Genomic DNA, 57,671 nt, shown 5'->3' with positions numbered 1-57,671 from the left:
TATTTTTAACAAGGATGAAAATTATTGGAGACAAGGTGGGGGAGATTCTTGTATAGAAGTAGATGAAATTGAAGAACGGCTTATCTTTTTTTATGATGAGCCATATGGTTTTTTTATAATAAGGCATCCAGATTATTTAGTGCCAATTGATAGAAAACTACCAATTAAAACAGTGGAACATATGGTAGGAGGAGAGCCAATGAGGATACCTACATGCAGTTATGTTAACAGAGAAAAAGCATTTAAGATAATTCTTAATTTTATAGAAAATAGTAATATTGAAGAGATAGTTGAATGGATAGATTTATATGAAATTGAGTTTGATCATGGTTTTAATGAATAGTAAATATCATTCAAGTAATAATTAATTACTGAAGAAAGTGTAATAAATTTAACAAAAACTTACTTCTGAATTTAATCTAACATCGAAGCTTCAATAGATGATAAGAATTTCGCTATTGGAGCTTTACTTTTTATACATAAATTTGCTATGGGTAATAAAATTATTCAAACTAAAAAAGACAAGAGCTAACAGTAACAGGTTGTGTAAGAAGTAATGGAAGCAGCTGTGCGAAGACATCGGATACAAAAAATAGATATTTTGGAACAGAGCATGGCAGCGAAATAGAAATGACACCAAGAGCAGTAAACATAAAGTGAAACTTAATTTAGCAGGAATATTCCTGCTAAATTTTAGTTGAACTTATCTAGGATTGTGCCAATGTTAGCTGAAATCTTATAAAGAAGATTTCAGTGTTACAGTGGCTAGATATCAGATAAAAGGTGGTTCAAAACAGCCTTTAAGTATAAGCTTTGATGACAGTACAGGAGTTACTTTAAAGAGTCCAAAGAACTTAAACTTAAGTGCTTCTGATGATATAATAATAAAAACACCAGGAAATGTAAAAGTAAAAGCCCAAAGTCAAATTGGAGTAATAAAATCAGGAACAGAAAATGGATTATCAGTAGAAACAGATATGCACTTTAAAGGCTCAAATGTCATAAAAGATGGAAGTGACAGAGAAACTTATGCGCCGTTTGATGATGAGCCAAAGGCAGGAACAAAGCCAGAACCGCCAGCACCACCACCAGAGGAGAAAAAGGGATTTAATTGGGGGAAATTGGCACTGGTTGCTTTGGCAACATTAGCAATAGCAGCAGTAAGTGCAGTTGTTGCATGTGCAGCAGTTGGAGCCGTAGAAGGTGCAAAGAATAGTATTGACTCGCAAACGGCTCAAAATGGAGGAGATAGCTCCAAAATTAACTACCTTGATGTGGCCAAAGCAGCGTTTTTTGGAGCTGTAACAGGTGCAAAGGATATGGCTGTAACTGAAGCCTGTGCAGCATATGATACATTAAATCAAACTGCTAGCTTTGTGGCCGATGTATGTACATTAGGATATTTTCATGATCCGTGCAAAGATTTCACTAACTGGTCTCATGAATATTTTAGAAATGCATCACCATATAAAGAAGGATTTGATGATGCTGAATTTGTAATAAATACAGCGTTATTAGCTGATGGATTGTTTTCAATTAATAATATAGTTAAGAATTTACCTGGAAAGTTCTCCGTAGGAGAGATGTCTTTTGCAGGAATGGGAGTAAGAGTACCAGTAGTATTTGTAGATGGATCTGCTGCTTTGACGGCTCCAGGGGACTTAACATCTATAGGCGGCGCTGGAGGAGCAATGTATAGTGCGTCTAAAAATTCTAGTGGTGGTGATGGAGGAAATGGTGAAACGTCACCTCGATATGGAGAGAGACAGATTTCAGATGAAGAATATGAAATGCTAAGAAAACATACACCAACACAAGAAATAAGAGATAAAGTAAATGAAGGTCATGATAAAAATATAAGGACAAATGATGAGGCTCTTCCAGGAAAAACATTTAAAGGTTCATTAGAAGCTGATCACATTGTATGAATTGATAAGATATCTAAAATGGATGGGTTTGGAAAGCTAACAAAAGAACAACAACTTGAGGTATTGAATAATCCGAATAATTTTATAGGTCTAAGCAAATCAGCCAATACATCTAAAGGCGCAAAATCTTATGAAGAATGGACACATTATAAAAAAGAAAAAATAGGAGAAATAGAAGTAGACCCAGAGTTTAGAAACAGGATGATGAAAAAGGAAATGGAGATAGAAAGGAAATTACAAAAACAAATTGATGATTTTGTCAAAGATAATCAAATAAACAATAAATAGAGGAGTGAATATCAATGGATGAAAAATTAAATTATTTAAAAAAATATAATAAAAATATTAATATATTAAATATTAATGAGATTGATAAAATCAAATTAGGAGTGATACCAGATGAGTGGTATAAAATATTTAAAGAAAAAGATGTAAAGAAACGAATTGATTTATTGTTAAATATATGGAAGAAATATATATCAATTCAACTAAGAAATACAATATCATATCTTAATGAACATCTTGAATCTGTTGAACTGATGTATGATAACAATTCATATTCTGTTTTATATACAATTAAAAATTCTAAAGGTAATTACTTATACTATGAAGGTAAAAATCCAAGAGATAAATTTGAAAATGTGGAATTAGAAAATGTATGGGAAAATACTCCGGAGACAATTAGGAATTTTTATGAAAATATCCATAATGGTTTTTATTACTATGCTAGTGAATCAATGGGATTAGTTCCTTTTGATTCTGTAACGTATATAGGAGATGAAGATTTGGAGTGGGGAATTATAGATGATTTGGAGGAAACCATTGAAATTAATTTGGATTCATCGTTTGGCTTTTTTACAAATGGTATGGGAAGTTATATAGTTGTTGATTATTCAAATTGTGATAAAGGTAATGGTACTTTTTGGTCATCTAAGATAAAACCAAAATATAATATAGACTTTTGGAGTTATGTTGATGAGTGGATTGTAATTGGATTTGAGTAATATATACTATTGGAAAGGGATAGAAAGCTTGATAAGCGTATTTTTATTTAATGATTGGAAAGATGTAAGTTCTAGTTGCTAGAGAATATAGAAATTATTAATATTAAAGTGAAACAAATATCTCCTCTTTGAATAAAGCAGGAGATATTTTGTTTGAAAAACAATGAAAGTAACTTTATAAAAAATTTCAAATATGCTACTAATGAAATAAACTTTGGAACAGAGCACGGCAGTAAAATAGAAATTATACAAGGAGCAGTTAACATAAAAGATGGAAGTGACAGAGAAAATTATGCGCCGTTTGATGATGAGCCAAATGCAGGAACAAAGCCAGAACCGCCAGCACCACCACCAGAAGAAAAGAAACCATTTGACTGGGGGAAATTAGCGACAAATGTACTTGCGGGATTAGCAGTTGTAGCACTCGTAACAGTTGCGGTAGTAGCAGTAGCAGTTACATGTGGAGCAGCAGCGCCAGTAGTAGGAGCAATCGCAGCAGGTGCAGCAATAGCAGGAACAGCAGCAGTTGCAAGCCAGGCGGCATCGGATATAAGTCGTGGTGAAGTAAGTGATATGTCAACTTATATGGCAGTAGGTGCAAGAGAAGCTTTTATAGGAGCAGTATCAGGAGCAATATTTGGACCACTTGGAAGTTTTGAAAGTCTAGGTGGAGTTATGGCATTTGGTAGAATAAATGGTATGGCTGATAGCGTCTTAAATCAGGCAATTGACGGAAAGTTCAGTTTAAAGCAAACCTTGCTTGATGGACTTATTGGAGCAGCAACAGGTGGATTATTACATGGAGCAGGGAAACTTATATCAAAAGTTTCGCCTTTTGTAAGTAAATCAATTGGAAATGTACTTGGTAAAATATCTGGCGAAGCAAAAAGTATACTAGGTTAGATATCTGGAAAAGCAGATGATATATTAGGTGCATTCAGTAAGACAAGCAAAGAATTATTTAATAAAGTGGCTAATAAGGTTGATGATGTAGAAACTAATATTAAAAATAGTGCTCAAGATCTGGTGGATAGAGCTGCTAATAAATTTAATGAAGTAACTACTAAGATTGATAATAAAATTCAGGATGCTTTAGATTATGTAAGAAAACCAGTTGATAAATTTTTAATTGAAAATGAAGCTGTATTGCAAAATTTAGCTAAAAATTTAGATGATACTTTTTCGCCTAGAATGGAATTAGCAACATCAGCAGGGCCAGTTGAGCAGAGTGGTACTAAAGCTCGAGATTTTGTTTCTAAAATGACTGGAAAAGCAAAAGAAAATTTAGAAAAACACTTGTCACCAGCAGAAAGAGCTGCAAATAAAGGATTTTCAAGCATAGGAACAACTAAAAATGGTGGGCCAGATTTTTCAAAATCTGATTATATAATGAAAAACCAAAATGGTGAACCTATAATTGCTACAATAAATATGTCTGGTTCAAGAAGTAAGGATTTCACAAGAGCGTTTGATGATGTAAATATACCATCTAGTGAGAGAGAAAAGATATTAAAAGATTATACATGGCATCATGTTGATGATTATGATGAGGCGGCAGGAAAATGCTCAATGCAGTTAGTAAAAAAAGATGCTCATAGAGCAACTTATCCACACAGAGGATCATGTGCTCAGTACGATAGTGTACATGGTGAGACCTACAATAAGAAATATAATGGTAAGACACCAAAGGAAAGGCAGCTGATAAAGGATTTGAAATTAATGAAACTGAAAATGGGGGAGCAGATTTTTCTAATACTAAATATTTGTATAAAACTAAATCTGGAAAAGATGCAACTGTAAAAATAAAGATGAGTGGAAAAAAATCTCAAGATAGAAAAATGCTTTTTGATAAATTAAAAATACCAAAAGAAGAACAAAAAGAATTATTGAAAGAGAATAGTGTGTTTTATTTAGATGATTTTGATCCAGATACAGGTGAATGCACAATTCAACTTGTAGATAGTGAAGCATATGATATTGTAAAAAATTATGCAGGAGCACAGGCACAATACAAATATAAAATATAAATAGAAGCATATTTTAAAGGAGAAAAATTATGTATAATAATAATATGTTAAATGCAGAGAAGAATAAAGTAACAGAAAATGATTTAAAAGATATAGAAGAAACTTATAATATAGTTTTCCCAGATAGTTTTAGAAAGCATTATTTAATGTATAATGGAGGATATCCTGAAAAAAATATTTTTATTGATAAAGATGGAGATAAACAAGAATGTTGGTATTTTTATGCAATAAAATGTGATAGTGGAAAAAAGGGTCTTGAATTAAAAAATATGTTAAAGACAAATTTTGATGAAGAATCAATATTTCCAAAATGGTTGGTTAGATTTGCTAATGACGGTATGGGAACTGAATACTGTTGGAGTCTTAGGAAAGAAGAATATGGTTCTATATACTCTTGGGATTGCGATGTAAACTTAGGCGATGATCCAAGCAAATCTGATGATTATGCAGTATTTTTAGCAAATTCATTAGAAGAATTTATGAACATGATGATTGAAGATGATGAAGAATAAATGAGGAGTGGAATGAAGTATGTATAATAATAATGAAATTTTAGATACCGAAAAAGCTATATTAGAAGAAGATATAAAGTATATTGAAAGCAAATATAAATTTTCTATTCCAGAAAATATAAAAAAGCATTATTTAAGATATAATGGTGGACATCTAAAAAAGTCTATGTATACAACTAGTGAAGGGGATGAGTTTGTTGTTAGTTGGTTTATACCTATAAAAAGTGACAAGAAGAGTTCCGAACTAGATGCAATTTTGGCAGATTTAAGGGTAGACAAGATAATACCTGATTGGCTTATCCCGTTTGCTGATGAAGCTGGAGGAGATTTTTATTGTTATAGCTTAAGAAAAAATGAATTAGGAGCTATATATTATTGGTCACATGAATTTGATGATGTTGTTTATATTACAAAATCATTAGAAGAGTTTTTGAATAATATGGTTGAGTTTTCATACTAATAAGTTAGAAAATTAACTGTGAATTCTTGAAAAAACAATTATATATATTGACCATAAAACTTTATAGCATAAAATATATGAATGCGTTGATTAATAGAATTAAAGTTCTAAGATTAACGCATTTTTCTTTTATATAGATAAAATATTCGTCGTTTATGAAGAAGAGGATAATGAGTCAGGTCCAGGTAGTGATTGACAGGCTATAGATATAAACGTGGTAGATGAGAGTAAAAGTGAATTAATATATAACGGAATGGTGCAAAGCATTAGGTCAAGCAATGAAAATGGAATTTATTGTATAGAAATACAAGGAGCTACATCAAGTTTTGAATTAGACATAAAAGAAAAAAGTAGATCTTTTAAAAATGCTGATATGACATATGATGCTTTAGTAGGAAAAATTTTGAAAGATTACTCAGTAAGTAGTTTTGTTCACGTAAATTGAAAAAGTAATTTCCGTTTTCTAAGTCAAACTGAAATTAGTTATGCAAAGAGTTTGATAAAAATAAAACAGTGTTAATAGGTGGTCCGATATTTTTTTGTATAGGATATTTTATCATTGAACCAATTGTAAAGAAATATGGTCAATTTACCATGCTTGTTACAATAATTTGTTTTTGTTTACTCATATGTTATATACTTGTAGCATGCTCAACTTATTACTTAGTAGAGTATAAGGTTTCAAAACAATTAAATAAGAAATGATGAGATTGAGTAATTCGAAGATTATATATAATTTAAAAAGAATAGGAGATAGAATTTTATAAGTACATGTTATGCAGATAAAAGAGAATATAATATTTATAGTAGCTTTTAACTATAGTATTAAATAAAATGTACCCTTTTAAGTAGGAATGGTAAATAATGAAGATTATACTAATAGGATGTGGCCACGATATTTAATTGGAGCTATATGATGAGAGTAGCTGGAAAGCTAAAAATTTATATTCCAAAAGATTTTCAAGATATGCCATTGGAAGCAAGAAAATTTAAATATCCATCAGAAAATAGACCTGAAATAATAAAATGTAATGAAGATGGAAGTATAGCAGTAACTTTTAAATTAATAGAGAGTATTTTAACGGAAGAATATGTAGAACAGCTTAGGGATATGATGAAAGCAATTAATAAGAGACTTAATCCAGCTAACATATATTTTGATGAAGAAATTTTAGAAGTAGATAGAAAGAATATAGGATACTTTGATTTTAAAAGTTCTGCTATAGATGATTTTTTATATAATTATATGTTTTTTTTATCCCTTGAAGGAAAAACAGTAATTGGAACTTTCAGCTGTATTTTTAGGGATTATGCTGAATGGAAAGATATTATAATGCAAATGGTTAACACTATAAGAATAAAAAAAGTAGAAAATAATTAATTAGTTGAGGGAGATGGGAGAATGAGTAACGGTTATGTATATACTCAAGGAGATATTATAGTAGAACCTTATAAGTTTAATAAAATCTTGAATTTAAAAATAGAAAAGGAGCCTAATGAACATTCAAAGCTTCATATAAGTGGTTTTATTTCAGCTGAGGATTCTGACAAATATGTAGAGGTCGCTAATGATGACTCATATATTAAAGTATCTGTAAAAGATGATCGAAATAATGTAAAAGATTTATTTATAGGAATGATAACTAATATAGGAATAGAATCTATAGATGATGTAAAAAAATTAGATATTGAAGCTTTAAGCTACACTTTTAAAATGGATATAGAAAAGAAGTGCCGTAGTTTTCAAGGGGAAGGTTTAACCTATAGAGAAATTTTTAATACTATAAACAGTGTTTATGAAGATATTCAAATGATAGATTATGTTTCGGCTGGACGGACTATTGACTATATTGTAGTTCAATATAATGAAACAGATTGGGAATTTTTAAAAAGATTAGCTTCACATTTTAATGTAGCAATTATTGATGAATGCACTCTTCCAGGAATCAAGTATTCCATAGGACGTGGGGAAAGTGAGCTATACGAAATAGAAGAATATAATTATTCCATTAATAAAGGGTTAAAAGAATACAAAATCCAATCAAGCAATAACAATTATCAATTAAATGATATAGATTTAATCAGCTTCGAGGTTTCTACTCATCTTATTATAGGTCTGTATAATACGATTCATTTTAAAGATAGATATTTAAATCTTTATAAATCGGAATTAAAAATTCATAATGGTGTAATTACAAATAACTATATTTTAAGAGATGATAATGGAATGAAAGTAAGAAAGTTGAATAATGAGAATATTGTTGGCGTTTCCATAGATGGCTATGTTATTGCTGTTTACAATGATTATGTAAGAACTTCTCTTAAAATAGATGGTTATTCTAATACAATTGACAAAACTGTATGGATGCCATATTCAACAGTATTTTCTTCACCAGATGGGACAGGGTGGTATTGTATGCCTGAAATTGGAGATAAAATACGAGTATATTTTCCAGACAGCACAGAAAAAAATTGTTATGTAATAAGCTCAGTTAATGTAGAGTCAAGTGATTCTTCTAGACGAAGTGATCCTTCTGTAAAAAGCTTTAGTACAAAGTATGGAAAAGAAATAATAATGAGGCCTGGAGGTATAGATATTATTTCAGGAGGAAATTCTATGAGTTTAAGCGATGATGGCGGAATAGAAGTAAACAGTGGCAGCAAGATCGTACTAGAGGCTGGAGATGACATTGAAATAAATGGTGGATCAGTAAGCATTGAAGGTGGTGGGGGAATAAATTTGTCCCAAGCTGGCGCAAACATGAGTATACAAGATAATATAACTGTAAGCGGTGGAAAGGTAAATATTCAATAATATATTTTATAGAGGTTCAAAAATATGATAATAAAAGTTGATAAAGAAAAAGTGCTGAAAGAGTTTGAGGAGAAATATGTAAAAAATAGATATATTAATGAGTATAAAAATATTCAAGAAAGATACAGAATAGACGGAGAGCGTATTAGAGAACATTTATGTATAAAATTTGATTCGGTCTGTAAGAAAACAATTTTATATCAAGAAAAAGGATTAAAAGGAGAAATAGAATATATATATGTTTCATTATTAAGGACGAGCCTTATTGAAAATAAAGGAGAATATAGAATTGATTTATATGATGAAAATTGGTTTTTAGATAAAGAAGAGTGTTCGATAAATATAAATTTAGATTTTATTTATGAGCCTTTATTTAATCATATGAAGGAACTTTCAGATAAGAAAAATGAATATGGTAGAACTATAAAGGAAATGGATATAGAAAATATAAAGTTAAGAGAGGCAAAAAACTATCATGTTTTGGCATTGGAGCTTCTGAAAACTATAATAGAGGAATTCGTAAAAATCGATTCTTATAAAAACATAAAAAAGAAAGAAAATATAAGAATTATGGCGGGCGAATATATGGATATTACAACTAGAATATATCCTAAGAATCAAAAGAATGATGTATAAAGAGGATGAAAAAAATTATGGACTATTTTTTATTAAAACAAGATAAAAGATATACAAATACGCCAAAACTTATGGATGTATTTAATAAAATTGATATTAGAAATATTAACTTATTAAATGCTCATAAAATTGAAGATATGATTATATTTAATATAAAGTGTAATGAAGAAACTGAATTCTTAGATATTTTAGATACTCAACTATTTCTCATATCAGAAGATATGAAGAAAATAATAGAAAAGTATAATGTAGATATTATATTTAAAATTATTCCACTTATAGATTTATCTCATGAAAGGCAGGAAAATTATTATTTACCAATAATTGAAGAATTAAATTGCTTAAGTGAAAAATCGGAATTTAATTTATATAGGACTGAAATTAAAAAAATTATATTAAATAGTGAAAAAATAAAAGGAAAAAAGATTTTTAAAATAAAAGAAAGTTCAAAGACGCTAATAGTAGTAAGGTTAGATGTTGCTGAAAGTTTACTTAGAAGAGAATATAAAGGAATATATTTAGAAAGATTAGAAATTGAAAATTGAGTAAATAAAATAGGAGATGATAAATGTGGCAGATAATATTGCTTATGTAGTTAGAGGAGCTAGAATGAAATGTGATAAAGGCACTCACACAAGAAAGATAAATCTTCCTGTAAGTCATGGAACATATGCAAATAAAAACCCTATGATGAATAAAACAGATAGTATAGTAGATAAAAATATTAGTTATTTTGGAGTATGTAACGGAGATTGTCCTTCTAATGGTGCTGATATTACATTGGTAACAGAAACTGGAGGAATAGTTACAGGGAAAAAGTGTCAGGTGAAAACATTAAACGATTGGATAAATGCTAAAGAAGATACTCTAGTTGAAGGAAAAGCTGCATTGACAGAAAAGTCAATATTAGTATGTGCATATGGTGGACAGATAAGATTTGTTGCCAATGGTCAAAAATAAAAAATAAATTTAGAGTGTGAGCAGGAGGTAAATATATGGGAGAAATTCATAGGCTAAGAGTTGAATCACCTTACGAGTTAATGAAAATATTAGATATAAAAATTGAGAATAAGCCTAATGAGCATGGCTATTTATTTTTAAAATGTTTAATAGATGAAAAAATAAATTTTGATTCCGCCATAAAAGCTTCCGCTAATGATAAAATATGTGTTTACGAAGCACCAGAAGATGAAAACATAAGCTATAATGAAAATTCTGTAAATATTAATATAGTAGATGAAAGAGTTTGTAAAATTCTATTTAAAGGAATAATTGAAAATATTAATACAAGAAATGTTGATGGAGTTTACTATATAGAAATACAGGCATTAACAATTAGCAGCCAATTAGATATAGAAGAAAAAAGCAGATCATTTCAAAATGTAAATATGACATATGACGATTTAATAAATGAAATATTAAGCGAATATTTAGGCTATGGATTTAAGCAATTCGTAGGAAATGGACAACCAATAGGTAAACCACTATTTCAGTATAGAGAAACAGATTGGAGTTTTTTTAAGAGAGTTGCAAGTGAATTAAAATCAGATATTTATTGTGATATAATGGAAATTAAGAATATATTCAGCTTTGGAAGACCACAAGAACATGCATATACATTAAAAGACAGTATTAGCTATAAAGCATGGAAAAATTTAAAAAGATTTTACCAAGCTAGCGGTAGTGGTAAGTATAATGATACAGACTATTTTTATTATGAAGTAAAAATAAGGGATAAACTTGAAATTTGTTCTCAAATTTATTTTAAGCAAAAAGAATTATATATTAGAGATTATGAAGCTTATGTAGACAGAGGGGAATTAATTTATAATTATAAAATATGCAGGAAAGATGGTGTATGGCAGGAGAGAATATATAACAAATATTTAAAAGGAGCAGTTATCGAAGGAAAAGTCCTTGCAGTACAAGGCGAAATGGTAAAACTTCATCTAGATATAGATAAAAATCAAAGTGAAGACGAAGCAACTTGGTTTTACTATGCACCAATAACAGGAAATATATTATATTCAATGCCACTAGTTGGTGAAAGTGCAATGTTGTATTTTCCCAATGAAACAACTGAAAATCCGATGGTAACAAGCTGTGTACGAAAAAATAGAGCCACTTGTGATAGGCTCTATGATACAGCTAATAGATATTTTGAAACTGAATATGGTAAAGTGATAGAAATGCTTCCAGATGCTTTAAATATAAAAAGTGGAAGCGAAGAAAATTTAAGCATAAATTTTGAAGATGAAACAGGAGTAACAATTAAAAGTCCAGGTGGTTTAAGTTTAAATGCAGGTGGAGAAGTAGTAATAAGTACACCTAATAATGTAAATATAAATGCTACAAGTCAAATATTAATGAAAAAAGGAAAAACATCAAATGTATCATTAGAAGGTGAAATCAATATTTCTGGTGGAGCAACAGTAAGTAATGGAAGTGATAGAACAGCATTTCCTAAGTTTACAGATGATGAACCAATACAAGTACAGATTGTAGTAGAACCAAAACCATTAGAAGGACATCTTATAACTAAGGATTCAGCAAAATTATTGAAGGATGTAAATGGAAATGATATTAGTTTTGCTGATGCATGCAGTGCAATAAACGCATTACATGGAAGTACGCCATCGTGTGGATCAGTTATTGTTAATGGGAATAGTAATAGTGGGGATGATAATTCTAATTCGGGTAATAGTAGTTGGAATCAAGCCGATTGGTCAGCATATTTATCTCTAGGAAACGACGCAGGAATTGGTACAAGTGCTGTTCAAGTTGGATTAGAAACTGGAAAAGTCTATATACCTAGAGTTATTTCAAATGCTATTAAACCTAATTATTCATTTGAATTTAAAAATATAATGGCAGCAAAGGCAGTACAAAATGCAGAGCGATTAGATACAGCTGCTAAGATTGGTAGTAAAGGAGGGTGGATTGCTGCGGGTCTAGATGTGTATTTAAGTTATAAGGCTGATGCAGCAGATAAAAATATATCTCCAGAAAGACGCAATTCCAATGCATATGTTAATGGGGCATTTGATGCTGGTGGAGTGGTACTATCCAATGCAGCTGGAGTGGGAACTGAAGCGTTAATTGCGTCATGGATTGGTGAGGGAGCGGTAACAGGCTCGGCTGTTCCAGGATATGGAACAGCTATTGGTGCACTTGCTGGATTGGTTGTTGGATTAGTATATATAGGAGCTACGCAAGTATGGAAGCCAGGTGGTGAATCAATTCAAGACCGTGTAAAAGATGCAATAGCAAATCCAGATGATAATGTTAAACAAGCTGCAAATAAAACAAGAGCTGGTCAAGATATTTACTATGCTAACAAAATAGCAAATAAAAATTAGAGATTAAATCCATGGCATCAATCAGACTCAATTGAGTAAAATGCGTAATAACTGGGGACAAATAGTTAAATCAATCACAAGTTGGTTAGGGAGATTATCACTATGAATAAATTGCTATCACAATAAGATAAATAGCTTTTGGAAACTATATAAAAGAAGAGTAATAAAAGTGAAGAAGCACTGTAATAGTTTATTAAGTGGCTTTAGGAGGGAATACATTTGAATAAAAATAGTAGCGAAACATCTAGTGATTGGCAAAATGTTATGATTTTTTTTATGGTTTTAATTATTTCGTTACCAATCTTAGGTTCATTATATGAATGGTATTATAATTTTCAAATTTCAAAGTTATCTAATGCGAGCACATTATTGTTCATTCATGATGATATATCACAATGGATAATAACTTTTGCCATACCTATTATAATATTTATGGCAATTTTTATTATAAAAAATTATTCTCACATGAATGCTATGGAAGTTAAAATTTGTTTAATTATTATTATTACAATAATTATGATTTTGACATTCTTTCTTTTTTTAAAATTCTTTGATTATACAGATATAAGTAAGGATGGAATACATGTTAGAAAAAATATTTTTTCAAATATTAAAGATTATAACTGGAGTGATGTGACATCTACAAAAGTATCATATAAAAGAGGGAATAAAGGTGCTCTGATAATTAGTTATGATATATATTTGGATGATGGGAAAATAGTACATGCAAATGATTCAAAAGATTTTTTCGATAATATAGTCAACCTCGATAATTTAATGCAAAATGAAAAGATTATGATTAGTAGACAAAAAATATTGAGTAAGGACTATAGCGATTTTGTAAGTCAGTATCAAGGTCCAGGAGGAGCAAAGAATGATAGATTAGAAGTTGTGGTAAAAATACTGGGTAAATAGAATATTAAATCGTTATATTATGAATTGAAATGTTAGAAATTATATTATTAATATGAAGAGCGGTGATAAATAGTGAAAAGAGAAGTACCTATTTTTTCAGAGTATAACATGAATAAAAAGTTTAAAATTATGCCTTTATTTATAATTCTTTTTATTTTACCTATTTTTCCAATGACTAGTACAAGTGATGTGGAAATTATTTGTTTTCTTCTGGCTATGCAAATAATACCTTCGGTAATAGCAGTTTATATATTAACAAGTCATTTTAGTGTATATTCAAATAAAATAGAAGTTGGAAGTGTTTTCTCAAAATCTATAGTTTTATTTAATAAGATAAAAGTGATAGATATAAAGTTATTTGAAGGATCAAATAAGGGATATAACTGGAGTGCCCTAAAAATTATCTTTTTAGACAAACACAATCATATCTTATGTAGTCTTCCTGCAAGTAATAGTATACCAGGTGTAATTTCTATTTTGAAAAATTATAATTACCAAATAAATATAAGTAATGATTTAAAAGAATATTTAAATGGAGAAGGTTAGAAGTTATATGTTCTCTTTGGCAGTGTAGATGTGCCAAGTGATAAGGAATTTACAGATTTATCATTTAGCATGGATTAGATAAGATTTTTGAGAAAATGCTTAAAGAATATATATTTTGAAGGAAGAAAATATGGAAACAAAAAGGAATATATAGACGCGAATAATTAGGGGATTGTTATAAGGGATGGTATACTTTGTAAAAATAGGAGTTATGTATGGAATGATGTTATAGATGTAGAAGTGTCATATGAGCGAGACATCAAAAGCCAAATAGAACTTTTTTATAACATAAATTTAGATGATGGCACCGTAGTAAATACGCGTAATTCAGAAGATTTTTTTTGCAATATAATAAGTTTAGATAAATTTATGAAAGATAAAAGGATTAAAATTGTTAGAGGTAAAATACAACCAAGCGATTATATGGATTTCGAAAATACATTTAAAGATAGCACGTTAAATGCAGTATTGGAGATATTAAATAAACAATATATTAAATTCAATTGTTCCGATAATTAGTTTAAAGGAATATATTAATATAAAGAGAGGACATGATATATATTGAATAAAGAAATACCTACTTTTTCAGAATACAATATAAAAAGGAAGTTAATACTAATAATTTTTTTTGTGATTATATGTATACTTCCAATTTTTGTATTAATTAATCGGCATGATATATTAGCTATTTGGTGTGTATTTTTATTCGAATTAATATTATTACCATTTATAATTATGTTGATAACAGATCATATTAGTTTATATCAAGATAGAATAGAAACTGGTAGTGTTTTTTCTAAATCAATAATTTTATTTAGTGATATAAAAGGATTAGATTTAAAGTTAATTGAGCAAACATATAGATGGAAGAGATGGAATGTTTTATCAATTGTGTTTTTAAATAATCAAAATTATAGCTTGTTGACTCTTCCTGTAAAATCTATAAAGAGAATATCAGATATTATTTATGCTTTAGAGAATAATAATAAGATAAAGCTAAGTGAGAATCTTATAGAATATTTGAATGAAAATGCTAATTATAAAAAAAATAAAAAATAATATATATGTTATAAAAAGCTTAGTTCATCGAAATTTAATTTATACTATTAATTATTAATAGTAATTATGATTATTTGAATACCATCAAAGGCTTACTAGTTCTACATTCCTTTTTACTATTTGAATTTACAGTTGTAAAATCAGGCGTGGAAGCACTGCGTTTTAGAATTTATAAAAAACTATTAGAGGCAAAGGAAATAGAAAATTAATTTAGTAAATACAGCCGTTCAGCTCCTAAATTTTAAAACCATTGATATCACTAGCATTTTGGGTGATTTTAAAAGTGTATCAAATTCTGAGAATTTTCACTATAAATGAGACCTCATTTTTGTTAAGCTATTAACTGAAATGAGGTTTTGTATTTGAGAAAAAATTACTTTGCTAAGTTAGTAAAATATATGAAAAATGTTTATCATATTGAAAATGCACTAAATAAATTAACAGATTTGAGAGTTAATCATACATATGATACAGCACAGGTTATAACACTTGTGCTTTTAGGTCTTTTGCTTAGGATAAAAAGTTTCAATGAATTAAATTTTATGATTAAAGATAATGAATTCAGCAAGATATGTCCTTTTATGCAGAGTTTTGCTGAAGAGTTTATACATTTGTGGAAATAATAGTAGTATAAAGGACTGGATGGAAATCAAGAAAATTAATAATTTTATTATTAGTAGGCGTGGCGGCAAAATGGAGGTTAATATGATTGGCAGAATGAAAAGGGACATTGCAACATTAAATAATAAAAAAATAGGAAAAGAGATTACTCAATACACGATAGCAACGGTTATTATTTGGATATATGTATGGATTATGAATATAGTTAAGGATAATGATGTGGTAGGGAAACTTGTATTGGTAATTATGTCTTTTATTGTTCTATGCGGATGTATAACAGCATTCAAGGCTAGAAAAAATAAGATGATACTTATTTTCTTTAAAGTAATTAGTCTGTGGATGATGTCACTAGCATTTTTATCAATGGCCTACACATCTTATTATGTATTCTTAAAATTTAAAAATATTTATTTTGTATATTTAACTATATTTATATATATATTAATTTTTCTTAGCACGCTAAGAATAGTTATAATTAGAGCTAAAACAGAAATGAAAATAAAAAAAGAAATAATGAATAAAAATAAAACAGTGTTAATAGGTGGTCCGATATTTTTTGGTATAGGATATTTTATCATTGAACCAATTGTAAAGAAATATGGTCAATTTACAATGCTTGTTACGATAATTTGTTTTTGTTTACTCATATGTTATATACTTGTAGCATGCTCAACTTATTACTTAGTAGAGTATAAGGTTTCAAAACAATTAAATAAGAAATGATGAGATTGAGTAATTCGACAGCAGTTTAGCTTCTAAATCATAAAATCATTGAAATCACTAGTGTTTTTAGTAATTTAAAAAGTGTATCAAATTCGGAGAATTTTCACTATAAAAGGAAACCTCATTTTTGTTAAACTAATAACCGAAATGAGGTTTTATAAATTGAGGAAAAATTACTTTGCTAAGTTAATAAGATACATGAAAAATGTATATCATATTGAAAATGGATTAAATAAATTAACAGATGGGAGAGTTAATCCTACATATGATACAGCAAAGGCTGTAACACTTGTACTGTTAGGTTTTTTACTTAGAATCAAAAGTTTTAATGAATTGAATTTGATGATTAAAAATAATGAATTCAGCAAACTATTTCCAAGAGGTACAAGGCTGCCATTGGTTGATAGTATTAGAGATACTTTAAAGATTATTGATATTAAAGGCTTAAAAGAAATAAATGAATATATAATAAAGAAGGCAGTAGAGAATAAAGTTTTTGAAAATGGAACAATTGATGGATGTACAGTGGCCGCTATAGATGGAACAAAGTTCTTCGGAAGTAATAAGAAAAGCTGCCCAGAATGCTTAAGGAATAAATCTCATTGTTTTCATAGTGGAGTCGTCATGTCAATAGTTGGAGAAGGACCAAAGCTTGTTATTGATTTTGAAAATTATAGACCAGGACAAGATTCGGAATCAAAGGATGAAGGAGAACAAAATGTGGCAAAAAGGCTGTTTACAGATGTATTAAGAGTTCATAAAAGTTTAATTGATGTTGTAGTTTATGATGCTCTTGCCTGTAATTCCGTTTGGATTAATCATTGTAGGCAGCATGGTGTTGATACAATTGTTAGAACGAAGAATAACAATAATAAAAGCATTAGAGAAGTGAAAAAGAGAGTAAATAAGTCAGAGAAAGCTGAAGTTTGGACAAATGAAAGAGGTTTTGAAAAAATTGAAGTATATGAGTTAGTATTTATTATGGACAAGGTAAAAGAGCCATTGCGTTTTATGAAATATGCAATGAAATATCAAAATAAAAAGAGGTCACAAATAATGATTATAACGACTTGTATGGATATGGAATTTGAAACTTTATTTAAAATAATAAGAGCACGCTGGGATATTGAAAATTCATTTTTAATAATTTGAAAAAAGAAAGTGGCTTAGAACATTGCTTTGTGCATGGAGGTAAAGCAGTTGAAGCTGTACTTTATTTGATATTTATTGCATCAAACATAATGCAATTATTTCTATTTAGGCGGTTGAGAAAGCATTTTTCAACACAACGAGAAATTGTAAGACTTTTGCTAAAGGGATTGTATCTGATTGAATATAAATCAGAGTTGGTTTTCAATAGTGCTTAAAGAGTAAAAAAACATAATAATGGAGAAATAATTTTTGGGGTAGGGGAAAGTCTATCTATTTTTAGAATATTGAATGTTTTCAAGCAAGGATTAATGGAAAATATTTGTAAATTTATGTATAATTATAGCAAAAGCTAGATTGCTTGGTGGTTCACCAACAATCAATATTTAATTCTGAGGTTAATGGTAATAAGCTCAGAATTAAAGAAATTAAAGAACACTGGAAAGCAAAAGGAGAACGATTGATAGAAAAAGAACCTTGAAAGTGGTATGATCCAGGCCCAAAATAGAAACAAATATTAAAAATTTAAGGAGATAAGGATATGTATGAATCAAAAATTCAAGAATTAATTGTAAGTAAAGGAATAGATTATTGTATAATTAGTTATCTAGATAATAATGGGATTAAGTTTCTTGGGGAAATGAGTAATTTAAAGGAAAAAGATCTACCAAAGCAATTATTTGGTGATTTAGATACGATAACTAATTTAAATAATTCGTTAATAGGACAGGAAATGCCAGTAACATGGAAACAGGGAGAAGTAAAAGGAATTGTTTGTAAACCTAAAGCAGATGTCATTATTGGTTTATTTTATAATGAGTATCGATCATTATTCGATTCTATCGATTTTTGTAATGAAATAACTTTAGAACTTTTAAAGATATTTAAGTGATACTTATGATCATACATTAACTTATTCTGATATTCAAAATCTAATCTTCTAAATCATAATTAAATTAACATCAAAAGTATAATAGGGATTTTAAGAGTACAATGTTGTTTCTAGATTTACTAGAGTATATGAAGTTTTTGCAGCTGATGTTGCGAATTTAGATGGAGATTTAAATTCAGAAGAAGAAGTTTAGCTTCTAAATCATAAAACTGTTGATATTAGTGATATTATTAGCAATTTAAAAAGTATATCAAATTCCGAGAATTTCCGCTATAAATGAAACCTCATTTTTATTAAGCTATTAACTGAAATGAGGTTCTGTAATTGAGAAAAAATTACTTTGCTAAGTTAGTAAAACATATGAAAAATGTTTATTATATTGAAAGTGAACTAAATAAATTAACAGATTTGAGAGTTAATCCTACATATGATACAGCACAGGTTATAACACTTGTGTTGTTAGGGTTTTTACTTAGAATCAAAAGTTTTAATGAGTTAAATATAAGTTGGTTTTTGGTTTAAGAAAAGCACTTTATGGTATATAATAAAAGTATAAATAAATGGAAGATGTGGTGATTAAGATGGTAAGAAAAGAAGTTTTAGATGATGGATTTATAATGTCACCTAAAAATGATTTTGTTTTTAAATTATTATTTGGAGATGAGAAAAATAAGGATTTATTAATAGAATTATTAAATTCAATATTAAAGATGCCACATGATGAATTAGAAGATATAGAACTAATTAATACAGAACTATTAAGAGAATTTTCTGAAGATAGAAAAGGAATTTTAGATGTTAGAGCAAAAACTAAAAGCGGTGAGCATATAGATATAGAAATCCAAGTTTTATATACCGATTACATGGCTGAAAGAACATTATTTTATTGGAGTAAAATGTATAATGGTCAGATAAAATCAGGAGATACATATGATAAACTAAAAAAATGTATAACAATAAATATAGTTGATTTTAATTGTATAGAAATAAATAAACTTCATACAAGTTTTCATATTACAGAAGATGAAACAAATAAAAAGTTAACAGATGTATTAGAGATTCATTATTTAGAATTACCCAAATTGTTTGATAATAATATTCCAAAAGATGAATCTGAACCATTAGTTCAATGGATGATGTTCTTACAATCAAGAAATAAGGAGGCGTTTGAAATGCTAGCAGAAAAAAACGAAAAAATAAAAAAAGCATATAATATTCTTGAAGTTATAAGTAAAGATGATAATGCAAGAGCAGCATATGAAGCAAGAGAAGCAGAACTTCATGATCAAATGACAAGACTTAAAAGTGCTAGAGAAGAAGGCATAAAAGAAGGATTGAAGGAAGCAACAATAAAAAATGCAAAAAATTTTTTAATTATGGGACTGGATGTTGATATGGTTGCAAAGGGAACAGGGTTAAGTGTTGACGAAGTCTTAAAAATTAAGGAAGAACTAAATTAATAAAAATAATATAGTGATAAGTTATTAAAATGAATTTTTGCAATAAATGAGAGAGTGTATATTTCAAGTTGAAGAAATATATGCTCTTTTATTATGTAAAAAAATATAGTATGAGCAGAACTTTAGTTTCAAAATCATAGAGTCATTTATATAAGTGGTGCCTTTTAAGATTTAAAAGGTATATCAAATTCGGAAAAATTTCACTGCAAATAAAATCTCATTTTTGCCAAATTAATAAGCAAAGTAAGGTTTTATAATTTGAAAAAATTACTTTATAAAATTGTTAACCTATATGAGAAATGTATACTATATTGAAATTTCGGTTCTTAATGTAATAAAGAACTTTATAAAACCACCCCAAAACCTATTACATAAAATAGGATAGTATATTGCAAAATCATAAAAGAATCCAAAACAAGTTATAATATGGATTAATTTGACATATAAACATTAAAATGTTATATTTATATAAATTGTAATTTTGAGAGGAAGAGAACTATGTAATGTGTATATTCTAATAGATTATATCTAATTTTATTAGGTAGTCGATTATATCAATAATATTTGATATAAAATTAAGAGCTTTATTAAAAGTATGATAAATAAAAGTTTTCATATTATAGAAAACTTCTTTTTAAGATGCTCTTATTTCAGTCGCATGAAAATAAACAAGCAAATAGACTTGTTATTTTTTGAATGTGCCTAAATTAGAATATACTTTTCAATAACATAGCAAAGGCAATTATAAGATAGGATATTTTATTATTACTTTCTTTTAAATGCTTAATTCTCTAAAAAAGCAATATCTTTTTTAGTTTATTTGTGTTGTGAAAAGTTAAATTCGCAGCACTTTTTATTTTGTAAAAATATTGGTGCACGGGGAGATTTTGTGATTGTAGATGTTCAATATAAATTTCTCATTGAAAATAATAAGTTGAACTTATACCATAAGGGACACAATGTCTGGGGGCTAAGTCACTGTTATTTCCCACGTAAAAGAAGATGGGAGTGTTATAGTGGCTAGATATTAGATAAATAAACTAAGAAAGAAGAGATAATATGGACGGAATGTTTAAATATCCAAGAACTCGTCACATTGAGGGGTCAAGGCTTCAAGCTGGCGATGAGGATTTAAAAAGTGTTAAATTTGAAGTTATTAAAGATAAATATATAGTTGTAGAAGAAAAAGTTGATGGAGCAAATACAGGAATCAGCTTTGATAAGAATGGAAATCTACTTTTGCAGAGCAGAGGTCATTTTTTAAATGGAGGATATGGTGAAAAGCAGTTTTCACTATTTAAAATGTGGGCTAATTCTAATAAAAATGAGCTTGAAAGCATACTAGGAAATAGATATGTAATGTATGGGGAATGGCTATATGCAAAACACACTGTTTTCTATGATGAACTCACTCATTATTTTATGGAATTTGATATTTACGATAAGTTGGAAAATAAATTTTTAAGTACTAAAAGAAGAAAGGAAATGCTTCAAGGACATAAATTTATTACTTCAGTTTTAGTACTCTATGAAGGAAAATTGAACAAATTAAAAGAATTAACTTCGTTTTTAGGTAGATCCAATTTTAAATCTGAAAACTGCCAAGAAGTTTTTAAAAAGCAATGTGAGGAATTAAATTTGTCTTATGAAATTGCAAAAAAGCAAACAGATGCTTCAGACTTAATGGAAGGATTATATATCAAGGTTGAAAGTGAAAATGAAGTTATAGATAGATTTAAATATGTAAGGAATTCTTTTTTAAATACTATATTAGACTCTGAAACTCATTGGATTAATAGACCTATCATTCCTAATAAGCTTAAAGAGGGGTTAGATTTATTTTCTCTAGGAGAAGAGGTGTAAGAAGTGAAGAGTGATTTATTTGAAAATATGATTAATAAACAATTTGATTTTCAGAGTATAGCCGATAGCTTTCAAGTTATAAATAACCTTATTGAAATACCTCAAAATCCCAAATATCATGGTGAAGGGAATGTTTATATTCACACTAAAAATGTGTGTGATGAGCTTTTGAAGTTAAATGAATGGAAGGAACTTTCTAATAAGCAAAGGGTGATTTTATATTTAGCTGCCTTGTTCCATGATATAGGGAAAATAAGCTGTACCAAAATTGAAGATGGAGAAATAGTATCTGCAAAGCATGCCATAAAAGGAGCAAAGAGGTTTAGAGAACTAGTTTATATGGAATATGCTCAAAAATATGAAATTGATTTTCAAACTAGAGAACAAATTGCAGCCTTAATAAAATATCATGGCTTGCCACTACTCTTTATGGAGAAGGAAGATTTAGAGTATAATTTAATTAAAGCAAGTGAATGCTTGGACATGAATTTATTATATCTTTTGTCAAGGGCAGATCTGTTAGGAAGAGAATGTGGCGATAAAAAAGAGCTTTTAAATAAGATAGAGTATTTTAGGGAATATTCCATTGAAATAGGGTGTTTTTATTCTAAAAAAGAATTTAGAAATGAATATACGAGGTTCAAATATTTTAATAGTAAAAATATTTGGTATGGTGATGAAGTATTTGATATTACAAGCTTTGAAGTTATAGTAATGGTTGGATTTCCACTTGCAGGTAAGGATACTTATATAAAAGAAAATTTAAGCCATATGCATGTGATTTCCTTAGATGATATAAGAGAAGAATTCAATGTGTCGCCGAGAGATAATTCAAGTAAAATTGCTATGGTTGCAAAAGATAGAGCAAAGGATTATCTGCGATTAAAGGAGCCCTTTGTATGGGATGCAACAAATATTGTAAGTGATACTAGAAAGAAGTTATGTGATTTATTTTCATCCTATGGAGCTAGAGTCAAATTTATTTATATTGAAGTGCCATATAACGAACTTATTTCAAGGAATAGAACTAGAGCTAGAAGCGTGCCAATAAAAGTAATAAATAACATGATTCATAAATTTGATATGCTAGAAAGCTTTGAAGGATATAAAACGGAATTTCATGTGAATGGAGATTCCAAAGAAGTAAGCATTGAAAAGGAATATTAGATGTTAGAGTTAAAATCAAAAATGGTGAGCAAATAGATATAGAAATCTAAGTTCTATATGAGAAATATATGGCAGAAAGAACTTTATTTTATAATTATAGTAGTAAGAATAAGAGTAAAATATATCATGGTATTGATTAGTTAAAAAATAAAAGGAACATATATTTATAATTGAAAAAATATGTGTTCCTTTATTATATGAAAATAATGGATATAAAAAATATAAATAACCCTAATGAATAGGGCTATTTATATTTAAAAATCGTTATAGATCACTCAATAAATTTTATTATTTTATAACCATTTTAGAAATGCTTTCAGTATAATTAGTTGTATCTGATGGCAACCATATATTTCCGACTTTAGTGAAGCTGAATGTATTTTCAGTTGTTGTTGGGCTTATTTGGCCCTTATTAATTGAATCTATTAGGTTTGCAACATAAGCTTCTGTAAGTTTTTGTTTATCTCTAATACCATTTGATAGTGCCTGAGATGTAGTAATATTTACAGCATCTTTAGAGATTTGATCTCTATCTATAAATGTTGATGATACTTTAACTTGTGCAGAATTATCTGTTTTAGACACTTCTTCAAAATTAACTGAGTTTTTACTTATAGCACTTCTTAGAGCAGTTATCATTCCTTGAAGTTGATCATCTGATAATGAAATACCAGATTGTCCAGATTCTTTCTTAAAAGTTTTAAAATCATTTTTATTTATATTCTTAATTATTCTTTCGCCAAAAGCTTTGCTGTAACCAAGTTTCTCCATGCCGTTACTATCTTCCTTAATTACTAAGTTCCAAAGAACTTCAGCACTTTCTTTTGGGGAGATACTTTCTTCATCAATATTAAGATTAGGATTATCTTTATTTACTGCTAATTCAACTAACTTGTACCCGAAATTAGTTTGATCATTTGCAATCCAATATCTATTAACTTTTTTAAATTTAAATGTATTTGAAGATTTATCAGAGCTCACTTCTGCATTTTTTAATCCTTCTGTAAGCTTGCTTAAATATATTTCACCAAATTTTTTATTTTCCTCTTCATTACTTGTAAATTCCATCTTATCCGTTTCATCTAAAGCATCCATTGCTGCTTGTTCATCGATTTTTTTTATATCAAAATTAGTAGTTGAAATTTCTACTTCGGCTTCGTCACCAGATTTAGAAATTTGCTTTGTTTCATAGGTAATCTTTGAAAGTGCTTCTTTATATGCTTCACATATAGAATTTAATTGTTCATCTGAAGCTGAATATTGCATCAAAAGAACATTTTTTCTTAATTGATCCTTAATTTTATCTTCGTATTCTTTTATTATATTGTCTTTCTCAGAGTCAGATACCCCTATCTTTTGAAGATCTTTAGCATCAGATTTAAATATTAGTGAACAGTAAATGTCAGCTGAATTTTTTGCTGCATTACTATCAAAGCATCCACTAAATAAAAAACTAAATAGTAACGCCACCAATACTAAAAAACTAATTATTCTTTTTTTCTTCATTATTTTTTACCCCTATCATTTTAAGTTTAGTAGTTAACAAAGTACATTATATCATCCAATTAAAGTAATTTAAAGTTGTTTTTTACTAATATGGATGCTATTATAAAATGGAATTGGGGTAAAATTTCATATCTATCTTTAAAGATAAAGAGAAAAGAGTGATGAAAATAATGAAGGATAGATTAAAGAAAATATGTTAAATACAGTTAAATTTCAGCAGTAACTAAACTTTTAATTAATATAAAATATTCTTAAGTAAAGTTTATATATAATTTTAAAGACCACTGTCCTAAGTTATTTTAGAACGGTGGTCTTTGTATAGAACTTTTATTACAAATAATGTTTATTATGTAAAAGGATTTTATAAAATGAAAATGTATACAAAAGTTTTAGATTAATTGTATCCAATGGTAAAAATACAGTATAATTACATATTTAATTTATTAATTAAGTTTATTATTTATGTTATAATGAATTTGAAATAGGTATTCTACAGATTATTTTTGTAGAAAGGAGTAATAAAAGCAAAATGTTTAACGTTAACAATGTCACTATGAAGTCGTATTTAGATAGGAATACTCAATGGGAACAGAATTAAATTTCTTTGTTTGAATAAAAAAATTAAAACTCTTAAAATAAGAAAAATATTTATAATTTCGGTATGTTTCAACAGAAGTCTAAATTATATATTATCTATCTATAGAATTAAAATTTTACATTAAAATATAAAAAAGGGAGAATAAATATGAAACAAGATAAAAATTATCTATCAGCAATTTTAATTATAGCAGCTACTGGGTTTAGCTTATTTATTATTATGCAGAATTTTTTAACTAAAACAAATGAGAGAGGGATTAGTGCTGGATTGCCATTAATGATTCCAACATTGGCATTACTTATTCCTTTAGCCATAATAATTGTAACAATGATTTCACGGGAAGTAAAATATAAGAAAGCTCTAACTAATGGGGTTAAAAGTGTGGGACTTATTAGAAAGATAACAGAAACAGGGAAGAAGTATTCAAGAAAATTGGAAGAAGTTAAATTGGAACTTGATGTTTTAGAGCAGAATGGAAGTGAATTTTTAGGGGAAGTAACAACAGTTATTCGTTATGCAGAATTAGAGTTCTTAAAAGAAGGGGAGCCAGTTCCTGTTATTTATAAATTGGATAATAAGGAAGAAATATCAATAGATAGGAAACCCAATGTAAACGAGCTTAAGGATAGAATAAACAATTATAAAACACAAAAGAATATGAAGTAATTAAAAGTAAATTTAGGTATATATAATATAATTTTTAGCAAATACTAGCTTTATATAAACAAACACACAATATAAATATAAAGAGAGGAGAAAAAGAACCAGCGTATATATGCTGGTTTTTTGAAAAAATATGTTTATACCTAAAAGAGTTATATTTGAAAAAGATTCATTAGATTATGAGGCAGCTAAAAATATTTTAAACAAGTTTAAAGATAAAAAGGATGTTGAAATTATCAATATTACTTCAAATAAATTGAAACAGCATATTCCTGGAGAAGATTTTTATGCTCAGTATAGGGAAGGAAAGAAGACTTTAGTGGTTGGAACAAAGAAGAGTCTGAAATTTCAATCTTGTAAGCCTTCGGCTCATTATCAATTACCACTAATATCAGGGTGTATGGGGCAATGTGAATATTGTTATTTAAACACAAAACTCGGTGACAAGCCTTTTGTAAAGGTACATGTAAATATTGATGAGATTTTAAGTCAGGCTCAGAAGTATATAGATGAAAGGTTGCCCGAAATAACCATATTTGAAGGTGCAGCTACATCAGATCCAATTCCCGTGGAACCTTATACTCATTCACTTGAAAAGGCTATAGTATTTTTTGGTAAGCATGAAAATGCTAGATTCAGGTTTGTAACAAAGTATAATGATATAGATTCACTATTGGATTTAGAACATAATGGTCATACTGAAATGAGATTTAGCATTAATACATCATCAGTTATTAATAAGTATGAGCATGCAACAGCTTCACGTGACTTAAGGATAGAAGCTAGTATAAAGGCGGCTAAAGCAGGATATCCAATTGGTTTTTTAGTTGCACCTGTGTTCATTTATCCAAATTGGAAAGAAGAATATCATGATTTATTGCTAAGCTTAAGTAAAAATCTGCCAAGGGATTTAAAAACTCCAGTGACCTTTGAAATAATATCTCATCGTTATACATCAACAGCAAAAAATATAATACTTCAGGTTTTTCCAGAAAGTGAATTACCAATGAGTGATGAAGAGCGTAAATTCAAATATGGTCAATTTGGATATGGAAAGTATGTTTATCCAAAAGAAAATATAGATGAAATGAAACAATTCTTTATAAAAGAAATAGAGGACTTATTTGAAAATAAAGAAATTAAGTATGTTATATAGATAAATAACAGGGCGTAGATTTAAGTTTATATACTGAAATGCAGTGTGGGTTTTATATTTAATAGATGTAATATTCCATAGGACTACTGGAATATAATTGAAAACACTAAAAAGCAGGTATCATCCAATTCATCATACTTAATTTTATTTTAACAAGCTAAATTGGAAAGAACTGCTTTTTAGAATCTTTTGCGATACCATTTATCTTTTCAGAGTAAGAGTATCTGTACGTTCAATAAGTTCAAATACAATTCTAAGTTAAAAATTTTATATTCATTCTAATCTCTCCATTAATTTAAATGAGTAGCCTATTTTTTCTATTTCATCTCTTGATAAGACTGATCCCTCTGGAGGTCTCACATTTAATTTAAAAACTATAGCTTTTTGCCCAACTTCTTGTTTAAAATTCACACGATTCATTTTGATATCCATATTAAGTGTATCAGAGATAGCCTCTGCTGTTGATTCGTGTCCTATTGCAGATATGAATCCGTCCTTATATAAAAGCTTTTTTGCAGATTCCACATCTATATCACTTATCTTATAAACACCATTTGTTGTAGCAACAGTTCCATTAAATATCGCAACCTTCATGTTCATCACCTCTAATAATATATTACTACATAAATCCTATATTTATCAGTCATTTAATTTATATTGCAAAATCAATTAGCTTATTTGATCAAGTTATGCATTTAATATTTAACTTTAACAAGAAATCAAATATAATTATAATAGCATTTAATATTTTAATCGAAAATATAGTAATAGCTTATAAGTAGTAAGGGTGGAGTTAAAAAATGTTAAAAGGTAATTTTGGAAATGATGAATTGAATAGTATTTATAATTCTATTAAATATATAGAGACTTTCTTTGATAATGACATAGAAATTATGTTAACGGATAGAGAAAAAGTATTATATTACAAAGGAAGTAAGGAAATAGATTTTAAAATAAAAGAAGGAGATGTTGCTGGAGATTTCGTGAAAAATGCTATGAATAAAGGAAAACCAGTGATTGAAATGATTCCAAAAGAGTTCTTAGGGGTGGCTTTTAAATCATATATGGTTCCAATTAAAGATGATACTGGTATTATAGGTTCAATTGCAATAGGAAAGAGCTTAACTAAGAAAAATTCAGTAATGGATATTACAGAAAGTTTAATTCAATCGGTTTCTCAAATATCAACTGGAATAAATGATATTTCAGCTAGTTTTCAGGAATTAGCAAGTATGAATTCAGAAATACTGGTTAAAACAAATGTTGCCAATGAAATGGCAGCTAATACTGATGAGATAGTTGGATTTATAAAAGGTATATCGTCTCAAACAAATCTTCTGGGATTAAATGCAGCTATTGAGGCGGCAAGAGCAGGAGAACATGGGAAAGGGTTTAATGTTGTTGCAAAGGAAATTAGAAAATTATCTAATGAGTCTCATAAATCTATAGGATCAATAGAAACAGTTATAAAAGATATATCAGATGCAATAAAAAAGATAAATGAAAAAGTATCAGATGTTGATACTGTATCAGATAAACAATTAACAGCATTAGAAAAAATAACAGAATCAATTGAAAATCTAAATTCTACTGCAAGTTTATTAGGGAAATTGTCAGAAGAATTATAATAAATTCCATTAGGAAATATTATAGTGGCAGCTCTTATCATGAGAGGTGCCACAAACTATATAAAGGAAGTGAACAATTTGATTTAGTTAAAGTCCTTCATATAATCTCCGTGAGCTTGGATCATTTCATCACACATTTTTATAATGTCATCAATAGATAATTCAGCAGCTGTATGTGGATCCATCATGGCAGCTTGATAGATTTTACGTCTATCTTTTGTAACTGCTGCTTCAATTGTCAATAGCTGAGCATTTATATTATTCATATTCATAGCAGCAAGTTGAGTTGGAAGTTTTCCTACATGAGTTGGATGAATTCCCATAGCGTCGACCATACAAGGAACTTCTACGCAGGCATCAGTTGGCAAATTATCAATGAGCCCAGTATTTAGTACATTACCACCAATTTTATAAGGGGTATTAGTCACAATTGCTTCCATAATATAAGATGCATATTCTTTTGAGCGTTTATGTGTAACTTTACCATCACGTAATATTTCATTTTTCTCTTTTTGCCAACCCTCAATTTGTTCAATACATCTTCTTGGATATTCATCTAGGGGTATATTAAATTTATCAATTAGCTCTGGATATTTTGATTTAATGAAAAAAGGATTATATTCTGCATTATGTTCGCTTGACTCAGTGCAGTAGTATCCAAGGTGTTTGATGTATTCATAACGAACCATGTCTTTATGTTTTTCTTCACCAGAATTTTTTAGCTCAGCTCTTTTTCTAATCTCAGGATATAAATCATTGCCTGCTTTATCATATATTTCTAATAACCAACCCATATGATTAATACCAGCAATTAGCTCTTTTCTACCTTCTAGTTTATCTTCCATGCCTAAATCTTTTAACAAATGTTCTGAACATACTTGTACACTATGACAGAGTCCGATTGTTTTTACTTTAGTGAAACGTTGCATAAAACCTGTAAGCATAGCCATTGGATTAGTATAGTTTAAGAAATATGCATCAGGGCATACTTCTTCCATATCTTTTGCGAAATCAGCCATTACAGGAATTGTTCTTAGAGCTCTCATAATTCCACCGATTCCCATTGTATCTGCAATAGTTTGTTTTAAACCATATTTCTTAGGAATTTCGAAATCTGTGATTGTGCAAGGATCATATCCTCCAACCTGAATAGCATTAACCACAAAAGTTGCATCTTTAAGTGCTAGCTTTCTATTTTCAACGCCTAGAAAACATTTTATATTAGCCTTGCCATTATTTATATTTTTGTTGATTGCATTTAGGATTATTTCACTTTCCTTTAATCTTTCCTCATCAATATCATAAAGTGCAATTTCACTATCTTGTAGTGATTCTGTGCACATACAATCACCTAAGACATTTCTTGCAAATACAGTACTTCCAGCTCCCATAAATGTAATTTTCATATAATCATCCTCCTTGAGTAATTTTGATATAACTATAAATAAATTATATAATTGTAAATGTATGCTTTCTATGTTTTATGTTTCTAAAAATTGTGGTTATGTTGAATGTTTGTATACTTTTATTAATAAAAATTAAAAGTGGATTTATTATTTTGGTAATTTATTATATAAATTTAGTTTTAAAGCTGGATAGATATATTCATAAAGTATAGATAACCCAACTTTAAGTTAGATTTATACTATGAAATATGTCCCAACTAGAAATAAGAATTATGCTTTTGTGAAATGTTTCATTAGGAATTTGATGGCTTTGATTCTTAGATTAAAAGTTGTTCCAAGTATGCTAGTTCAAAGCTTGCCTTTGAGGCTAGCATCTTGGTGCAACTTGTGAGCTTAGAATCATCCATCATAATTTCCTTAGAAACTGGAACAACAGCATAATTCTCATTTCGGCGAGATATATGCATAAGTCTAGGTCTTAGTTGGTTTATCTATATGTAAGTACCATAGAGGAGGATTAATTAATGGAAGCAAAGTTAGAATTTACTTCAAAATATAAATCAATCAGTACTTTAACAATATACTATGGAGGTCATGAGGTCTGTGCGCCATCCCATTCTTTTGGGCCTGCCATTCGCCATCACTATCTTTTGCATTATATTTTAAATGGAAAAGGGAAATATTATGTAAATAACAAATGCTATGAATTACAAGGTGGAGAGGCTTTCTTAATTTGTCCGGGTGAATCTACCTATTATAAAGCAGATAAAGAAGAGCCTTGGGAGTACTGTTGGGTAAGTTTTGATGGGAATGATGCTAGCACTATTCTAAAAAATTGTGGATTATCGAAAAATAATTTAATTTTCAAGGATAACAGTAATGGGGTTTTCAAAGAAAGACTACTTTTACTAATACATAATTATGAAGAAGATAGTCACAATGAGTATGCTCTCATTGGTCAGTTGTATATGTGTTTTTCGAGCATGTATGATCAGGTAAATATAAAAGAAAAAAACACTTGTGAGTCATATGCTGATAAGGCCCGCGATTATATTTATAATAACTTTGGCTATGATATCAAAGTTAGCGACATAGCTAAATATGTTGGAATTGATAGAACATATTTATATAAAATATTTATGGAGGAATATAAAATTTCACCTCAGAAATATCTTATTTCTTTTCGGTTAAATACTGCTGTGAATTTACTTGAAACCACGAAAATGAATATAACAGAAATTTCTTATTCTTGTGGATTTAAGGATACTCCTACTTTTTATAAACATTTTAAGAAACAGTTTAATATTACACCTGTGCAATATAGAAAAAGTAGCATTGATTATATTAAACTACCTAATGAATAGAAAAGCTGATGTTAATTAAAAACTGCTTAGTGCAATTAGTTATAAAATTAATATAGTGGTATAATTTAAATATAAAACTATAATTAATTATCTTTAAATTAAATGGAAAAATAACGTATAAACATTTTTGCGTAAAAGGAGATGTTATCATGAATGAAGTATTACAAAACATATTAACAAGAAGAAGTGTGAGAGCTTTTAAGGAAGAACAATTAAAAGATGAAGAATTAGATTTAATTTTACAGGCAGGTGTAAATGCACCAAGCGGAATGAACAAACAAAGTTGGCAGTTCACAGTTGTTCAAAGCAAAGAAAAGATGGAGAAGCTTGCAAAAGTAGTTAGAGAAGCTTTGAAAAGGGATGCTGGATATAACTTTTATGCGCCTCCAACTTTAATTATGTTGTCTAATGATAGAGATAATACAAATGGACTTGCGGATTGTTCTTGTGCATTAGAAAATATATTCTTAATGGCAAATTCACTAGGAATAGGTTCATGTTGGGTTAATCAATTAAAGAATATTTGTGATGAAAAAGAAGTAAGAGAAGTATTAAATAGCTTTGAAATACCTGAAAATCATATTGTTTGGGGAATGGCAGCTTTAGGGTATCCGGCTAATACACCGAAGGCACACGGAAGAAAAGATGGAGTGATTAAATTCATAAAGTAATATCTATTAAAACAAATATCAGAATCAAGATGTGTTTCAATATAGAGAAAAATAAGCAAAATATCCTGAGTCTAGGAATTTGCTTATTTTTTATTCTGTAGGAAATCTACACATATAAAAAGAGTTTGAAGCACAAGACAGAATTTATCTAAAGTCACCTTAAACTTTCTTCTTTAAAAATTAGTAATAATTGAATTGTGAATAAATTACTATAAATAGTTAGAAAATAGAATGTAATAATATATCAAAAATAAAAATTTACTATTTTATTTTTTAAAATAATTATTAGTATGTATATTTATCATCAATTGCATATATATGTAATTTAGGCAAAACTTTTTAAAAAATACAAAAAAGTATTGACTATATAAAAACAGAAGAATATACTTATAACATAGTAAACTGATAAGAATTATATGAGAAAGTTTAAGGAGTGGTTGGAATGTCAAAGATATATAAGAATTTAGCAGAATTAGTAGGTAAAACCCCATTATTAGAAGTTGCAAATTATAGTAAGGGAAAAGATTTAAAAGGAACAATATTAGCTAAGTTGGAGTATTTTAATCCAGCAGGAAGCGTTAAAGATAGAATTGCAAAGGCTATGATAGAAGATGCTGAAAACAAAGGTTTATTAAAACCAGGATCAGTAATAATTGAGCCAACTAGTGGTAATACAGGAATCGGTATTGCATCTGTAGGTACTGCAAAAGGGTATAAGGTTATAATTGTTATGCCAGAAACAATGAGTGTAGAAAGACGTAGTCTTATAAAAGCTTATGGAGCTGAGATAGTTCTAACTGAAGGAGCAAAAGGAATGAAAGGAGCTATAGCTAAGGCAAGTGAGTTAGCAAATGAGACTCCAAATTCATTTATACCAGGACAATTTGTAAATCCAGCGAATCCGGAAGTTCATAAAAATACAACTGGTCCTGAAATATGGGAAGACACAGATGGAAAAGTAGATATATTTGTTGCAGGTGTTGGTACAGGTGGAACTGTTACAGGAGTTGGAGAATACTTAAAATCTAAAAATCCAGATATTAAAATTGTTGCAGTAGAACCAGCGGATTCACCAGTTTTATCAGAAGGTAAATCAGGTCCTCACAAAATACAAGGAATTGGTGCTGGATTTGTACCAGACGTTTTAAATACAAAAATATATGATGAAATTATAAAAATAACAACAGAAGAAGCATTTTCTGCTGCTAGGGAATTATCTAAAACAGAAGGTTTACTTGTTGGTATTTCATCAGGAGCTGCTGCATTTGCTGCAACAGAATTAGCAAAACGTCCAGAGAATGCAGGAAAAACAGTGGTGGCATTATTACCAGATACAGGAGAACGTTATTTATCAACTGCATTATTTGAAGATAAATAAGAATATATAGGAAAAGCATTTATAAACTCAATTCGCTTAGTTTTAAGTGAATTGAGTTTATTTTCGGTATATAAGATTACAGATTTGGTATAGATAAACCAACAATAAGCTATATGCATAAGTTCAACACTTATTTGGCTATAGGGTTCCAACTTGAAAATTTGAGATATCACAAACATAGAAATTGGATACATATTTGTGTAGTAGGCATTTGAAAATAAGCTGCTTAGGTTCTTAAGGTGAGGTTGTTCCATTTACTGCCTGTCACACTGAAAGTGGGAACATGCAGTAATGGGTGCAACCTGCCATTTAGAACTTTTCAGCGAAATTTTAATAGTCCTATGGAACAAATATGTATTCAATTTCGTTGGTGATTCACATAAGTTCGATTCTCATTGCGGAACCCTATATGTGATTAGAAGTGAAGTATTATATAAATCTATCTAATTAATTTATATAACTCATTTTCTTCTTTACTAATTCTCTTTTCTATAGCAACTAAGATTTTTTTTGTTTCGCTTGTAAAAACTTCATTGCCTTCAGATATTATTTTACTCTTTGTATTAAATTTATTTTTATAATTTGTAAATGTATCTGAAATTCCACCCATTTCATTAATATATGAATTTGCTAGGTTTTTAAGTTTATTATCATCTCCATTAAGTAGATTAGGGTATAAAAATTTGTCCTCTGAACTTAGATGAATTTTCAACTTTCCAGCAAGTTTGTTTATATGAGTAGTTATATCCAAAAGATCAGATTCGAATTTTTTATTATTAATTGACTCATTTATATAATTTATTTCCTCAAAAATACCTTTATGTTCTCTCATCAAATTATCTATATTCATAATTAACACCTCATTAATATTTGTAATTCATTAACTAAAGTATAGTTTTTATATGATAATAAGTATGTAACAAAAGTTACAATATTTATTTGTTTATGAATATTTATCTTATAGCTGAAAATTTTAGTATTAACACTGAAATAACAAGAAAATTATTAATTGTCCAATGTGCACTAAATTATTGTCTATAAAATTATAGAATATATATTGCCAATATGGTATTATAGTTTTGACAAAGGTGTCTTTATTATTAATAAAGGCATTTTTTTATATTCTTTTATTGAAGATTAAGATTATAAGAAAATGCTAAGTTAGAGAGAAATTATTAGTAGTTTAGAATCAACAATTAAACTACTTAGGGGGAGTTAGAATGAATTTTAATTATAATTTACCAATAAATCTTCTATTTGGAAGAGGGAGAAGTAATGAAATAGGAACTGAGGTTGCTAAGTATGGAAAGAAAGCGCTTATTGTAACTGGGAGAAACAGTACAAAAAAAAGTGGTTTACTTGATAAAACCATAGATTTGTTAAATGAAGCAAAAGTTCAATATGAAATTTTTGATAAAGTAGAACAAAATCCACTTACTACAACTGTATATGAAGGTGTAGATGTTATAAAAGAAACTGGATGTGATGTTGTTTTAGGACTTGGTGGTGGAAGCATTATGGATGCAGCCAAGAGTATAGCCTTTTCAGCTAAAAATCCTGGAGATATATCAGAATATATATTTGGTATTAAACAAGGGAGTGAAGCATTGCCTATAGTTCTAGTTCCGACAACATGTGGGACTGGAAGTGAAGGAAACTGTTTTTCAGTTCTTACAAATCCTGAAACTAAGGATAAGAAATCCCTTAGAACAAATATAATTATTGCAAAAGCATCAATTATTGACCCAGAACTTATGGTGACAATGCCAAAGAGCATACTTGCATCTGTTGGATTTGATGCATTAGCGCATAATATGGAAGCGTATTTATCAAAAATAGGACAGCCATTAACAGATATGAAAGCATTTTATGGAATAAAATTATTATCAGAGAATTTAATTAAAGTCTACAATGATCCAAGTGATTTAGATGCATGGGATAGTGTAACTTTAGCAAGTACACTAGGTGGAATGGTGATAGGAATAGCAGGAGTAACTGCACCTCATGGACTTGAACATCCAGCGAGCGGATTACATGATATTGTTCATGGCAAAGGATTGGCAGCCCTTACACCAATTATTGCTGAAAAATCGTGGGAAAGTAATTTAGAAAAGTACAGTAACATATCTAAACTATTAGGAGGAACTGATGCAAAAGATTGTGCAGATGCTATAAGAAACTTTCTGAAAAAAATTGATTTGAAAGTTACTTTAGGAGAGCTTGGGATTACAGAAAAAGATGTAGAATGGATGGCTGAAAACTGTATGAAGGTTTCAAAACCAAGCATAGCAAATCATCCTAAGGAATTTTCATTAGAAGAAATTAAGGATATATATTACAAGTCATTATAATATAGAAATTTAAAATAATTTATTAGATGCAAAGGCGCACTGAAATAAAAATCAGTGCGCCTTTTGTGTTATCAAGATTAAAAAAATATTTATTAGGAGGAATAATTATGGAAAAATCAGGTTTAAAGAAGGATAATTTAAGTATTATTGAAACAGTGGCTTTATCAGTGGCTATTATAGCACCAACAGCAGCGATGTCATTAAATATATCTCTAATGGCGCAGACATGCTCGTTTTCTGCACCACTTGTATTTCTAATTTCAACTATAGTAGTAGGTCTTGTATCATATTCGATTATAAAATTTAATCATTATATATCTGCATCAGGCTCACTTTATGCTTTTACTAAAACAGCCCTAGGAAATAAAATGGGATTTACATCTGGATGGGCACTATTACTTGCCTATATTGCATTAGCAGGAGGCACTGCAGCAGGGTTTGGTAATTTCTTCTCTGGATTTTTATCTGTATTTGGATTTCATGTAAATTGGATGCCAATCTCAATAATAGCATCTATTGCAATGATTGCATTAGGAATCATTGATGCAAAGATATGTAATAGAATTATTCTAGTAATAGAAGGAATATCAATATTACTTATACTACTACTTTCAGTTGTAATTTTAATTAAAGTTGGTACTACAAATGGTTTGAGCTTGATTCCTTTTAAGAGTAACGGGGTTAGCACATCAGCTTTAGCTTCAACTTCAGTATTTGCATTTCTTTCTTTTATAGGTTTTGAAAGTGCTTCAAGTTTAGGTGAAGAAACAAAGAATCCTAAAAAATTCATTCCAATAGCAATAATAAGTGCTGTATTTTTATCAGGTTTATTTTATTTAGTTTGTAGTTATGCACAAGTTATAGGTTTTGGTCTTGATGCAAAAGGACTTGAGGCGTTATCTTCTTCAACACTTCCACTTTCAGATTTATCAACAAAATATATGACAGCAGGATTTGGTACAATATTGATGTTGGTTGCTGCATGTTCAAACTTTTCTTGTGCGCTTGGATCTTACTGTGCTGGTTCAAGAATGTTATTTGCATTAGGTAGAGATGGAATAATGCCAAAAGCGATGATGAAAATACATCCTAAACACAATACACCATATTTTGGATTGATATTAATAATAATAATATCAGATATAGTTCAAATTGCATTATTTAAACATGATGGTATAGAAGTGTTTGGTTATTTGGCAACAATAGGATCATTAGCTATACTTGTTTCGTATATATTTACAAGTATAGGAGCTATGGTTTACTTTACAAGAAACAAAGTATGGGGAAAAACTCATTTAATAATACCAATAGCATCAATAGCAGCCTTGTTATATGTATTATATTCTAATGTTTACCCTATACCAGAGTTTCCTAATAACCTGTTTCCATATATAGTATTGGCATGGATTGTAATAGGTTTTGCTATTAGTAATATATTTGGAAAAAGTAAGATTAAAAGAGATGAAAAGAGAGAGGGTTACGTATTAGAAGTAAGGGGATGGAAAGATGAAAATAAAAGTTACTTGCGTTCAAATGGAGCCAAAACTAAATAATGTAAAGTATAATTTAGAAAAGATGGTTACATTCATAAACGAGATTATGGAGAAAGATAGTGAAACTGACTTAATAGTATTTCCTGAGTTAATAACATCTGGATATGAATGTGGTAATAAATTTAAAGAACTAGCTGAAGTAGTGGAAAGTAGTAATAGTATAAAAGTCATAAGTGAACTTGCAAAAAAATTTAATACTAATATAGTTTATGGATTTCCAGAAAAAGATGGTAATCTAACAGATGTTCTCTACAATTCATCTGTGTGTATAGATAGTAGCGGGAGAGTGGCAGGAGTATATAGAAAAGTACATCTATTTGATACAGAAAAAAGATATTTTAAAGCAGGCTGTGAGTTCCCAATTTTTAATACCTCTTTTGGAAAAATTGGAGTAATGATTTGCTGGGATACTGCATTTCCTGAAGTTGCAAGGACGTATTGCTTGAAAGGGGCTGAGCTTCTTGTGGTTAATACTAATTGGGAAAAGCCATATTCTGATGATTGGGATCTAGTAACAAGAGCACGAGCATTTGATAATTGCATATATTTAGTAGCAGCTAATAGAATTGGACAAGATAAAGAATTGGGCTTTTTTGGCCATAGTAAAATAGTAGATCCTGTTGGAAGACCATTAAAAGAGTTAAATGATGAGATAGAGGGAATAGTATCTGGGGAAATAGATTTAGAATTGCCTAGAAAGCTTAGATCAGAATACTACACTTTATTTCAAGATAGAAGACCTGAACTATACAAAGAGATAATAAAAGAGTAATCATAAGTTAAAATATTTAACAAGGAAGTTAGATATTGCATACAAATTGTAGTTGGATTGATAGATTCAGGCATTATTTAATAAACTTAGTGTTGAATCAAATAGTGTGCATACTGCACAAAAAAATTGTTATTTATGGTTATAGAAATAGGGTAACTACCATGATAATATTATCCTAACGCAAAACAATGTAATAATTTAATATTAAATGCGAAGGCGCACTGTAAGAAAAAAACGGTGCGCCTTTTTCTTATTACTTTAGATGAAGTGGAGTTGAGAATATGTATAAGGTTAATGAATTATCAAAGAAATATGGAGAGTTAGAGGTTTTAAAAAATATAAGTGTAGATATAAAAGAAGGGGAAGTAGTTTGCATAATAGGACCATCAGGATCTGGTAAAAGCACATTTTTAAGGTGTTTAAATTTATTTGAAGTTCCAACAGGTGGGGAAATGTTCTATGATGGTAAAAATATACTGGGTAAGAATGTCGATAGCCGTTCTCTTAGGGAAGAAGTAGGAATGGTATTTCAAAAATATAATTTATTTCCGCTACACACAGTGATAGAAAATGTTATTTTGGCACCTGTGCTTACAAAAAAGAAAAATAGAAAAGAGGCTGAGGAAATAGCTCTAGAACTTCTTAAAAAGGTTGGTTTAAAAGACAAAGCAGATGTATATCCTAGGACTCTATCTGGTGGGCAACAGCAAAGAGTTGCAATAGCAAGAGCGCTAGCAATGGAACCAAGGATGCTCTTATTTGATGAACCTACATCAGCGTTAGATCCAGAATTGGTTGGTGATGTGTTAGATGTTATGAAGCAATTAGCTAAGGATGGTATGACTATGGTAGTTGTTACTCATGAAATGGGATTTGCTAGAGATGTATCTGATAGAGTAATTTTTATGGACAAGGGTTATATAGTTGAAGAGGGGAAACCAAAAGAGATTTTTGCAAATCCAAAAAATCCAAGAACAAAGGAGTTTTTATCTAGAGTTTTAAACTAAATTCACATGTTAAATTTGAAATTACTATAGATAATAAAAAGATTCAACATTAAAAATAATTACGAAAAGGGGAAATTAATTATGAAAAAACTAGGGAGAAAATTATTAGTTGTAACAATGGTTATAATGAGTTGTATTGGATTTATGACAGGATGTGGCTCGGGAAGTTCTAGTACTACATCAACATCAGCAGGTAATGATAAATCAAAGGATACATTAGCAGCTGCAAAAGAAAAAGGGGTATTAACAGTTGCTTCATCAAATGATGCACCATTTGCATTTATGGATGCTAAAACAAATGAATTTACTGGAATTGATGCAGAAATCATAACAGAAGTTGCAAAAAGATTGGGAATTAATAAAGTTGAAATGAAGCAAATACCGTTTGAAAACCTGTTGGTTGAGTTAAATAATAATACAGTAGATATGGTAACAGATGGAATGTATGTTAAAGACGAGCGTAAGAAATTAGCATTATTTACAAACATATGGTATAAGGAAGGCGAAGCAATAGTAATTCCTAAAGATTCAAAAATTGCAAGTAAAGACGATTTAAAGAATGCAACATTGGGAGGGCAAAAAGGTACAGCGTTTCTTGAAACAGCTCAAAAGTGGCAACAAGATGGATCAGTGAAAGATGTTAAAGTATTTGGAAGTCAATCTGAATTAATGTTAGCAGTAAATACTGGTAAGGTAGATGCATGTATAACTGACGGAATGGTTGCCGGATACACACTATCACAAGATAGCAGTCTTAATTTAAAGATATTATCTCCATATAAAGCTGAAACATCTGGAATGATAGCAGCAGCAGTTAGAAAAAATGATAAAGCTTTAGCAGATGCAGTTAACGAACAGATTGATGAAATGAAGAAAGATGGAACAATATTAAAACTTCTTAAGAAGTATGGAATGAATGAAGATTATTTTGTATCAGTAGAAGATGGTAAAGCTTCTGACAAGTAACAATATAAACTAAAAAAGAATCCAGACGGATTCTTTTTTAGAAGGGGAGGAAATGAATATGGATATTTTATCTAATCTAGATTTTAGTACAGCTTTCAAGTTCTTGGTGCCTTCATTAAAGGCAGGTCTTTGGGTTGTAGTACAAGCGACAGTGTTTGGATTTTTTTTAGCAATAATCTTAGGATTATTTATTGCAATTGGACGTATTAGTAAAATAAAAATTTTAAGAGGATTTTTATTAGTATTTTTAGAATTTATAAGGGGAACTCCTTTATTAGTTCAATTAGTATATATGTATTATGTAGTACCACTTTTAGTATCTATTATTGTACAAGTCTGGAATCCAGGGTATCAATTTAAAATAAGTTCACTGGTTGCGGGAACAATAGGCCTTGGAATTAACTATGGATGCTACATATCAGAGGTTATTCGTTCATCAATATTATCAATAGATGGAGGACAAACAGAAGCAGCATTAGCATTAGGACTTACAAATAATCAAACTATGTTTAGAATAATAATACCGCAGGCACTTCGCAATGTAATACCTGTCTTTGGAAATTACCTTGTAATGATGTTAAAAGATACATCACTTCTTGCATATGTCTCGGTTAGTGAACTATTATTACGTACGCAAAGTTATGCATCTCAGTCATTTTTAACTATCGAATCATATACGATTTTAGCAGGATTTTATTTAATATTAAGTTTGCCACTTGCACAACTAGTAAAACTGGTAGAAAAAAAGATGTTGAAATTTAACTAGTGAGGTATATGGTGAACAATTATTTAGGTGTCACCTGGTAAATTATTTTCTATTATAAACATTTATGTAAAAACTGTAACTAAGAATCAAGGTATTTACCCATATTAAAAGAGCATATGAAAAATTGTTAGTAGAAGGTTGAGCAAATTCTAATTATATCAATAAATATTGAGAGTAATAAGAATTTGATCAACCTTCTTTTTAATATGAAAAAATTATTATAATATTATATCTTTTTTTATGAGGAGATATTATTATAAAAATATAATAAATAAAGATGACATTTTAAATAATTAGAGGGGCAAGGGTGAAGTTTATGTCAATTTCGGTAAAAGATATACTTAAATTAGATTCCTTAAGAAAAATTAATCTTGTTGGTGGAGAAGGTGGCTTAGAAAAAAGCATAGAGTGGATATATGTGGCGGAATGTTTTGAGAATCCATTGGAGGGAATTAAATGGCTGCAAGGTGGAGAAATCATATTTATAACCGGCGTTGGAATTAGAGAAAATGAGGGGCTATTACTAGATTTTATTAAAGGAATTAGTGAGAAAAATGGTTCGGGCTTAGTAGTAAATATAGGTCCATACATAAGGAATGTATCTGAAGAGGCGATTAAACTCGCTAATGAACTTGAAATTCCATTGTTCACATTGCCTTGGGAAGTTAAATTGGTTGAAGTCTCAAGGGAAATTAGCAATGCTATTATTTTATCTCGTATTGAAGAGAATTCTCTATCACATTTTTTAAGTAATATTCTATTTGGAGATGGTGAATTAGAAGGAGATGCAATACAAAAGGCCGCATATTTTGGATATAATCTATCAGGCGGATGTTGCATATGTGTTATAGATATTGATGGTTTCGAGAGATACTTAAAGTTAAAGAATTTAGGTGATGAGAAAAGTATATCTAAGATTAAAATAAACTTTAGAAAAGTGGTTCAAGATATACTTGATAAACATGCACTAAAGGTACCAATAATAGATAAGGATGATGCTGTAATCTTTTTTATTAGGTCAGAAGAAAATTGCATGAATAGATTAGACAAGGCGTTAAAAGAGATACAGTTAGCTACAAAGAATCGCATGGATGGAATGTCTGTAAGTGTAGGAATAGGAAACTCGTACAAGGATTTAAAAATGATGAAACAATCATTAAATGAAGCGGAGCTAGCGATAAATAGTGCTAAATGCCAAGGTTTAGATGGCACAATTACAAGATACAAAGATATAGGGATTTACAGCATACTTTTCAGCGTTGAGAATAGGAGTATATTAGAAAATTATTTCTCAGAAGTTCTAGGTCCAATTAGTAGTTCTGATAGTAAAGATAACAATTTAGTTGAAATATTGGAGATGTATCTAAATGAGAATTGTAATATCACAGTTACAGCAGAAAAGCTATTTCTTCATAGAAACACCCTTAAATATAAAATTAAAAAAATAGAAGAACTATTAAATTGTGATTTACGGAATTTTAATGATTGTATTAAAGTAAAGATTGCACTAGACATTGGTAAAATTCTTAAATAGGAAGATAAATAATATAGTCAATGTGCACTAATACATTAATTTTGATCATGTATTAATCTAAGTTTTAATATGTTTATGTGTATTTGATGTTGGGACTTTAGTCAAAATAGACAAAAACATTATAATGCTTGGACATAGAAAAGAAAAATAGAAAGTATTATTATATAAACAAGTTAAGAAATTTAAATAAATTTTATAGGCAATGGAGTCTTTCGTGTAAATAAACATGATGGCTCCTTTTTTATGGAATTAGAAATATATTAAGAAAATAAACGTTAATGGAGGGTTTTATAATGATAGAAGAATCAAATGTAAAATTAGTAACATCAATACCAGGTCCTAAATCAATAGAGATATTAGAGGAAAGAAAAAAATATGTTGCCGATGGAGTTTCAGTATCAACTGGTATTGCTATAGCTGAAGCAAAAGGAGCATTAATTAAAGATGTAGATGGAAATGTATTTTTAGATTTTGCAGCAGGAATTGGTGTTCAAAATGTTGGACATTGTGACCCTGAGATTGTTGAAGAGATAAAGAAACAAACAGAATTATTTATTCACCCAAGCTATAATGTAGTAACATATGAATCTTACGGTGCTTTGGCAAAAAAATTAACTGAAATAACAGTTGGAGATTACGAAAAGAAAGTAATGTTTGCTAATAGTGGAGCAGAGGCAGTAGAAAATGCTATAAAAATAGCAAGGACTTATACTAAGAAAACAGGAGTACTTTCAGCTACTGGGTCTTTCCATGGTCGTACAAATATGACTATGTCAATAACAAGTAAATATAAACCATACAAAAATGGTTTTGGACCATTTGCACCAGAAACATATAAATTTGATTTCCCTTATTCGTATAGAGCACCACTTGGAGTTTCAGAAGAAGAATATGCAGATGAATGTATTAATAGACTAAAAACTATGCTTAAAACAACACTTTCTCCAGACATGATTGCATGTTTAATAATTGAGCCATTACAAGGTGAAGGTGGATTTGTAGTTCCATCTGCAAAATACATGAGAGAATTGCAAAAAGTTTGTAATGAGAACAATATAGTATTTATAGTTGATGAGATACAAGCAGGATTTGCAAGAACAGGAAAAATGTTTGCACATGAACATTATGGTATAGAACCAGATATTATCACTATGTCAAAATCAATAGCAGCTGGAGTGCCGCTAAGCGCAGTTGTGGCTAAAAAGGAAATAATGGATTCAGCATGTGTTGGTGGAATTGGCGGAACGTATTCTGGAAGTCCTCTTGGATGCGTAGCAGCGCTTAAAGTTATTGAGAAGATTGAAAAAGAAAATCTATGTGAAAAATCATTAAAACTTGGCGGATATATTATGGAAAGACTAAATGAGATGAAGGAAAAGTATACAGTTATAGGTGATGTAAGAGGCTTAGGTGCAATGGTAGGATTAGAATTTGTAAAAGATAGAAGCACAAAAGAGCCAGCAGCAGATTTAGTTAAATCTATAATTAAAAAATGTTATGAAAATGGTGTTATATTCTTAAATGCAGGTATACTTGGAAATGTAATTCGTTTCCTACCACCACTAGTTATGACAGATGAACAAGTTAAATATGGAATTGATGTATTGGAAGAATCAATAAAAGAGTGTATATAAATAATATTCAAATATTTTGGAAAGTAATTTTATATATGGCATGTAAAAAAGTTTGACAATAAAATATCCAAGTAGTAATATTAGATTAAAGCAAAGAAGCTCACACAGTGGGATTCTTTGCTTATTTTTTGTATAAAAGAAAATTTTTTTACAATAATAATATTAATTTAGATTGTTTTTACAGAATAGGTTTTTGAGTGTGAGCATATGGAGGGGAACATGGTAGAAACGGTAGTATCTTTAGGATTAGCGGTTGATGAGAAGTTAGTAATCAAAAAAAATAGACTTACGTCAGTAAATATTAATGAAAAGGCTAAAAGAATATGTATTATAACAGGTCTTCATGGAGATGAACTTGAAGGTCAATATGTATGTTATAAATTAATAAGAAAAATTAAAGAAAATATTAAATACTTAAATGGAATTGTTGATATATACCCATCTTTAAATCCGCTTGGAATAGATTCAGTACATAGGGGAATGCCAACATTTGATTTAGATATGAATAGAATATTTCCAGGATCTGAAAGCGGAGCAATGGCAGAACATGTTGCAGCTAAAATTATTGAAGATATAGAAGGGGCTGATATATGCATAGACCTGCATGCAAGCAATATATTTTTGAGAGAAGTGCCTCAAGTTAGAGTGAGTGAGCATATAAAGGATAAATTAGTACCTTATGCAAAGCTGTTGAATATGGATTTTATATGGGTTCATCCAGAGTCTACTGTTCTGGAATCAACACTTACATATAGCTTAAATAATAAAAATATACCAACATTGCTTGTAGAGATGGGGGTTGGAATGAGAATTACACAAGAATATGGGGATCAATTAGTGGAAGGTATATTTAATTTAATGAAAAAATTGGGCATATGGAATGGGACAGTAAATCCTGTAAGAGACCCCATAATATCAACTGAAAAAGAAGTGAATTTTATAAATGCTAATTCATCAGGAATATTTATGCCTTGTGTAAAACATTTGGATGAAATAAAAAGAGAAGAAAAAATTGGAGAGATTTTTAATTCCTTAACTGGAGAGATAGAAGAAGAGGTTATTTCATCTTGTGATGGAGTAGTATTTACATTGAGAGAATACCCAGTTGTTTATGAAGGATCACTTATTGCGAGGGTACTTGGAGGTGTAAAATGATAAAAGAAATAATATATACATTAAAGTCACCTCATAGAGATGATATGAGAATAACAGGATATAAATTTGGAAAAGGTGGAAAGTCAGCATGCATAGTAGGTGCAATAAGGGGAAATGAGATACAGCAATTATATACGTGTTCTCAATTGATTAAAACTTTAACTAAGTTAGAGCAAAGGGGAGCAATCTCAAGACATAGCGAAATCCTTGTGATTCCTTGTGTAAATCCTCATTCAATGAATATAGGAAAAAGATTTTGGACAATGGACAACACTGATATAAATAGAATGTTCCCAGGAGAAGTGAATGGGGAAACAACTCAGAGAATTGCAAGTGGTGTTTTTGAACAAGTTAAGGATTATACGTATGGAATACAGTTTGCTAGTTTTTATATGCCAGGAGATTTTATTCCGCATATAAGGATGATGGAAACAGGATATCAGAGTCCAAGTCTTGCAAATTTATTTGGACTTCAGTATGTATTAATTCGTAAGCCGAAACCTTATGATACCATGACATTAAACTATAATTGGCAGATGTGGAATGCAAGTGCCTTCTCTTTATATACAAATGCAACAGATCAAATTGATGAAGTTTCTGCCAAACATGCAGTAGTGGCTGTATTAAGATTTTTAACTAGAATGGGAGTTATAAAGTATACTAGTCACAGTGGATACATAGCTAGTGTTTTGCAGGAAGATGATTTGCTTTCGGTAAAGACTACTACAGGTGGAATATATAGAAGGTTAAAAAATCCAGGAGATGGAGTGGAAAGAGGAGATGTTCTTGCAGAAATAATTCATCCATATGAAGGTGAAATTATTGAAAAAATTACATCTCCTACTGATGGAATAATCTTTTTTGCTCATAAATCACCAATGGTCATGGAAAATGTGGTTGCATATAAAATAATAAGAAGACTTCATGAGTAAAATTTACATAACTATTATGAATATTAGCTTTTGATAATCGAAAGTTATATTCATGGTGGTTATTTTTTTGTCATAAATTTTAAATGATATTTTGATTAATGTAATAATAAGTATTCCATAATTATTATAAAGTATTAAGAAGTATATGTTTTCAGGAAGAATATATTTAAAAATAGTATTAACTTTTATTGACATATGATCATATAATTGATACTATAAATATACTAATTATATAGGAATTGTAGGAATTATAGGAGGTAACAATGGATAATACATTTTTTTCGAAATTTATAATGATAACAAGCTATAAACCAATAATATTTATAGCAATTTTAATAGGTCTATTCTATGGACTTTATAAGTTAGAAAAGGCTGGATTAAACTTTTCAAAACGTATGATTATTTCAACTGTGGGAGGATTATTACTTGGAGTTATAATACAATTTATAGCAGGATTTCCAAGCAATACAGGAGATGTTGTTTGGATAGGTGAGGTTACAAAATGGTATGGGCTAGTAGGAAATGGATTCATGGACCTATTAAAAATGTTAGTAGTACCATTAGTTTTTCTTTCAATGTTAAAAGTTATAATAAACATGGATGAAAAACAAAGTTTAGGAAAACTTACTTCTAGATCAATATTTGTTTTATTAGGAACTACAGCTATTGCTTCAATAGTTGCTATAATAATCGGGAATTTATTTAGACTTGGCGTTGGAGTTGAAGCAATCCAAAGTAAAGCTGAATTAAAAGAAATAACATCTTTTGTAGATACTATGAGAGGACTTTTACCAGCAAATCCAATAAAAGCAATGGCAGATGCAAACATAGTGGCTGTTGTTATATTTGCAGCATTTCTTGGAATAGCTATAAGAAAACTAAATAAGACTAACAAAGATATTATAAAACCAGCAATAGATGTTATAGAGGCATTCTATAACATAATGACTACTGTAGCTAGAACAGTTATCAGATTTATGCCATATGCTGTATTACCACTACTTTCAAATACAGTTGCATCAAATGGAATATCAGCAATAATAAATGTGGTTAATTTCATAGTTGCTTTATATGTAAGTGTTATTATTGTATTTGTAATTCATCTTGTAATAATTTCACTTAATGGCTTAAATCCTATTCAATATTTAAGAAATGTAATTGAGCCGTTAGTTTTGGCTTTTACATCTAGATCAAGTCTTGGAACTTTACCAGTTACTATTGAGACTTTGAATAAAAAAGTCGGAGTTGAAAAAGGAATTGCAAGCTTTGCAGGAAGCCTTGGAGCTAATATGGGAATGAATGGCTGTGCTGCTATATATCCAGCATTAATGGCTGTTACAATTGCAAATATGTCTGGAACTCCAATGGATTTTAGCTTCTACGCTATGCTGGTAATTACTATAATTATAAGTTCCTTTGGAATAGCTGGATTACCAGGAACAGCAATAATGTCAGTATCAGTAGTAATATCAGGAATGGGAATGGGAAGTTTCTTCCCTCTTGCAGGAGGAATACTTGCAATAGATCCGATATTAGATATGGCGAGAACAGCGCTTAATGTTGATGGATCAATGGTTACAGCAGTAACAGTTGCTAAGAGCTTTAATGAATTGGATAAAGATGTATTTAATAATGTTCAAGATAAAGTTATAGCAGAAGGAAATTAAAAAAATAGAATTAAGATATTAAAGACCATTAGGTGAGAATATAAATCACCTAATGGTCTTTTTGAATTGAGAGTGTACTAAAAAAATTATTGACAAAACTGTTCATACTGTATATATTGTATATATACAGTATGAACACAAAGGAGGCGAAGTAGTAATTTGAAAATATTACTTTCTAATAAATCTGATTTGCCTATTTATGAGCAAATTAAAGCTCAAATAAAAGAACAAATCCTGTCAGGCGAAATTTTAGAAAATGAGTTTTTGCCATCAATAAGACAGCTGGCGAAGGACTTAGGGATAAGTGTTATTACCACAACCAGAGCTTATTCTGACCTTGAAAGTGAAGGGTTTATAGCAACTCTTAGAGGAAAGGGAAGTTATGTACTTCCTAAGGATAGCGAAATGGTAAGGGAACAATATTTAAAGAAAATAGAAGAAGCCCTCATGGTTGCTATTGAAAATGGGAAACTAGCAAATATATCTAATGATGAATTGGTGGTTATGCTAAAAACATTGGCAGATGAGCAAATTACATAAAGTGAAACTTTTCAGATGGAGTTTTATACTCAAGCTGAATTTAATTGAACTTATCCAGTAGCATGTAGCCGTTATAAGGGAGTGTTACGGATGCTAGCTATCGGATAGAATATGTGGAAGTTTAATTATTACAATACACGTTATTATTAAGAATATGATTTTAAGGAGTAGGGAAATATGAATGCACTTGAAATAAAGAACTTAAATAAAACATTTGATGGCTTTGAACTTAAAAATATAAATTTGGAATTGCCAAAAGGTTATATATTAGGATATGTGGGACAAAATGGTGCTGGGAAAACAACGACTATAAAACTTATAATGAATCAATTGAAAAAAGATAGTGGAGTAATAAAAGTATTTGGCAAGAGTTATGAGGATGGAGAAGAAGTTTATAAGGACATGATAGGATTTATCGGAGATGAATGCTACTTTCCAATAAATTTTACATTAAAAGATGTAATTAATACACTCAAAGATTTTTATACTTCATTTGATGAAAGCAAATTTAATGAATATGCTGGAAAATGGAACCTTCCTTATAAGAAAAAAATAAAAGAATTTTCAAAGGGAATGAAAGTTAAATTATCTTTTGCAAGTATTTTATCAAGAAATACAAAACTTCTTCTATTAGATGAACCAACAAGTGGCCTTGATCCAGTAGTTAGAAATGAAGTTTTAGAGATATTACAGGAATATATAGCAGATGGAGAAAAAAGTGTTCTATTTTCAACCCATATAACAAGTGATCTTGAAAAGATAACAGATTATCTATTCTTTATTAATAATGGAGAAAAGGTATTTTATGATATAACAGAGAATGTACTAGAAAATCATCTATTGGTTAAAGGTGGTCTTGATGATTTAACAGAAGAATTAAAAGAGAAGTTAATTGGATATAAGTCTTCTGATTTTGGATTTGAAGGATTAATTGATTCAAAGAATAGAGAGTATATAAGTAAAGATTTGTTAGTAGAAAAACCATCGATGGATGACATTGTGATATTTTATATCAATGGAAAAAGGGATCAGTAATAAAATATTCTATGCATATACGTTGCAAGAATAATTCTCTATCATAATTCTAAAAATATTGCAAGAATTTTAACTGGAATTGTGAATTGTGACATATATATTATGTTTTAGTATTAATTCTATGTAGAATTTATAAAGAGAAAGAGGTTTTAAAATATGAGTAGATCAATAAGTTATTTAAAATTTGATTTAAGATTAATAAAAGAAAGTATTAGGCTTTATGTGTTAGCTCCAGCAATATTTTGTGCTTTATTTATGTTTTCAGGAGAAACATACACTATGGCATTATCATATTTATTTTTCTTTTTAATAATTTTAGCAACAGTACCATTTAGTACTCAAGGTAATGAAAAAAGTACTCAAATGTATTATATGTTTCCTGGTAAAATTTCTGATATGGTTCTTGGTAGATTTTTATATTTAATAGGTGTAGCTTTGTTTATATTTCTCATTAATACATCTATTGTGACTTATCTATATCAGATTAGTAGAGTTCAAAACTTTGAAGTTCTAACAATGTTCTTTTGCGGGTTAATGAGCTTAATAACTTGTTTTATTCAATATCCTATATATTATAAGTTTGGGATGGAAAAAGGAAAAGCAATATCAATATTAGTATATCTGTTACCTGCATTTTTCATATTTGCGTTACCATCATTTTTGGTCAATAAGGATGGTTTTATATTAGAGAATTCTTTAGATTTTATTATAAATAATAAGTTGATATTAATAATTATCAGCATGTTAGTCACAATAATTATAGGATATATTTCATATAAAATTTCATATAAAATTTGTAAAGCAAAAGAAATATAGTGTGTAAAGATATTTGTTAAAAAATATTTAGAAATATTAAGTATAAATTAAGGTAAATTTAATATTTTTTTCTATCATTTATTAATGAAAAATATGTATAATAGAAATATGATGAAAAGTAAATTATTAACATACATTGCATTTTTATCATCAAGTGAAACTTTATTCAGGTAGGGTTTGATCCTCATTTGAATCTTAGTTGAACTTATCCAGGAGCGTGCAGCCGTTATCTCAGGCTTAAAGAAGTGGGAGTTTTACGGATGCTAGCTATCGGATAAATATGAGTATTTACAGGGGGAAAGAAAAATGAAAATGAAAAAAACTTTGGCATTCATTATGACAGCAGCGTTAACTGTTGGAACAATGGCTGGATGTAGCCAAGCAACACTTAATTATGCACAGGAACTTTCAAATACGGCTAAATGGGAAGCAACAACATCAAGCATTGATGGAGACTTAAATATCAATGTAAAAGGAAAAGATGGGACTGAAACAAAACAAGAAATAAAATTTGCAGCTACTGGATATACAGCAAAAGATAAATCATATGTTGATATGACATTTACTGATCCAGCAGGAAAACTTAATATTCCAGAACTTAAAGCATATTCAGATGGAACTACAAGTTATATAAATAAGAGCTTTTACCAAGGGATATCTTCTTTAACTGGACAAAGCGCTCCAACAGGTTTAAATAATATAACTCAAGAGTATATAGGAATTGATACTCAAGCATCAGGTGTTGATACAACAAAATTAAAAGCACTAATGACTCAACCAGATGGAATGGTTGAATTCGGAAAGATGATATTTGGAGGAAATGCTGATCTTGATTTACCTTTCGTTCAAAATGGAAGAGAATATACAATAAATCTTGATGCAGATAAAACTGTAGATTTAGCCGCAAAAGCATTAAAAGCAACAGCTAATAATTTAGATAATCTTAATAGTACATTTAAGTTAGGATTGCCAGCTGAAAGTATTACACAGATGAAAACTGCTGCTAACAGCCCAGAATTTGATAAATCATTACCTGAAATTAAGGCATCATTATCTGGAACAACTATTAATTCAAAAGAAGTGTTCACAGATAATGATTATAGCTCAGATTTCAATATGAATTTACAAATTAAAGATTTTGGAACTATTGCATTAACTATGAAAACAACAGATACTAAGAGTGATGTAAAAGGGATAACTTTCCCAACTAGCACATTAAAAGTTTCTCAAGAAGAGTTTAACAAATTAATGATTCCAGCAACAAACACAACTATAGCATCATCTACAAATGTAGTATCAAAATAATATTCTAAAATAAAAGCAGTATAAAAAAGAACCACTTCCTATCAAGCAGATAAGGAGTGGTTCTTTTTTTGAATATATTTTTAGAATTAAAGTAAATTTTTGTATGAACATATTGTTTTGAACAATGAAAGATGTTAAGATAATTTTGTTCAAAATATGAACTGGATGGAGGGGAAAAATGAGTAAAGTAAGAACAGCAGTAATTTTAGCAGCTGGAATGGGATCAAGATTGCAGGATATAACAAAGGATATGTTACCAAAAGGATTTATAAAGGTAAATGGGAAAAGCTTGATAGAAAGATCTATTGAGAAATTACGAAGTCTAGGCATAGATAAGATTTATATAGTAACAGGACATTTGCATGAATTTTATGATGAACTAGCAAAAGATAAAAATTATATAGAAACAAGAAAAAATAGAAAATATAAAGCTACTGGCAGCATGACCTCACTATCAATTCTTGAAAATGAATTAAAAGAAGACTTTTTGTTACTTGAAAGTGATTTAATATATGAGGTTTATGCACTAATAAAGACTATAAATTTTGAAGAAAATGATTGTATTTTACTAAGTGGAAAAACAGATTCCGGAGATGAATGCTTTGTAGAAGTTAGAGATAATAACTTATATAAAATATCTAAAAGAAGAGAAGAAATAGGACATGTATATGGGGAATTGGTTGGGATTTCTAAAATATCATTAGCGTTGTATAAGGAAATGTTGAAGCAATATAAAGAATTTAATAGAAAAATATATGATTATGATAGTATTTTTGAAGATAAGTGCGAGGTGACAAAGAAATACGATTATGAGGATGCAATATTTGATTCTGCTAAAAAAAGAAAAGTAGGATATCTAAAGATTGAAAATTTAGTATGGGGAGAAATAGATGATAAAAATCATCTTGAAAGAATAAAGAAATCAATCATACCAAAGCTAGAAAAAATTTCAGAAGAGAGAGCAGTATAGAGGAAAATGTTTGGATGTGTTCTAGGTTAATAGATTTTTTATAGTTAAGTTTTAACATCTAGAAATATGCATATAAAAATACAGAAAATAGGAGAGTGTGAAAGAATATGAAAACAGTTTATGTTGCTATGAGTGCTGATATAATTCATCAAGGACATTTAAACGTACTAAATGAAGCAAGAAAATTTGGAGATATAATAGTGGGATTGCATACAGATGAGGTTATAAGAGGTTATTGGAGAAATCCAATAATGAAGTATGATGAGAGAAAAGAAGTGATTAGTAATATTAAAGGAGTTATATCTGTAGTTCCTCAAGAAAGCTTAGATCAAGTTCCAAACCTTCTTAAAATTAGACCTAACTATGTTCTTCACGGGGATGATTGGAAGGAAGGCTCGCAAAAAGAATTAAGAGAAAAAGTTATAGAGGTGTTAAAACAATGGGAAGGAGAACTTATAGAAGTTCCATATACTAAAGGGGTTTCCATTTCAAAATTAGATGAAGAATTAGCTAAAATAGGTATAACGCCTCAAATGAGAATGAAAGGCCTAAAGGAATTAATTTATTCAAAGAAACCCCTAAGAATACTTGAGGCTCATAATGGCTTGACAGGACTCATTGTTGAAAAGACTAAAGTTAAAAGTGATGGGAAAATAAAAGAGTTTGATGGAATGTGGATTAGTTCATTATGTGATTCAACAGCTAAGGGAAAACCTGATATAGAATTGGTAGATTTAACATCAAGATTAAATACAATTAATGATATTTTAGAGGTAACAACAAAACCTATAATAGTTGATGGTGATACAGGAGGACAAATTGAACATTTTGTCTATACGGTTAAGACTTTAGAGAGATTAGGCGTTTCAGCTATTATCATTGAAGATAAAACTGGTCTTAAGAAAAATTCATTATTTGGAACAGAAGTGAAGCAAACTCAAGATACAATAGAACATTTTTGTGACAAAATAAGGGCTGGGAGAGAGGCGAGAGTAACTAGTGATTTTATGATAATTTCAAGAATTGAAAGTTTAATTGCAGGCGCTGGAATGGATGATGCTATAAAAAGAGCTAAAGCTTATATTGAAGCAGGGACAGATGGTATCATGATTCATAGTAAAGAGAAAGATGGAAGAGAAATTATTGAATTCTGTAGGAGATATAATGAGTTTGAAAATAGAGTACCTTTAGTAGTAGTCCCAACTTCATATAATTTTATGAAAGAGGAAGAGTTAATGGAATTAGGAGTTAACGTTATTATTTATGCAAATCATCTGATAAGAAGTGCATATCCAGCAATGGTAAATACAGCGAAAAGTATTTTGGAGAATGGAAGGTCAAAAGAGGCTTCAATCAACTGTATGCCTATAAAAGAAATACTTACTTTGATTCCAGGAGGAATGTAAAGAAATTAATTAAACAAATGAAATTAGATATATTTGAATGCTTGTTTCATTTGCTGACTATTAAAATATTATATTTGGAGTATGCCGAAAATATAGTTTTCATAAGCGTAATATTAAAGGAGTTAAAAAGAATGATTGAAGTAAAAGAGTTTTATAATGAGCTATTAAATAACAATATAGATTTCTTTACGGGTGTTCCAGATTCTTTACTAAAGTCTTTTTGTGCATACATTAAGGAAAATGTAAGTAGCGAAAAGAATATAATTTCAGCTAATGAGGGGAATGCAATAGGAATAGCGGCGGGATATCACTTAGCAACAAAGAAAATTGGCCTAGTATACATGCAAAACTCAGGTCTTGGAAATGCATTAAATCCACTTGCATCACTTACAGATAAATTGGTTTATAGTATACCAGTGCTTTTAATAGTTGGATGGAGAGGTGAGCCCAATAAGAAAGATGAACCTCAACATAAGAAACAAGGACTTGTTACGATAGAAGCATTAGACCTTCTAAGCATTAAATATGATATTTTAGATAATAATACAAGCAATGATGAAATGAGGAAAAAGATAAGGAAAGCAAATAATTATATGAAGGAGAATAACGAGCCCTATGCATTGGTAGTGAAAAAAGATACTTTTGATGAATATCAAATAAAGTATGATGAGACTTTGAAATTAGAAATGACTAGGGAAGATGCTATAGAAATATTAATATCTAAAGCGAAAGAAAAATCAGTTGTAGTATCGACAACTGGAATGGCTTCTCGTGAGCTTTTTGAATTGAGAGAAAGATATAATGGAGATCATAGTAAGGATTTTTTAACAGTAGGATCTATGGGACATGCATCTCAAATAGCATTGGGGATTGCATTAAGCAGAAAAGACAGAGATGTCTATTGTATTGACGGGGATGGTGCCTTAATAATGCATCTTGGTGGCTTAGCTATAATAGGAAATCAAAATACAGATAATCTTAAGCATATTTTGATAAATAATGGAGCTCATGATTCAGTAGGGGGTCAAGAAACTGTAGGATTTAAAATAGATACTTTAGCAATTGCTAAAGCTTGTGGATATAAAAAATTCTATTCGTGTAGTTCAAGAGATGAATTAGTTAGGTTATCGGAAAAAATAAGCAATGAGAAAGGTCCTATATTTTTAGAGATAAAAGTAAAAAAAGGTTCAAGAAAAAATTTGGGGAGACCTACAACAACACCAATTGAAAATAAGGAAATGTTTATGAAATTTTTAGAGAATTAATATACATGGTGAGTTGTTGTTTTTTTTGATAAAACTATACAGGGAGGAAATTAATTTGGAAATCAGAAGAAATATATTATTAAATCCAGGACCAGCTACCACATCGGATACAGTAAAATTCGCTCAGATTGTACCAGATATTTGCCCTAGAGAAAAAGAATTTGGGAGCATTATGGAGTTTATATCAAGAGAACTTACTGAATTTGTAGGTTCAAATGAAAAGTATACAACTATATTATTTGGAGGATCGGGAACTGCAGCAGTTGAGGCGATTTTAAGTTCGGTAGTTGATAATAAAACAATATTGATAATTAATAATGGGGCTTATGGCAAGAGAATGTGTGAAATTGCAGAAATATATAATTTGAATTATATAGAATTTAAAAGCTCTCCAATAGAAACAATAAACTTAAAAGAGTTGGAAGAAGTAATTAAAAAGAATAATGAAGAAAGTAAAATAAATAATTGTGGAGCTATAAGCCATTTAGCGGTAGTTCATCATGAGACTACAACAGGTATATTAAATGACATAGAATTATTAGGTGAAATTTGTAAGAAATATAGTATTGAGATGATAGTAGATGCTATGAGTTCATTTGCAGGGATTCCTATAGATATGGATAAGATGAATATAAAATATTTAGCATCGAGTTCAAATAAATGTATACAAGGTATGGCTGGAATAAGCTTTGTAGTAGCAGATAAGAAGGCTTTGAATAATACTCAAAATATAAAACCTAGAAACCTCTACCTTAATATATACAAACAATATTCATATTTTAAAGATAATTATCAAATGAGATTTACGCCGCCAGTTCAAATACTTTATGCATTAAAGCAGGCAATAATAGAGGCTAAGGGTGAGACAATAGAGAAGAGATATAAGAGATATAAAGAGTGTTGTGAAATTTTATGGGATGGACTAGATAAACTCAATTTAAATAGACTAATAGATAAAAACATATCATCAATGCTTTTGACTTCAGTAATTGAGCCAAAGATAAAAAATTATAAATTTGATAGATTACATGATTACTTATATAGCAGGGGATTTACTATATATCCAGGAAAGATATCTTCAGAAAACACATTTAGAATAGCTAATATAGGTGATATATATCAAGATGATATGAGGAGATTTGTAAAAATATTAGAAGAGTATTTTACAGGTATTATATAATAATACCTGTATTAGCCTAATCTTCATAACTAAAAAATCTTTTAAATATTAGTGTTAATAGAAGAACTATAACCGATATTAAGGCAATAGTACCACCAGGTGCACTATTTATATAATAAGAAGATATAAGTCCTATCATAACATCCACAAAACCAAAAATAATAGCAAAAATTAGGGTCGTAGTGAACCCTTTTTTTAATTGCATAGCTGTTGCAACTGGAACCACTATGATTGATGAAACAACAAGGATACCCATAACTCTTATAGAAAGAGAAATTGTTGCACCAACAAGCAGCGTAAAAATATAATTAACGAGTTTAACGTTTATTCCAGATGTTTTTGCTCCATTTTCATCAAAAGTTACATATATTAATTTGTTGTATAGAAATAGAAGACATATAAGGCATATTCCTCCAACAATGGCGATTAAGCAGATATCAGAATCTGTTACAGTTAAAATACTTCCAAATAAAAATGAATCTACTTTAGCTGAAGCTTTACCACTACTTATTAAAATAATAGCTATTCCTAAACTCAATGTCAAAACAATTGACATAACAAGTTCTGCATATTTTTTATAATACGTTCTTAGAAATTCTATTACAAGAGCGCAAATGCTAGTAAATGAAAATGCAGTTAAAAGTGGGTCAATCCCTAAAACAAGACCAATTGCTACGCCAGCAAAAGATGAATGAGATAATGTATCACCAATCATTGAATAACGTCTAAGAACAATAAAAAGTCCTATAAAAGGACACAGCATAGAAACAATAAAGCCAGCAATAAATGCATTTTGCATAAAACCTAATTGAAACATAAATTATTACCTTCCTAAATATAGTTTAACTACTTAAATTATGTTGTAAAATGAATCCTCAGATTCTAAATATCTTTTAAAATCTTCATTTGTATATAATTTCATAGAACAATTTTCTAATTTTAAAATGTGTGTTGAATACTTTAATGCAACCTTAGTGTTATGTTCAACAGAGATAATAGTTTTTCCTAAATCCTTATTTAAACTTTGGAGTAGAGGATATATTTCATTTTGGCTCTTTTCATCTATTCCAGTTGATGGTTCATCTAATATTATTAAATCAGGATCACCTATTAACGCTCTAGCAATAAAAATTCTTTGCTGTTGTCCACCTGAAAGGTTTCCTATCAACTTATTGCTGAATTCACTCATGTTTACATTTTTTAGAGAACTTTGAATGGACTTTGAATTCTTAATTCCCACTGTCTTGGCATGGCAAGACAAAACTTCCTTAACTGTTATTGGAAATTCTGCATTAAAATTATCAAGTCTTT

Annotated in this window: 59 protein-coding genes (2 of these 59 cut by a window edge); 53 read left to right on the top strand and 6 right to left on the bottom strand. The window is 29.3% G+C overall.

The genetic code is table 11. The features are described 5' to 3' along the window. The 28 genes from F3K33_RS22455 to F3K33_RS22320 all read left to right on the top strand — a co-directional run. On the top strand, positions 1-343 hold the 3' portion of the coding sequence (locus tag F3K33_RS22455) for a hypothetical protein (protein ID WP_039770099.1). Its footprint begins 68 nt before the window's first position; 343 of the gene's 411 nt are visible here — the last part of the coding sequence; the start codon falls outside the window, past its left edge; its stop codon occupies positions 341-343. Between the two features lie 418 nt (positions 344-761). Further along, positions 762-1,928, top strand: a complete 1,167-nt coding sequence (locus tag F3K33_RS26635) for a hypothetical protein (RefSeq protein ID WP_069187753.1) — start codon at positions 762-764, stop codon at positions 1,926-1,928. Between the two features lie 18 nt (positions 1,929-1,946). Then, positions 1,947-2,216: a hypothetical protein gene (locus F3K33_RS22445; protein WP_039770101.1), complete on the top strand. Its 270-nt coding sequence runs from the start codon at positions 1,947-1,949 to the stop codon at positions 2,214-2,216. A gap of 14 nt (positions 2,217-2,230) precedes the next feature. Further along, positions 2,231-2,932, top strand: coding sequence for a hypothetical protein (locus F3K33_RS22440; RefSeq protein WP_039770103.1), 702 nt, complete (start codon positions 2,231-2,233; stop codon positions 2,930-2,932). Between the two features lie 153 nt (positions 2,933-3,085). Then, the gene (locus tag F3K33_RS22435; protein WP_154861601.1) at positions 3,086-3,835 is read left to right on the top strand and encodes a hypothetical protein; all 750 of its coding nucleotides are present in this window, start codon (positions 3,086-3,088) and stop codon (positions 3,833-3,835) included. 66 nt (positions 3,836-3,901) lie between these two features. Further along, complete coding sequence (locus F3K33_RS22430; protein WP_154861599.1) at positions 3,902-4,732, top strand: HNH endonuclease signature motif containing protein; 831 nt, start codon at positions 3,902-3,904, stop codon at positions 4,730-4,732. Between the two features lie 8 nt (positions 4,733-4,740). Beyond that, the gene (locus F3K33_RS22425) at positions 4,741-4,959 is read left to right on the top strand and encodes a hypothetical protein (RefSeq protein ID WP_154862470.1); all 219 of its coding nucleotides are present in this window, start codon (positions 4,741-4,743) and stop codon (positions 4,957-4,959) included. Between the two features lie 29 nt (positions 4,960-4,988). Beyond that, positions 4,989-5,471 carry an SMI1/KNR4 family protein gene (locus tag F3K33_RS22420; protein ID WP_039770109.1) on the top strand — a complete coding sequence of 161 codons (483 nt, stop codon included), beginning with the start codon at positions 4,989-4,991 and terminating at the stop codon, positions 5,469-5,471. A 19-nt stretch (positions 5,472-5,490) separates the two neighbouring features. Further along, the gene (locus F3K33_RS22415) at positions 5,491-5,931 is read left to right on the top strand and encodes an SMI1/KNR4 family protein (protein ID WP_039770111.1); all 441 of its coding nucleotides are present in this window, start codon (positions 5,491-5,493) and stop codon (positions 5,929-5,931) included. 214 nt (positions 5,932-6,145) lie between these two features. Then, positions 6,146-6,376, top strand: a complete 231-nt coding sequence (locus F3K33_RS22410; protein ID WP_039770113.1) for a hypothetical protein — start codon at positions 6,146-6,148, stop codon at positions 6,374-6,376. A gap of 471 nt (positions 6,377-6,847) precedes the next feature. Next, positions 6,848-7,312, top strand: a complete 465-nt coding sequence (locus tag F3K33_RS22405; protein ID WP_051144783.1) for a hypothetical protein — start codon at positions 6,848-6,850, stop codon at positions 7,310-7,312. Between the two features lie 21 nt (positions 7,313-7,333). Then, positions 7,334-8,746: a phage tail protein gene (locus F3K33_RS22400; protein WP_039770115.1), complete on the top strand. Its 1,413-nt coding sequence runs from the start codon at positions 7,334-7,336 to the stop codon at positions 8,744-8,746. A gap of 24 nt (positions 8,747-8,770) precedes the next feature. Beyond that, positions 8,771-9,382: a hypothetical protein gene (locus tag F3K33_RS22395; protein ID WP_039770116.1), complete on the top strand. Its 612-nt coding sequence runs from the start codon at positions 8,771-8,773 to the stop codon at positions 9,380-9,382. Between the two features lie 17 nt (positions 9,383-9,399). After that, complete coding sequence (locus F3K33_RS22390) at positions 9,400-9,927, top strand: imm11 family protein (RefSeq protein WP_039770118.1); 528 nt, start codon at positions 9,400-9,402, stop codon at positions 9,925-9,927. Between the two features lie 64 nt (positions 9,928-9,991). Beyond that, entirely contained in the window at positions 9,992-10,342 is a 351-nt protein-coding gene (locus tag F3K33_RS22385; protein ID WP_051144791.1) for a DUF4280 domain-containing protein, read from the top strand. Positions 10,343-10,377: 35 nt separating this feature from the next. Beyond that, a complete protein-coding gene (locus F3K33_RS27070; RefSeq protein ID WP_069187754.1) occupies positions 10,378-12,741 on the top strand; it encodes a hypothetical protein in 2,364 nt (787 codons plus the stop codon). Between the two features lie 219 nt (positions 12,742-12,960). Then, entirely contained in the window at positions 12,961-13,656 is a 696-nt protein-coding gene (locus F3K33_RS22375) for a hypothetical protein (protein WP_039770122.1), read from the top strand. 72 nt (positions 13,657-13,728) lie between these two features. After that, positions 13,729-14,202 (top strand): hypothetical protein, encoded by a 474-nt coding sequence (locus tag F3K33_RS22370; protein WP_039770123.1) that lies wholly within the window; start codon positions 13,729-13,731, stop codon positions 14,200-14,202. A 240-nt stretch (positions 14,203-14,442) separates the two neighbouring features. Next, entirely contained in the window at positions 14,443-14,721 is a 279-nt protein-coding gene (locus F3K33_RS22365; RefSeq protein ID WP_051144784.1) for a hypothetical protein, read from the top strand. A gap of 42 nt (positions 14,722-14,763) precedes the next feature. Beyond that, a complete protein-coding gene (locus tag F3K33_RS22360) occupies positions 14,764-15,261 on the top strand; it encodes a hypothetical protein (RefSeq protein ID WP_039770125.1) in 498 nt (165 codons plus the stop codon). A gap of 362 nt (positions 15,262-15,623) precedes the next feature. Continuing rightward, the gene (locus tag F3K33_RS22355) at positions 15,624-15,884 is read left to right on the top strand and encodes a hypothetical protein (RefSeq protein ID WP_039770128.1); all 261 of its coding nucleotides are present in this window, start codon (positions 15,624-15,626) and stop codon (positions 15,882-15,884) included. Between the two features lie 82 nt (positions 15,885-15,966). Then, complete coding sequence (locus F3K33_RS22350; protein ID WP_039770130.1) at positions 15,967-16,605, top strand: hypothetical protein; 639 nt, start codon at positions 15,967-15,969, stop codon at positions 16,603-16,605. Positions 16,606-16,767: 162 nt separating this feature from the next. After that, positions 16,768-17,757 carry a transposase gene (locus F3K33_RS26900; protein WP_069187755.1) on the top strand — a complete coding sequence of 330 codons (990 nt, stop codon included), beginning with the start codon at positions 16,768-16,770 and terminating at the stop codon, positions 17,755-17,757. 538 nt (positions 17,758-18,295) lie between these two features. Next, positions 18,296-18,646 (top strand): hypothetical protein, encoded by a 351-nt coding sequence (locus tag F3K33_RS22340; RefSeq protein WP_039770132.1) that lies wholly within the window; start codon positions 18,296-18,298, stop codon positions 18,644-18,646. A 324-nt stretch (positions 18,647-18,970) separates the two neighbouring features. Beyond that, positions 18,971-19,168 (top strand): hypothetical protein, encoded by a 198-nt coding sequence (locus F3K33_RS22335; RefSeq protein WP_039770134.1) that lies wholly within the window; start codon positions 18,971-18,973, stop codon positions 19,166-19,168. A 59-nt stretch (positions 19,169-19,227) separates the two neighbouring features. Next, complete coding sequence (locus F3K33_RS22330; RefSeq protein WP_039770136.1) at positions 19,228-20,106, top strand: Rpn family recombination-promoting nuclease/putative transposase; 879 nt, start codon at positions 19,228-19,230, stop codon at positions 20,104-20,106. Between the two features lie 1,059 nt (positions 20,107-21,165). Further along, positions 21,166-21,969: an RNA ligase family protein gene (locus tag F3K33_RS22325; RefSeq protein ID WP_039770138.1), complete on the top strand. Its 804-nt coding sequence runs from the start codon at positions 21,166-21,168 to the stop codon at positions 21,967-21,969. A 3-nt stretch (positions 21,970-21,972) separates the two neighbouring features. Next, the gene (locus F3K33_RS22320) at positions 21,973-23,136 is read left to right on the top strand and encodes an AAA family ATPase (protein ID WP_051144785.1); all 1,164 of its coding nucleotides are present in this window, start codon (positions 21,973-21,975) and stop codon (positions 23,134-23,136) included. 288 nt (positions 23,137-23,424) lie between these two features. Here the strand turns inward: F3K33_RS22320 and F3K33_RS22315 are convergent, their stop codons facing one another. Next, on the bottom strand, positions 23,425-24,642 hold the full coding sequence (locus F3K33_RS22315; RefSeq protein ID WP_039770140.1) for a DUF5105 domain-containing protein: 1,218 nt from the start codon (positions 24,640-24,642) through the stop codon (positions 23,425-23,427). 745 nt (positions 24,643-25,387) lie between these two features. Here F3K33_RS22315 and F3K33_RS22310 point away from each other — a divergent pair. After that, positions 25,388-25,906: a hypothetical protein gene (locus F3K33_RS22310; protein WP_039770142.1), complete on the top strand. Its 519-nt coding sequence runs from the start codon at positions 25,388-25,390 to the stop codon at positions 25,904-25,906. Positions 25,907-26,036: 130 nt separating this feature from the next. Then, complete coding sequence (gene splB, locus F3K33_RS22305; RefSeq protein ID WP_012060518.1) at positions 26,037-27,059, top strand: spore photoproduct lyase; 1,023 nt, start codon at positions 26,037-26,039, stop codon at positions 27,057-27,059. 273 nt (positions 27,060-27,332) lie between these two features. On the opposite strand, the gene F3K33_RS22300 is transcribed toward splB, so the two are convergent. Next, positions 27,333-27,653 carry a YddF family protein gene (locus F3K33_RS22300; RefSeq protein WP_017212555.1) on the bottom strand — a complete coding sequence of 107 codons (321 nt, stop codon included), beginning with the start codon at positions 27,651-27,653 and terminating at the stop codon, positions 27,333-27,335. A gap of 206 nt (positions 27,654-27,859) precedes the next feature. Here F3K33_RS22300 and F3K33_RS22295 point away from each other — a divergent pair, with 206 nt between their 5' ends. After that, positions 27,860-28,687, top strand: coding sequence for a methyl-accepting chemotaxis protein (locus F3K33_RS22295; RefSeq protein WP_039770147.1), 828 nt, complete (start codon positions 27,860-27,862; stop codon positions 28,685-28,687). A gap of 83 nt (positions 28,688-28,770) precedes the next feature. On the opposite strand, the gene melA is transcribed toward F3K33_RS22295, so the two are convergent. Continuing rightward, positions 28,771-30,093 carry an alpha-glucosidase/alpha-galactosidase gene (melA, locus tag F3K33_RS22290; protein ID WP_039770149.1) on the bottom strand — a complete coding sequence of 441 codons (1,323 nt, stop codon included), beginning with the start codon at positions 30,091-30,093 and terminating at the stop codon, positions 28,771-28,773. A gap of 524 nt (positions 30,094-30,617) precedes the next feature. Here melA and F3K33_RS22285 point away from each other — a divergent pair. From F3K33_RS22285 to cysK, 3 genes are all read left to right on the top strand, one after another. Beyond that, the gene (locus tag F3K33_RS22285) at positions 30,618-31,457 is read left to right on the top strand and encodes an AraC family transcriptional regulator (protein ID WP_039770151.1); all 840 of its coding nucleotides are present in this window, start codon (positions 30,618-30,620) and stop codon (positions 31,455-31,457) included. A 149-nt stretch (positions 31,458-31,606) separates the two neighbouring features. After that, the gene (locus tag F3K33_RS22280) at positions 31,607-32,128 is read left to right on the top strand and encodes a nitroreductase family protein (RefSeq protein WP_023973557.1); all 522 of its coding nucleotides are present in this window, start codon (positions 31,607-31,609) and stop codon (positions 32,126-32,128) included. Between the two features lie 442 nt (positions 32,129-32,570). Further along, positions 32,571-33,506, top strand: coding sequence for a cysteine synthase A (gene cysK, locus F3K33_RS22275; RefSeq protein WP_039770153.1), 936 nt, complete (start codon positions 32,571-32,573; stop codon positions 33,504-33,506). Positions 33,507-33,945: 439 nt separating this feature from the next. Here the strand turns inward: cysK and F3K33_RS22270 are convergent, their stop codons facing one another. Next, on the bottom strand, positions 33,946-34,356 hold the full coding sequence (locus F3K33_RS22270) for a hemerythrin domain-containing protein (protein WP_077856652.1): 411 nt from the start codon (positions 34,354-34,356) through the stop codon (positions 33,946-33,948). 370 nt (positions 34,357-34,726) lie between these two features. Between F3K33_RS22270 and F3K33_RS22265 the strand changes: the two genes are divergently transcribed. The 19 genes from F3K33_RS22265 (at position 34,727) to F3K33_RS22175 (ending at position 56,360) form a co-directional block, all read left to right on the top strand. Continuing rightward, on the top strand, positions 34,727-35,857 hold the full coding sequence (locus F3K33_RS22265) for an iron-containing alcohol dehydrogenase (protein WP_023973555.1): 1,131 nt from the start codon (positions 34,727-34,729) through the stop codon (positions 35,855-35,857). A 107-nt stretch (positions 35,858-35,964) separates the two neighbouring features. Continuing rightward, the gene (locus F3K33_RS22260; protein WP_023973554.1) at positions 35,965-37,410 is read left to right on the top strand and encodes an APC family permease; all 1,446 of its coding nucleotides are present in this window, start codon (positions 35,965-35,967) and stop codon (positions 37,408-37,410) included. Then, a complete protein-coding gene (locus tag F3K33_RS22255; RefSeq protein ID WP_023973553.1) occupies positions 37,364-38,182 on the top strand; it encodes a carbon-nitrogen hydrolase family protein in 819 nt (272 codons plus the stop codon). Before F3K33_RS22260 ends, F3K33_RS22255 begins: the two co-directional genes overlap by 47 nt. 281 nt (positions 38,183-38,463) lie before the next feature. Continuing rightward, entirely contained in the window at positions 38,464-39,189 is a 726-nt protein-coding gene (locus tag F3K33_RS22250; RefSeq protein WP_017212547.1) for an amino acid ABC transporter ATP-binding protein, read from the top strand. A gap of 81 nt (positions 39,190-39,270) precedes the next feature. Further along, positions 39,271-40,155 (top strand): substrate-binding periplasmic protein, encoded by an 885-nt coding sequence (locus F3K33_RS22245; RefSeq protein WP_023973552.1) that lies wholly within the window; start codon positions 39,271-39,273, stop codon positions 40,153-40,155. A 58-nt stretch (positions 40,156-40,213) separates the two neighbouring features. Next, positions 40,214-40,921 carry an amino acid ABC transporter permease gene (locus F3K33_RS22240; RefSeq protein WP_023973551.1) on the top strand — a complete coding sequence of 236 codons (708 nt, stop codon included), beginning with the start codon at positions 40,214-40,216 and terminating at the stop codon, positions 40,919-40,921. 316 nt (positions 40,922-41,237) lie between these two features. Continuing rightward, positions 41,238-42,455, top strand: a complete 1,218-nt coding sequence (locus F3K33_RS22235) for a PucR family transcriptional regulator (protein ID WP_023973550.1) — start codon at positions 41,238-41,240, stop codon at positions 42,453-42,455. Positions 42,456-42,748: 293 nt separating this feature from the next. Continuing rightward, complete coding sequence (gabT, locus tag F3K33_RS22230; protein WP_012060504.1) at positions 42,749-44,089, top strand: 4-aminobutyrate--2-oxoglutarate transaminase; 1,341 nt, start codon at positions 42,749-42,751, stop codon at positions 44,087-44,089. Positions 44,090-44,308: 219 nt separating this feature from the next. Beyond that, a complete protein-coding gene (locus F3K33_RS22225) occupies positions 44,309-45,244 on the top strand; it encodes a M14 family metallopeptidase (protein WP_023973549.1) in 936 nt (311 codons plus the stop codon). Further along, positions 45,241-46,176 (top strand): M14 family metallopeptidase, encoded by a 936-nt coding sequence (locus F3K33_RS22220; RefSeq protein WP_012060502.1) that lies wholly within the window; start codon positions 45,241-45,243, stop codon positions 46,174-46,176. The genes F3K33_RS22225 and F3K33_RS22220 overlap by 4 nt, the downstream gene beginning before the upstream one ends. A gap of 263 nt (positions 46,177-46,439) precedes the next feature. Next, positions 46,440-47,843, top strand: a complete 1,404-nt coding sequence (locus F3K33_RS22215; protein WP_039770157.1) for a cation:dicarboxylate symporter family transporter — start codon at positions 46,440-46,442, stop codon at positions 47,841-47,843. 159 nt (positions 47,844-48,002) lie between these two features. Beyond that, positions 48,003-48,383, top strand: a complete 381-nt coding sequence (locus F3K33_RS22210; protein WP_017212540.1) for a GntR family transcriptional regulator — start codon at positions 48,003-48,005, stop codon at positions 48,381-48,383. Between the two features lie 177 nt (positions 48,384-48,560). Continuing rightward, on the top strand, positions 48,561-49,418 hold the full coding sequence (locus F3K33_RS22205; protein ID WP_039770159.1) for an ABC transporter ATP-binding protein: 858 nt from the start codon (positions 48,561-48,563) through the stop codon (positions 49,416-49,418). Positions 49,419-49,574: 156 nt separating this feature from the next. Further along, positions 49,575-50,234 (top strand): ABC-2 transporter permease, encoded by a 660-nt coding sequence (locus tag F3K33_RS22200; RefSeq protein WP_023973546.1) that lies wholly within the window; start codon positions 49,575-49,577, stop codon positions 50,232-50,234. 306 nt (positions 50,235-50,540) lie between these two features. Further along, positions 50,541-51,539, top strand: a complete 999-nt coding sequence (locus F3K33_RS22195) for a hypothetical protein (protein ID WP_023973545.1) — start codon at positions 50,541-50,543, stop codon at positions 51,537-51,539. Positions 51,540-51,717: 178 nt separating this feature from the next. Then, entirely contained in the window at positions 51,718-52,509 is a 792-nt protein-coding gene (locus F3K33_RS22190) for a phosphocholine cytidylyltransferase family protein (protein WP_023973544.1), read from the top strand. Positions 52,510-52,616: 107 nt separating this feature from the next. After that, positions 52,617-53,915, top strand: coding sequence for a phosphoenolpyruvate mutase (aepX, locus tag F3K33_RS22185; RefSeq protein ID WP_039770161.1), 1,299 nt, complete (start codon positions 52,617-52,619; stop codon positions 53,913-53,915). A 131-nt stretch (positions 53,916-54,046) separates the two neighbouring features. Continuing rightward, on the top strand, positions 54,047-55,180 hold the full coding sequence (aepY, locus tag F3K33_RS22180) for a phosphonopyruvate decarboxylase (RefSeq protein ID WP_039770272.1): 1,134 nt from the start codon (positions 54,047-54,049) through the stop codon (positions 55,178-55,180). Between the two features lie 55 nt (positions 55,181-55,235). Beyond that, positions 55,236-56,360 carry a 2-aminoethylphosphonate aminotransferase gene (locus tag F3K33_RS22175; protein WP_039770163.1) on the top strand — a complete coding sequence of 375 codons (1,125 nt, stop codon included), beginning with the start codon at positions 55,236-55,238 and terminating at the stop codon, positions 56,358-56,360. 16 nt (positions 56,361-56,376) lie between these two features. Here F3K33_RS22175 and F3K33_RS22170 read toward each other — a convergent pair whose 3' ends face one another. Together F3K33_RS22170 and F3K33_RS22165 are read right to left on the bottom strand one after the other, a co-directional pair. Then, positions 56,377-57,177, bottom strand: a complete 801-nt coding sequence (locus F3K33_RS22170; protein WP_012060492.1) for a metal ABC transporter permease — start codon at positions 57,175-57,177, stop codon at positions 56,377-56,379. Positions 57,178-57,210: 33 nt separating this feature from the next. Then, on the bottom strand, positions 57,211-57,671 hold the 3' portion of the coding sequence (locus F3K33_RS22165) for a metal ABC transporter ATP-binding protein (protein WP_012060491.1). Its footprint extends 211 nt past the window's final position; 461 of the gene's 672 nt are visible here — the last part of the coding sequence; its start codon lies beyond the right edge, outside the window; the stop codon is at positions 57,211-57,213.

This window comes from Clostridium beijerinckii, assembly GCF_008705175.1.
Taxonomy (GTDB): Bacteria; Bacillota; Clostridia; order Clostridiales; family Clostridiaceae; genus Clostridium; species Clostridium beijerinckii.
Note: the sequence above shows the minus strand (reverse complement) of the source record. Positions and strands in the feature narration are given on the sequence as shown.

What these genes read in the sequence shown, in the direction of transcription:
- F3K33_RS22445 (WP_039770101.1), top strand. Translation starts at nt 1,947, where the DNA reads ATGGATGGGTTTGGAAAGCTAACAAAAGAACAACAACTTGAGGTATTG.
- F3K33_RS22440 (WP_039770103.1), top strand. Translation starts at nt 2,231, where the DNA reads ATGGATGAAAAATTAAATTATTTAAAAAAATATAATAAAAATATTAAT.
- F3K33_RS22425 (WP_154862470.1), top strand. Translation starts at nt 4,741, where the DNA reads ATGAGTGGAAAAAAATCTCAAGATAGAAAAATGCTTTTTGATAAATTA.
- F3K33_RS22420 (WP_039770109.1), top strand. Translation starts at nt 4,989, where the DNA reads ATGTATAATAATAATATGTTAAATGCAGAGAAGAATAAAGTAACAGAA.
- F3K33_RS22415 (WP_039770111.1), top strand. Translation starts at nt 5,491, where the DNA reads ATGTATAATAATAATGAAATTTTAGATACCGAAAAAGCTATATTAGAA.
- F3K33_RS22405 (WP_051144783.1), top strand. Translation starts at nt 6,848, where the DNA reads ATGAGAGTAGCTGGAAAGCTAAAAATTTATATTCCAAAAGATTTTCAA.
- F3K33_RS22400 (WP_039770115.1), top strand. Translation starts at nt 7,334, where the DNA reads ATGAGTAACGGTTATGTATATACTCAAGGAGATATTATAGTAGAACCT.
- F3K33_RS22395 (WP_039770116.1), top strand. Translation starts at nt 8,771, where the DNA reads ATGATAATAAAAGTTGATAAAGAAAAAGTGCTGAAAGAGTTTGAGGAG.
- F3K33_RS22390 (WP_039770118.1), top strand. Translation starts at nt 9,400, where the DNA reads ATGGACTATTTTTTATTAAAACAAGATAAAAGATATACAAATACGCCA.
- F3K33_RS22385 (WP_051144791.1), top strand. Translation starts at nt 9,992, where the DNA reads ATGAAATGTGATAAAGGCACTCACACAAGAAAGATAAATCTTCCTGTA.
- F3K33_RS27070 (WP_069187754.1), top strand. Translation starts at nt 10,378, where the DNA reads ATGGGAGAAATTCATAGGCTAAGAGTTGAATCACCTTACGAGTTAATG.
- F3K33_RS22350 (WP_039770130.1), top strand. Translation starts at nt 15,967, where the DNA reads ATGATTGGCAGAATGAAAAGGGACATTGCAACATTAAATAATAAAAAA.
- F3K33_RS22340 (WP_039770132.1), top strand. Translation starts at nt 18,296, where the DNA reads ATGTATGAATCAAAAATTCAAGAATTAATTGTAAGTAAAGGAATAGAT.
- F3K33_RS22330 (WP_039770136.1), top strand. Translation starts at nt 19,228, where the DNA reads ATGGTAAGAAAAGAAGTTTTAGATGATGGATTTATAATGTCACCTAAA.
- F3K33_RS22325 (WP_039770138.1), top strand. Translation starts at nt 21,166, where the DNA reads ATGGACGGAATGTTTAAATATCCAAGAACTCGTCACATTGAGGGGTCA.
- F3K33_RS22315 (WP_039770140.1), bottom strand. Translation starts at nt 24,642, where the DNA reads ATGAAGAAAAAAAGAATAATTAGTTTTTTAGTATTGGTGGCGTTACTA.
- F3K33_RS22310 (WP_039770142.1), top strand. Translation starts at nt 25,388, where the DNA reads ATGAAACAAGATAAAAATTATCTATCAGCAATTTTAATTATAGCAGCT.
- splB (WP_012060518.1), top strand. Translation starts at nt 26,037, where the DNA reads ATGTTTATACCTAAAAGAGTTATATTTGAAAAAGATTCATTAGATTAT.
- F3K33_RS22300 (WP_017212555.1), bottom strand. Translation starts at nt 27,653, where the DNA reads ATGAAGGTTGCGATATTTAATGGAACTGTTGCTACAACAAATGGTGTT.
- F3K33_RS22295 (WP_039770147.1), top strand. Translation starts at nt 27,860, where the DNA reads ATGTTAAAAGGTAATTTTGGAAATGATGAATTGAATAGTATTTATAAT.
- melA (WP_039770149.1), bottom strand. Translation starts at nt 30,093, where the DNA reads ATGAAAATTACATTTATGGGAGCTGGAAGTACTGTATTTGCAAGAAAT.
- F3K33_RS22285 (WP_039770151.1), top strand. Translation starts at nt 30,618, where the DNA reads ATGGAAGCAAAGTTAGAATTTACTTCAAAATATAAATCAATCAGTACT.
- F3K33_RS22280 (WP_023973557.1), top strand. Translation starts at nt 31,607, where the DNA reads ATGAATGAAGTATTACAAAACATATTAACAAGAAGAAGTGTGAGAGCT.
- cysK (WP_039770153.1), top strand. Translation starts at nt 32,571, where the DNA reads ATGTCAAAGATATATAAGAATTTAGCAGAATTAGTAGGTAAAACCCCA.
- F3K33_RS22270 (WP_077856652.1), bottom strand. Translation starts at nt 34,356, where the DNA reads ATGAATATAGATAATTTGATGAGAGAACATAAAGGTATTTTTGAGGAA.
- F3K33_RS22265 (WP_023973555.1), top strand. Translation starts at nt 34,727, where the DNA reads ATGAATTTTAATTATAATTTACCAATAAATCTTCTATTTGGAAGAGGG.
- F3K33_RS22260 (WP_023973554.1), top strand. Translation starts at nt 35,965, where the DNA reads ATGGAAAAATCAGGTTTAAAGAAGGATAATTTAAGTATTATTGAAACA.
- F3K33_RS22255 (WP_023973553.1), top strand. Translation starts at nt 37,364, where the DNA reads ATGAAAATAAAAGTTACTTGCGTTCAAATGGAGCCAAAACTAAATAAT.
- F3K33_RS22250 (WP_017212547.1), top strand. Translation starts at nt 38,464, where the DNA reads ATGTATAAGGTTAATGAATTATCAAAGAAATATGGAGAGTTAGAGGTT.
- F3K33_RS22245 (WP_023973552.1), top strand. Translation starts at nt 39,271, where the DNA reads ATGAAAAAACTAGGGAGAAAATTATTAGTTGTAACAATGGTTATAATG.
- F3K33_RS22240 (WP_023973551.1), top strand. Translation starts at nt 40,214, where the DNA reads ATGGATATTTTATCTAATCTAGATTTTAGTACAGCTTTCAAGTTCTTG.
- F3K33_RS22235 (WP_023973550.1), top strand. Translation starts at nt 41,238, where the DNA reads ATGTCAATTTCGGTAAAAGATATACTTAAATTAGATTCCTTAAGAAAA.
- gabT (WP_012060504.1), top strand. Translation starts at nt 42,749, where the DNA reads ATGATAGAAGAATCAAATGTAAAATTAGTAACATCAATACCAGGTCCT.
- F3K33_RS22225 (WP_023973549.1), top strand. Translation starts at nt 44,309, where the DNA reads ATGGTAGAAACGGTAGTATCTTTAGGATTAGCGGTTGATGAGAAGTTA.
- F3K33_RS22220 (WP_012060502.1), top strand. Translation starts at nt 45,241, where the DNA reads ATGATAAAAGAAATAATATATACATTAAAGTCACCTCATAGAGATGAT.
- F3K33_RS22215 (WP_039770157.1), top strand. Translation starts at nt 46,440, where the DNA reads ATGGATAATACATTTTTTTCGAAATTTATAATGATAACAAGCTATAAA.
- F3K33_RS22205 (WP_039770159.1), top strand. Translation starts at nt 48,561, where the DNA reads ATGAATGCACTTGAAATAAAGAACTTAAATAAAACATTTGATGGCTTT.
- F3K33_RS22200 (WP_023973546.1), top strand. Translation starts at nt 49,575, where the DNA reads ATGAGTAGATCAATAAGTTATTTAAAATTTGATTTAAGATTAATAAAA.
- F3K33_RS22195 (WP_023973545.1), top strand. Translation starts at nt 50,541, where the DNA reads ATGAAAATGAAAAAAACTTTGGCATTCATTATGACAGCAGCGTTAACT.
- F3K33_RS22190 (WP_023973544.1), top strand. Translation starts at nt 51,718, where the DNA reads ATGAGTAAAGTAAGAACAGCAGTAATTTTAGCAGCTGGAATGGGATCA.
- aepX (WP_039770161.1), top strand. Translation starts at nt 52,617, where the DNA reads ATGAAAACAGTTTATGTTGCTATGAGTGCTGATATAATTCATCAAGGA.
- aepY (WP_039770272.1), top strand. Translation starts at nt 54,047, where the DNA reads ATGATTGAAGTAAAAGAGTTTTATAATGAGCTATTAAATAACAATATA.
- F3K33_RS22170 (WP_012060492.1), bottom strand. Translation starts at nt 57,177, where the DNA reads ATGTTTCAATTAGGTTTTATGCAAAATGCATTTATTGCTGGCTTTATT.